General features: G+C 62.2%; 51 protein-coding genes, 1 tRNA gene and 1 pseudogene. 23 read left to right on the top strand and 30 right to left on the bottom strand.

The window, feature by feature from the left end; all coding sequences use genetic code 11:
* Positions 1-19 precede the first annotated feature (19 nt).
* The 4 genes from JXQ94_RS13195 to JXQ94_RS13180 all read right to left on the bottom strand — a co-directional run bounded on the left by JXQ94_RS13195 (position 20) and on the right by JXQ94_RS13180 (position 4,133).
* Positions 20-868: a GNAT family N-acetyltransferase gene (locus tag JXQ94_RS13195; protein ID WP_421924255.1), complete on the bottom strand. Its 849-nt coding sequence runs from the start codon at positions 866-868 to the stop codon at positions 20-22.
* A complete protein-coding gene (rlmN, locus tag JXQ94_RS13190; RefSeq protein ID WP_421924253.1) occupies positions 865-2,064 on the bottom strand; it encodes a 23S rRNA (adenine(2503)-C(2))-methyltransferase RlmN in 1,200 nt (399 codons plus the stop codon). The genes JXQ94_RS13195 and rlmN overlap by 4 nt, the downstream gene beginning before the upstream one ends.
* A 669-nt stretch (positions 2,065-2,733) precedes the next feature.
* Positions 2,734-3,258 (bottom strand): RNA methyltransferase, encoded by a 525-nt coding sequence (locus JXQ94_RS13185; RefSeq protein WP_421924297.1) that lies wholly within the window; start codon positions 3,256-3,258, stop codon positions 2,734-2,736.
* Between the two features lie 11 nt (positions 3,259-3,269).
* Positions 3,270-4,133 carry an isoaspartyl peptidase/L-asparaginase family protein gene (locus tag JXQ94_RS13180; protein WP_421924252.1) on the bottom strand — a complete coding sequence of 288 codons (864 nt, stop codon included), beginning with the start codon at positions 4,131-4,133 and terminating at the stop codon, positions 3,270-3,272.
* 159 nt (positions 4,134-4,292) lie between these two features.
* On the opposite strand from JXQ94_RS13180, the gene JXQ94_RS13175 reads away from it, so the two are divergent.
* Positions 4,293-5,075, top strand: a complete 783-nt coding sequence (locus tag JXQ94_RS13175) for an SDR family NAD(P)-dependent oxidoreductase (RefSeq protein ID WP_421924251.1) — start codon at positions 4,293-4,295, stop codon at positions 5,073-5,075.
* Between the two features lie 75 nt (positions 5,076-5,150).
* Here JXQ94_RS13175 and JXQ94_RS13170 read toward each other — a convergent pair whose 3' ends face one another.
* Positions 5,151-7,250 (bottom strand): TonB-dependent receptor, encoded by a 2,100-nt coding sequence (locus JXQ94_RS13170; RefSeq protein ID WP_421924250.1) that lies wholly within the window; start codon positions 7,248-7,250, stop codon positions 5,151-5,153.
* Between the two features lie 218 nt (positions 7,251-7,468).
* Positions 7,469-7,996, bottom strand: coding sequence for a CC0125/CC1285 family lipoprotein (locus JXQ94_RS13165; RefSeq protein WP_421924249.1), 528 nt, complete (start codon positions 7,994-7,996; stop codon positions 7,469-7,471).
* Between the two features lie 154 nt (positions 7,997-8,150).
* Between JXQ94_RS13165 and JXQ94_RS13160 the strand changes: the two genes are divergently transcribed.
* Positions 8,151-8,528 carry a hypothetical protein gene (locus JXQ94_RS13160; RefSeq protein WP_421924248.1) on the top strand — a complete coding sequence of 126 codons (378 nt, stop codon included), beginning with the start codon at positions 8,151-8,153 and terminating at the stop codon, positions 8,526-8,528.
* Positions 8,529-8,583: 55 nt separating this feature from the next.
* Here JXQ94_RS13160 and JXQ94_RS13155 read toward each other — a convergent pair whose 3' ends face one another.
* Entirely contained in the window at positions 8,584-9,903 is a 1,320-nt protein-coding gene (locus JXQ94_RS13155; protein ID WP_421924247.1) for a hypothetical protein, read from the bottom strand.
* A gap of 106 nt (positions 9,904-10,009) precedes the next feature.
* Entirely contained in the window at positions 10,010-10,831 is an 822-nt protein-coding gene (gene dapF, locus JXQ94_RS13150) for a diaminopimelate epimerase (protein WP_421924246.1), read from the bottom strand.
* An 86-nt stretch (positions 10,832-10,917) separates the two neighbouring features.
* Here dapF and JXQ94_RS13145 point away from each other — a divergent pair, with 86 nt between their 5' ends.
* From JXQ94_RS13145 to JXQ94_RS13135, 3 genes are all read left to right on the top strand, one after another.
* A complete protein-coding gene (locus JXQ94_RS13145; RefSeq protein ID WP_421924245.1) occupies positions 10,918-13,122 on the top strand; it encodes a prolyl oligopeptidase family serine peptidase in 2,205 nt (734 codons plus the stop codon).
* Positions 13,123-13,264: 142 nt separating this feature from the next.
* A complete protein-coding gene (locus JXQ94_RS13140) occupies positions 13,265-14,377 on the top strand; it encodes a helix-turn-helix domain-containing protein (RefSeq protein ID WP_421924244.1) in 1,113 nt (370 codons plus the stop codon).
* Between the two features lie 119 nt (positions 14,378-14,496).
* The gene (locus JXQ94_RS13135; protein WP_421924243.1) at positions 14,497-15,036 is read left to right on the top strand and encodes a hypothetical protein; all 540 of its coding nucleotides are present in this window, start codon (positions 14,497-14,499) and stop codon (positions 15,034-15,036) included.
* Between the two features lie 164 nt (positions 15,037-15,200).
* On the opposite strand, the gene JXQ94_RS13130 is transcribed toward JXQ94_RS13135, so the two are convergent.
* Genes JXQ94_RS13130 through JXQ94_RS13115 form a run of 4 tightly spaced genes read right to left on the bottom strand, consistent with a single transcriptional unit; the run spans position 15,201 to position 18,613 of the window.
* Positions 15,201-15,698: a hypothetical protein gene (locus JXQ94_RS13130; RefSeq protein WP_421924242.1), complete on the bottom strand. Its 498-nt coding sequence runs from the start codon at positions 15,696-15,698 to the stop codon at positions 15,201-15,203.
* A gap of 57 nt (positions 15,699-15,755) precedes the next feature.
* Positions 15,756-16,298 (bottom strand): DUF1254 domain-containing protein, encoded by a 543-nt coding sequence (locus tag JXQ94_RS13125; RefSeq protein WP_421924241.1) that lies wholly within the window; start codon positions 16,296-16,298, stop codon positions 15,756-15,758.
* Complete coding sequence (locus tag JXQ94_RS13120) at positions 16,295-16,867, bottom strand: DUF1214 domain-containing protein (protein WP_421924240.1); 573 nt, start codon at positions 16,865-16,867, stop codon at positions 16,295-16,297. The genes JXQ94_RS13125 and JXQ94_RS13120 overlap by 4 nt, the downstream gene beginning before the upstream one ends.
* 45 nt (positions 16,868-16,912) lie before the next feature.
* On the bottom strand, positions 16,913-18,613 hold the full coding sequence (locus tag JXQ94_RS13115; protein ID WP_421924239.1) for a hypothetical protein: 1,701 nt from the start codon (positions 18,611-18,613) through the stop codon (positions 16,913-16,915).
* Positions 18,614-18,781: 168 nt separating this feature from the next.
* Here JXQ94_RS13115 and JXQ94_RS13110 point away from each other — a divergent pair.
* The 5 genes and pseudogenes from JXQ94_RS13110 to JXQ94_RS13090 all read left to right on the top strand — a co-directional run.
* A pseudogene (locus tag JXQ94_RS13110) lies at positions 18,782-19,116 on the top strand (response regulator); the annotation flags it as partial.
* A 2-nt stretch (positions 19,117-19,118) separates the two neighbouring features.
* Positions 19,119-19,456 (top strand): winged helix-turn-helix domain-containing protein (locus JXQ94_RS13105; RefSeq protein WP_421924238.1); only part of this gene is annotated, 338 nt, incomplete at its 5' end.
* Positions 19,428-21,092, top strand: a complete 1,665-nt coding sequence (locus tag JXQ94_RS13100) for a stimulus-sensing domain-containing protein (protein WP_421924237.1) — start codon at positions 19,428-19,430, stop codon at positions 21,090-21,092. The genes JXQ94_RS13105 and JXQ94_RS13100, both read left to right, overlap by 29 nt.
* A 65-nt stretch (positions 21,093-21,157) precedes the next feature.
* On the top strand, positions 21,158-21,565 hold the full coding sequence (locus JXQ94_RS13095) for a PTS sugar transporter subunit IIA (protein ID WP_295696398.1): 408 nt from the start codon (positions 21,158-21,160) through the stop codon (positions 21,563-21,565).
* Complete coding sequence (locus JXQ94_RS13090) at positions 21,562-21,837, top strand: HPr family phosphocarrier protein (RefSeq protein WP_421924236.1); 276 nt, start codon at positions 21,562-21,564, stop codon at positions 21,835-21,837. Before JXQ94_RS13095 ends, JXQ94_RS13090 begins: the two co-directional genes overlap by 4 nt.
* Before the next feature lie 66 nt (positions 21,838-21,903).
* Here JXQ94_RS13090 and JXQ94_RS13085 read toward each other — a convergent pair whose 3' ends face one another.
* Positions 21,904-23,988 carry a hypothetical protein gene (locus tag JXQ94_RS13085; RefSeq protein WP_421924235.1) on the bottom strand — a complete coding sequence of 695 codons (2,085 nt, stop codon included), beginning with the start codon at positions 23,986-23,988 and terminating at the stop codon, positions 21,904-21,906.
* Positions 23,989-24,194: 206 nt separating this feature from the next.
* On the opposite strand from JXQ94_RS13085, the gene JXQ94_RS13080 reads away from it, so the two are divergent.
* Together JXQ94_RS13080 and JXQ94_RS13075 are read left to right on the top strand one after the other, a co-directional pair.
* On the top strand, positions 24,195-24,641 hold the full coding sequence (locus JXQ94_RS13080; RefSeq protein ID WP_421924234.1) for an energy transducer TonB: 447 nt from the start codon (positions 24,195-24,197) through the stop codon (positions 24,639-24,641).
* A 271-nt stretch (positions 24,642-24,912) separates the two neighbouring features.
* The gene (locus JXQ94_RS13075) at positions 24,913-27,402 is read left to right on the top strand and encodes an ATP-binding protein (RefSeq protein WP_421924233.1); all 2,490 of its coding nucleotides are present in this window, start codon (positions 24,913-24,915) and stop codon (positions 27,400-27,402) included.
* A 42-nt stretch (positions 27,403-27,444) separates the two neighbouring features.
* Here the strand turns inward: JXQ94_RS13075 and JXQ94_RS13070 are convergent, their stop codons facing one another.
* A complete protein-coding gene (locus JXQ94_RS13070) occupies positions 27,445-27,765 on the bottom strand; it encodes a 2Fe-2S iron-sulfur cluster-binding protein (protein WP_421924232.1) in 321 nt (106 codons plus the stop codon).
* Positions 27,766-27,868: 103 nt separating this feature from the next.
* Between JXQ94_RS13070 and tsaE the strand changes: the two genes are divergently transcribed.
* The 6 genes from tsaE (at position 27,869) to trxA (ending at position 37,132) form a co-directional block, all read left to right on the top strand.
* Positions 27,869-28,345, top strand: a complete 477-nt coding sequence (gene tsaE, locus JXQ94_RS13065; protein ID WP_421924231.1) for a tRNA (adenosine(37)-N6)-threonylcarbamoyltransferase complex ATPase subunit type 1 TsaE — start codon at positions 27,869-27,871, stop codon at positions 28,343-28,345.
* Positions 28,332-29,432: an aminoglycoside phosphotransferase family protein gene (locus JXQ94_RS13060; RefSeq protein ID WP_421924230.1), complete on the top strand. Its 1,101-nt coding sequence runs from the start codon at positions 28,332-28,334 to the stop codon at positions 29,430-29,432. Before tsaE ends, JXQ94_RS13060 begins: the two co-directional genes overlap by 14 nt.
* Positions 29,429-30,142 (top strand): nucleotidyltransferase family protein, encoded by a 714-nt coding sequence (locus JXQ94_RS13055; RefSeq protein WP_421924229.1) that lies wholly within the window; start codon positions 29,429-29,431, stop codon positions 30,140-30,142. Before JXQ94_RS13060 ends, JXQ94_RS13055 begins: the two co-directional genes overlap by 4 nt.
* Positions 30,139-33,189, top strand: coding sequence for a double-strand break repair protein AddB (gene addB / locus JXQ94_RS13050; RefSeq protein WP_421924228.1), 3,051 nt, complete (start codon positions 30,139-30,141; stop codon positions 33,187-33,189). The genes JXQ94_RS13055 and addB overlap by 4 nt, the downstream gene beginning before the upstream one ends.
* Positions 33,186-36,731 carry a double-strand break repair helicase AddA gene (gene addA, locus JXQ94_RS13045; RefSeq protein WP_421924227.1) on the top strand — a complete coding sequence of 1,182 codons (3,546 nt, stop codon included), beginning with the start codon at positions 33,186-33,188 and terminating at the stop codon, positions 36,729-36,731. Before addB ends, addA begins: the two co-directional genes overlap by 4 nt.
* Before the next feature lie 80 nt (positions 36,732-36,811).
* Positions 36,812-37,132, top strand: a complete 321-nt coding sequence (gene trxA, locus JXQ94_RS13040) for a thioredoxin TrxA (protein WP_297736316.1) — start codon at positions 36,812-36,814, stop codon at positions 37,130-37,132.
* Positions 37,133-37,210: 78 nt separating this feature from the next.
* Here trxA and JXQ94_RS13035 read toward each other — a convergent pair whose 3' ends face one another.
* From JXQ94_RS13035 to JXQ94_RS12995, 9 genes are all read right to left on the bottom strand, one after another.
* Positions 37,211-38,227 carry a S41 family peptidase gene (locus JXQ94_RS13035; protein ID WP_421924226.1) on the bottom strand — a complete coding sequence of 339 codons (1,017 nt, stop codon included), beginning with the start codon at positions 38,225-38,227 and terminating at the stop codon, positions 37,211-37,213.
* A gap of 88 nt (positions 38,228-38,315) precedes the next feature.
* Positions 38,316-39,572 (bottom strand): bifunctional folylpolyglutamate synthase/dihydrofolate synthase, encoded by a 1,257-nt coding sequence (locus JXQ94_RS13030; protein WP_421924296.1) that lies wholly within the window; start codon positions 39,570-39,572, stop codon positions 38,316-38,318.
* A gap of 61 nt (positions 39,573-39,633) precedes the next feature.
* Entirely contained in the window at positions 39,634-40,569 is a 936-nt protein-coding gene (accD, locus tag JXQ94_RS13025; RefSeq protein ID WP_421924225.1) for an acetyl-CoA carboxylase, carboxyltransferase subunit beta, read from the bottom strand.
* A gap of 50 nt (positions 40,570-40,619) precedes the next feature.
* Positions 40,620-41,420: a tryptophan synthase subunit alpha gene (gene trpA / locus JXQ94_RS13020; RefSeq protein WP_421924295.1), complete on the bottom strand. Its 801-nt coding sequence runs from the start codon at positions 41,418-41,420 to the stop codon at positions 40,620-40,622.
* On the bottom strand, positions 41,417-41,881 hold the full coding sequence (locus tag JXQ94_RS13015) for a hypothetical protein (RefSeq protein ID WP_421924224.1): 465 nt from the start codon (positions 41,879-41,881) through the stop codon (positions 41,417-41,419). The genes trpA and JXQ94_RS13015 overlap by 4 nt, the downstream gene beginning before the upstream one ends.
* Before the next feature lie 100 nt (positions 41,882-41,981).
* The gene (locus JXQ94_RS13010) at positions 41,982-42,263 is read right to left on the bottom strand and encodes a BrnA antitoxin family protein (RefSeq protein WP_421924223.1); all 282 of its coding nucleotides are present in this window, start codon (positions 42,261-42,263) and stop codon (positions 41,982-41,984) included.
* Entirely contained in the window at positions 42,241-42,525 is a 285-nt protein-coding gene (locus JXQ94_RS13005; RefSeq protein WP_421924222.1) for a BrnT family toxin, read from the bottom strand. The genes JXQ94_RS13010 and JXQ94_RS13005 overlap by 23 nt, the downstream gene beginning before the upstream one ends.
* 84 nt (positions 42,526-42,609) lie before the next feature.
* Positions 42,610-43,842, bottom strand: coding sequence for a tryptophan synthase subunit beta (trpB, locus tag JXQ94_RS13000; protein ID WP_421924221.1), 1,233 nt, complete (start codon positions 43,840-43,842; stop codon positions 42,610-42,612).
* Between the two features lie 29 nt (positions 43,843-43,871).
* The gene (locus tag JXQ94_RS12995; RefSeq protein ID WP_421924220.1) at positions 43,872-44,507 is read right to left on the bottom strand and encodes a phosphoribosylanthranilate isomerase; all 636 of its coding nucleotides are present in this window, start codon (positions 44,505-44,507) and stop codon (positions 43,872-43,874) included.
* A gap of 145 nt (positions 44,508-44,652) precedes the next feature.
* On the opposite strand from JXQ94_RS12995, the gene JXQ94_RS12990 reads away from it, so the two are divergent.
* Complete coding sequence (locus tag JXQ94_RS12990; RefSeq protein ID WP_421924219.1) at positions 44,653-45,039, top strand: hypothetical protein; 387 nt, start codon at positions 44,653-44,655, stop codon at positions 45,037-45,039.
* Here the strand turns inward: JXQ94_RS12990 and JXQ94_RS12985 are convergent.
* Positions 45,036-45,980 (bottom strand): LysR substrate-binding domain-containing protein, encoded by a 945-nt coding sequence (locus JXQ94_RS12985; RefSeq protein ID WP_421924218.1) that lies wholly within the window; start codon positions 45,978-45,980, stop codon positions 45,036-45,038. The two genes, JXQ94_RS12990 and JXQ94_RS12985, sit on opposite strands and share 4 nt — an antisense overlap.
* A 91-nt stretch (positions 45,981-46,071) precedes the next feature.
* Here JXQ94_RS12985 and JXQ94_RS12980 point away from each other — a divergent pair, with 91 nt between their 5' ends.
* Positions 46,072-46,224, top strand: coding sequence for a hypothetical protein (locus tag JXQ94_RS12980; RefSeq protein WP_421924216.1), 153 nt, complete (start codon positions 46,072-46,074; stop codon positions 46,222-46,224).
* A gap of 16 nt (positions 46,225-46,240) precedes the next feature.
* On the opposite strand, the gene JXQ94_RS12975 is transcribed toward JXQ94_RS12980, so the two are convergent.
* From JXQ94_RS12975 to aroA, 5 genes are all read right to left on the bottom strand, one after another.
* Positions 46,241-46,942, bottom strand: coding sequence for a putative metalloprotease CJM1_0395 family protein (locus tag JXQ94_RS12975; protein WP_421924215.1), 702 nt, complete (start codon positions 46,940-46,942; stop codon positions 46,241-46,243).
* An 89-nt stretch (positions 46,943-47,031) separates the two neighbouring features.
* The gene (locus JXQ94_RS12970) at positions 47,032-47,337 is read right to left on the bottom strand and encodes an integration host factor subunit beta (RefSeq protein ID WP_295690633.1); all 306 of its coding nucleotides are present in this window, start codon (positions 47,335-47,337) and stop codon (positions 47,032-47,034) included.
* 141 nt (positions 47,338-47,478) lie between these two features.
* Entirely contained in the window at positions 47,479-49,224 is a 1,746-nt protein-coding gene (gene rpsA / locus JXQ94_RS12965) for a 30S ribosomal protein S1 (RefSeq protein WP_295690674.1), read from the bottom strand.
* 136 nt (positions 49,225-49,360) lie between these two features.
* On the bottom strand, positions 49,361-49,987 hold the full coding sequence (gene cmk / locus JXQ94_RS12960) for a (d)CMP kinase (protein ID WP_421924214.1): 627 nt from the start codon (positions 49,985-49,987) through the stop codon (positions 49,361-49,363).
* The gene (gene aroA, locus JXQ94_RS12955; protein WP_421924212.1) at positions 49,984-51,327 is read right to left on the bottom strand and encodes a 3-phosphoshikimate 1-carboxyvinyltransferase; all 1,344 of its coding nucleotides are present in this window, start codon (positions 51,325-51,327) and stop codon (positions 49,984-49,986) included. The genes cmk and aroA overlap by 4 nt, the downstream gene beginning before the upstream one ends.
* Before the next feature lie 110 nt (positions 51,328-51,437).
* Here aroA and JXQ94_RS12950 point away from each other — a divergent pair, with 110 nt between their 5' ends.
* Both JXQ94_RS12950 and JXQ94_RS12945 read left to right on the top strand, forming a co-directional pair.
* A complete protein-coding gene (locus JXQ94_RS12950) occupies positions 51,438-51,884 on the top strand; it encodes a TIGR02300 family protein (protein ID WP_421924211.1) in 447 nt (148 codons plus the stop codon).
* 121 nt (positions 51,885-52,005) lie between these two features.
* Positions 52,006-52,081, top strand: a tRNA-Ala gene (locus tag JXQ94_RS12945).
* A gap of 112 nt (positions 52,082-52,193) precedes the next feature.
* On the opposite strand, the gene JXQ94_RS12940 is transcribed toward JXQ94_RS12945, so the two are convergent.
* Entirely contained in the window at positions 52,194-53,084 is an 891-nt protein-coding gene (locus JXQ94_RS12940; protein ID WP_421924294.1) for an alkaline phosphatase D family protein, read from the bottom strand.
* Positions 53,085-54,415: 1,331 nt separating this feature from the next.
* Between JXQ94_RS12940 and JXQ94_RS12935 the strand changes: the two genes are divergently transcribed.
* A partial coding sequence (locus JXQ94_RS12935) for a hypothetical protein (RefSeq protein ID WP_421924210.1) occupies positions 54,416-57,013 on the top strand: 2,598 nt, incomplete at its 3' end.

Raw genomic sequence — 57,013 nt, 5'->3', positions numbered from 1 at the left:
CCGGCCTCAAAACGGGGCTTCAGGCGTTCTTCCGATCGCGTTTCAGCAAGCCGAAAAGTAATGTGTCGCGCACGCCGATATGGGTTTCCCACTCATCCCTCAAACGGCCTTCCAATGTGAAGCCCAGCTTAGTCAGCACAGCTATGGAGCCGGTATTGTCGGGGTCGGTATCGGCGTAGATTCGGCGCAAATCCAGCTCCTCGAAACCGTATTCGAGGAGTCGCTCGACCGCTTCGCTCACATAGCCTTGGCGTGTCGAATCCGGACGAATAAAATATCCAATCTCGGCAACGCCGGCCCGGCGGTCCATCAGAACGGCCCAACCCAGTGCGTCGTTTGGTGCGTGCGGTTTGGCGATCGTCCAGCAGCGCAATGTGGCGGACCGGATGTTCCAGGTCAGATAATCCCGTACTGCCTCGAGCGAGGCCAGAGGCCCGCTCGACCAGTAGGTCATGGTCTTGTCATCGCTGAGACCGGGATAGACCCCCTCGGCATCGTTGAGGGTCATGGGGCGCAGCAGGAGGCGGTCGGTTGTGAGTACAGGGACCTCCGGTGCGATATCGCGCGACTCCAGTGAATCCTGCGTGACGCCCAGCCTGATCTCGTCGAACCGCTCTTCAATACAAGCCTGCATGGTTTTGAAGCAATCCTGGGAAAGCCAGTCATGGTCAGCGAAGCAGGCCGTGCGAGCAGCTTCGTCCGGCCAGGCGGCATAGGACCAATAAAGCCCGTCCTCGCCGCGGTGAAGGATGGCGCCATAGGAGCCGCAGGCGGCATGAATGCGCCGCGTTCCCTCGGCCCAGGCGGTTTCGAACTCGGCTTCGCGGCCCGGCTTCAGCTTCCAGCGATACAGAACAGCGTCGGTCATGACGCTGCGTCGTTGGATTGGCCTTCCGCTTCCAGGCGCTGTTTGCGCAGCACGCTGGCTTTCACCTTCTGGCTTTCCGAGCGCAATTGCCCGCAAGCAGCAAAGATGTCGCGACCGCGTGGGGTGCGGATGGGTGAGGCATAGCCGGCCTTGTTGACCACGTCGGCGAAAGCTTCGATCTGGTCCCAGTCCGAACACTCATACGGGCTGTTCGGCCACGGATTGAAAGGGATGAGATTGATCTTGGCGGGGATGCCCCTGAGCAGTTTCACCAGCGCCCTGGCTTCGGCGAGGCTGTCATTGACACCCTTGAGCATCACGTATTCGAAGGTCACGCGCTTGGAATTGCTCAGACCCGGATAGGCCCGGATTGCCTCCATGAGGGCCTTGAGCGGATATTTCTTGTTCAACGGCACCAGCTCATCGCGCAGCGGATCATTGGTCGCGTGCAGCGAGATCGCGAGCATGGTGCCGGTCAACGCGCCGAGTTCCTTGATCTTGGGGACCACGCCCGAGGTCGACACGGTTGTTCGGCGGCGCGAAATGGCGATGCCCTCACCGTCCGAGATGATGTCGATCGACGTCGCGACATGGTCGAGATTATAGAGCGGCTCGCCCATGCCCATGAAGACGATATTGGTGATTTTCCGGTTCTCGTTCGAGGTTGGCCATTCCTCGAGATCATCGCGCGCGATCATGACCTGGGCGACGATCTCGGCCGCCGTCAGATTGCGAACCAGCGCCTGGGTGCCGGTATGGCAGAAGGTGCAGTTCAGCGTACAGCCAACCTGGCTCGACACGCACAGAGCACCCGAGCGGGCCACATCGGGAATGAAGACGGTCTCGCACTCGACGCCAGGCGCCAGTTCGATGAGATATTTCCGGGTCCCGTCGACCGAGACCTGGCGGTCAATCAGCTTGGGTCGATGAAGCGCGTATTTCTCAGCGATCACCGCGCGCAGGTCCTTGGAGATATTGGTCATCTCGTCGAAGGAGGTGACGCCGTAGTGATAGATCCAGCGCCACAGCTGTTCTGCGCGCATCTTCGCCTTCTTCGCATCAACGCCGCAATCAATCGCGACGTCACGCAATTGCTCGCGCGTCAGACCGGCCAGGGAGGGCAGGGCGCGCGGTGTGGTTTCGTCAATGCGCGGGGCATTGGCGTTGCGGACATCAATGTTCAGGGCGTGGTTCATGGTCGCCAGACTAGATCAATTCATACGAGGCCGCGCGCTCTATCACAAAAGCGCGGCAAATCCGAATCGCGATCGGTGATTTCGGGTCAGCTACACAGGGCCGAGACGCGCTNNAGGAGGTCGACGCGCCGTCCAGGGTTGTCGCAGAAACCCGCATGGCTGATCCACGGCGCATGGCGCGGACCAACTCGTCCTCTTCGTCGAGATCGTCGAGGAAGCCTTCCTGTCCGTCGGCGAACATGTCGAACCGGCTGGAGCCGACGCGAACCTGGGGCGGGCTGGTCGGACGCAGATCATAGCCAACCAGCAAAGACGGTTGATCCTCGACTGCGCCAGATTGCCAGCTGGCAACTAGGAAATAGACATTGCCATGCTCATGGGCCCGCGGCGAACTGTCGGTCGGACGGCTGAGCGCATAGCAGGAATAGCCGGCTTCGGTATTGCGTGTGAAGACACGCCAATCGCTGTACTCGCCGCGAAATTGCGGGTCATCCTGGGCGAGGGAAGCGGCCGATGTGAGCGTGGCGAGGCCGAGGGCGAGGCAGGCAGATCGTAAAAGCACGGTGATCATCCTCATGGAGATGCTTGCTGGTTGCCGTCTAAGGCAGGCCTATGGCGGTATGATGGCAGAGTTAATCCCGGCCTAAGATGGCCCGTCAGATGACCATTTCAGCGGTGGATACCGAATTTTTTCGTCGCATCGGCCAGGCTTTCCAGCTTCGGGCCGCCCGGCATCAGGGGGCGCTCGGGGAAACCGCCGAAATTGATCTGGCGATCATAGAGCGTGATGGCGCAGGCGACCGAGACATTGACGCAGAACTTGGTCGGGATCTTGACGATATGGCTGCACTTGGCCTGCATGTCTTCCGACAGGGACCCGCGTTCCCGGCCGAAGACATAGGCGGCGCACAGGGGGTGGCGGAAGCTGGGCAGGTCGACGGCCTCATCGGTCAGTTCAATCCCGACCAGCTGGCAATTGGACGGCAGGGCCATGCTCCCGATCCCATCCCACTCGTAATAGGGCACATGATCGGCGGATTTGGCGGTATCGGCCCGATGGACGTCGCGAACCTGGTGACTGGCGTCCACGGTGAAGGCGAAGCTGGCGCCGAAAGCATGGGCTGTGCGCAGGATGGCGCCCAGATTCATTGGCTTGGAAATGCCTTCCGCGCCGACCCCGAAATATCCCCGCATCGTCGACATGGTCAGCTCACACCGGCGGTGATGCGCCCATCGGGATGGACCATCGCCTGCTTCATGCCTGGCGAATTGAATGGCGCGGCGAGATTACCGTCGCGATCGACGGCGATAATGCCGCCCTCGCCTTCAAGCGCCGCGACATCGGCAAGTGCACCGGCTGTGGCGTCGGCGAGGGATTGCCGGCCGTAGCGCATGCGGGCCGAGACGTCCTTGGCCGTGGCCGTGCGCAGGAAGAATTCGCCCTGTCCGGTGCAGGAGATGGCGACATGGCCATCCGCCCAGCAGCCCGAACCGATGATCGGGCTGTCGCCGACCCGGCCTTCCATCTTGTTCAGTGTCCCCCCGGTGGAGGTCGCTGCGGCGAGCCGGCCTTCCATGTCCAGCGCAACACAGCCAACCGTCCCGGTCGCGATCGCCCGGTCATCCGGCGCGGCGGCCGGGGTGTAGTAATCATTGACGCTTTCCACGCGTTGCAGCTCGGCCTCGCTGCAAAAGCGTTCGGCGCCTCGGCCGGCCAGCATGACGTGCGGCGTGGTTTCCATGATTGCGCGCGCGGCCGAGACCGGGCTGGTGAAACCGGTCAGCGAGGCGACCGAACCGGCCCGCTGGGTTGCCCCGTCCATGATCGCTGCATCGAGCTCATAGCGACCCGCCTTGTTGGGGGATGCACCCTTGCCGGCGACATAAAACCCCGAGGCTTCGAGTTCGCGGACAATGTCCTGAACGATATCGAGGGCGTTGGCACCGATCGCGAGGCGCGCCTTGGCGGCGTCAGCGAGTCCGCGCATATGCTCAATCTCTCTGGCATAATCGCGATCAGCCAAGGTTCCGGCGCCGCCGTGCAGCACCAGGGCATAACGTCCGCTCATAGCGTCAATCCCGTGTCGGTTTCAAAAGCGTGGACTTGCTCTAACACCGCTCGCATCATGGCCCCAAGTCGGATTTCCATCGCAGCCCAGCCGCCGTGGCGGATTTTCTTTTTCCGGTCATCACGCTATGTCGCTGGCATCGATAAAGGGGAGTGTCTCATGAAACTCGACTCATCCATTGCCGCCATCGTCACGGGCGGCGCTTCCGGTCTCGGCGAAGGTACAGCCCGCCGCCTCGCCGCCGAAGGCGCAAAAGTGGCCATTTTCGACATGAATGGCGAGAAGGGCGAAGCGGTTGCCAAGGAGATCGGCGGCGTCTTCTGTCAGGTCAATGTGGCCGATGAGGCCAGCGTTGATGCCGGCCTTGCCAAGGCTCGCGCGGCGCACGGTCAGGAACGCGTCTTCGTCAATTGCGCCGGCATTGGCTGGGCCGAGAAAACGGCCCGCCGGTCTTCCTCTTCCGGCGAGATCTCCGCTCACTCGGCCAAGGGCTTCCAGACCGTCATCGGCGTCAATCTGATCGGGTCTTTCCTGTGCGCGTCCAAATCGGCTGCCGGCATGATGTCGCTCGATCCGGTCGGCGGTTCCGGTCGCGGCGTGATCGTCAATACAGCCTCGGTCGCTGCCCAGGATGGCCAGATCGGCCAGGTTGCCTACGCGGCCTCGAAGGGGGGCATCTACGGCATGACCCTGCCAATGGCGCGTGACCTCTCCCGCGAAGGTATTCGCGTCAACACGATCCTGCCGGGTTTCTTCGAGACGCCGATCTACCAGCAGATGCCGCCGGAAGTGAAAATCTCACTCGCTTCGCACCTGCAATTTCCGCAGCGCTTCGGTACGCCGGAAGAGTATGCCGACCTCGTCGCCTTCATGGTCCATTCCGACTACATCAATGCTGAATGTGTCCGTCTCGATGCCGGTGCCCGCATGCCGCCGAAATAGGCCGCGACACCAAGCGAATACACGAAAGGCCGGAGCGGGTTCTCCGGCCTTTTTTCTTGGCGCTCCGATATCAGATCAGAATTCGTGACTGATCGACAGGCGGGCATTGAGCGGCTCACCCGTCGAGATGTTCGAATTGGAGTGAGCATCCGGGAAGTAATCCGTGTCGAACAGATTCTCGACATTGAGCTGGATGCGGGTTTCCCGGCTCAGATCATAGAACACGGCAGCATCGACGCGGGTATAGCCAGGAAGCTCAACGCCATTGTCCTCACGCACGAAGTAGGCGTCCTGATAGGTCGCCCCCACCGCAACGGCGAGTTCACCATTGATCTGATAGCGGTTCCACAGCGAGACCATGTGCTCGGGCGTCTGGCGGGTCGCATTGCCATCAAAACCGCCACCCTCGACGACGCCATCGAGATAGCTGTAGCCAGCATTGACGGTCCATCCATCAGTCAGCTCACCCACCAGCTGAAGCTCGAAGCCCTCGGTCGTGCTGCCCGCGACCGTGGTCACAATCGAAGGGTCGTCCGGATCAATCGTCGTGAACTGGCCGCGCTCTAGCCGGAAAATGGCGGCAGTGAAGCTCAGATTGGCATGGATGTCCCACTTGGCGCCGATCTCGCGGTTCTCGAAGGTTTGCGGCTGGATGTCCTCGCTTGTCGTGCTCAGCGTCAGAAATTGATCACCGGCACTGGGCAGGAAGGTCTCGGAATAGCTGGCATAGAAGGAGATGTTGTCGGCCGGCTTGTAGATCAGTCCGAAGCGCGGGGAGATCTCCTCGTCAACACGGCCGCGGCGTCCGTTATCGGTCGCTGAGACCGCCTGTCGGTCAAGCACGGACACGTCGAAGCGATCGAAGCGGGCGCCGATCATGACTTTCAACGCGGATGTCAGGTCAATCTGGTCCTGAATATAGAGCGAGGTGAACTGGACGCTCGAGCTCCGGTCGCGCACCGGTGTCGCAAAGGCGAAGTCCGGGATGACGAGCGGATCGCTGAAGTCGATGCTGATCTGGTCGTCATTGCTGGCGGCAAACAAGTTGTCGACCCGGGCATTGGTCGTGTCCTGGTCCCCGAACTCCCCGCCGACGAGCAGGGTGTGCTCGATCGAGCCGGTCCGGAATTCCCCGACGAGATTGCCCTGGACGATCAGATTGGTTCGCGCGGTCGTGTCGCGATAGCCGTCGAGTGTGACCCGGTTCGGAATCACCGTGGCGTCGAAACCGGCCGCATAGATATTCTGATAGGCCTTGTCGTAATCTGCATATTGGGCGGTGATATTTCCGCGCAGCTGGTCGGTGTATTCATGATCCACGCGGACCCGGAAAGTGTGGGCCTGGAGTGTCGTCCGGTTGCGGTCAGGCGAGCCGAAGAAGGTGTTGTCATACCCTTCGAGCGGGCGACCCGGTGCGCCCGCTACAGCGATGGACGGGACGCCGCGGTCCACGACGCGATCATCATCGAGATACTCATAATAGGCGGTCAGCGTGGTCTCATTGCCCAGCGCAATACTGGCCGTTGGATTGATGCCATAGCGGGTGCCATCGAAGGCGTCGCGATGGTTGGCCATGGTCTCGATGAAGCCATTCAGGCGGATCCCGGACTGGTTGCCGGTGTCCAGATTGATGTCGGCCGTCAGCTGGCCGGCGCCGAAGGTGTCGATCGCCGCGCCAAAGCCGTGGAAAGCTTCGCCGACGACTGGTGCTTTCGTCACCCGGTTGACCACGCCGCCACCGCCGCCGCGACCGAAGAGCAGGGCGTTGGACCCGCGCAGGATTTCGACCTGTTCCAGATTGTAGAGGGGACGGTAGTACTGGACGTCGTCGCGAATGCCGTTGAGGAAGAAATCGGCGGTGGACTGGTTGCCGCGGATATTGATTGCGTCACGATGCCCCTCGCCCTGGCTGATGGACAGGCCCGGCGTGTAACGCAGGATATCGCCGAAATTGACGAAACCCTGCTCGGTGATCTGAACGTCGGTGATGATGGACAGGCTCTGGGGTACGTCGATGATCGGGGTCGGCGTCTTGACCGAGTTCAGCTGATCGAGTGACAGGTAGCGGCCTTGGATCTCGATGACATCCATGTCTTCGTCCTGGGCGCCAGCATGGCCTGCACCGAGGCTCACAGTGAGAACGGTGGTAAGCAGAAGCGATACTTTACTGAACATGTGTTGACCCGGTCATGAGAATGAAAATCAAAATCTCGCTATTGCGATCGAGAATGAGTGTCAAGCACATGAGCGGTATCTCGAGTGTCGTCGCAGCGCTTCATTCTGCCGCGTGACAATCCGGCATCGGTTTCGGAGCGAAGGACGGCCCAAAAGACAAAGGGGCCGATGCATCGCACCGGCCCCGTAAGACGTGAGATTCAGAAGACGTCGGCGTGTCAGTCGCTGGTCGGCCGAACAATCTGGTCGCCCAGGTTGGACATCACATCGCGTGCACCAAAGGCGCTGGGGTCGTCCGGCTTGGTGCCGCGCCCGAAATATATCTCGGCGCTCGCTTCATAGCGCGTGCTTTCGCGGTAGCTGACATCATCCCAGAACGGATCGCGCCATGCCCGCCAGCCCCAGCGGGGGTGGAAATAGGCATACTGGACTGAGAAACCGCTATAGGGCGAACGGCCAATCCCGGACGCCATAACACGGGTGTCCTCATCCGTCGCGCGATTGACCACGGTGAAATAGTCATACCCGCTTTCAACGGTCAGCTCGGCGGCCCGGTAGAGGAGATAGGTTTCCACCGTTTCGCGATCGGTCAACGAATTGCCCTCAAAGGAGATCCGGTATCGATTGCTTTCAATGCGGGTTTCGGTGAACCCGCGACCGGCCTCATCCGCTGCCTGGTAGGGTGTCGGGGTTGCGCAGCCGCCCAGCACAGCCAGGCTGGCCAAAGTGATCAGAACGCGCCTCATGTCAGGCTCCTTGTAACGCTGGCGGTCCCTCGCCTCATTTAATATGACTCGTCCTGCACCGTTTGAACGGGCGGACTCTTCACAAGGGAGCATAGGCGTGTGTGGTCTGGCGTCAAACGTCAGGTCGCCCATGTGGGGGAATGAGGGACGTGTCGTGAGTAAGCCAAGCCGCCATATTGTCCTGGCTGTGCTGAGCCTGTGTGTCGGGGCGGGCATTGCCCAGGCTCGCGATCATGTCAGTGAGGCTCCGGTCCTCCAGGCCTGTGAGCGGTCAGGCGTGGACGCTTCGGTGTGCGCTTGCATCGCCCGCGAGGCCAATTCCCGCTTCAGCCATGATCAGCTTGGTGTTCTGGGCGCCGCGATGCCTGAAATCGGTCGCATTACCACCGACCCGGCCGTGGCCGGGCAGACACAGTCGCACGAGCGCCTGACCGCGGAAGAATTGGCGAGTTTGTATCAAAGGGCCCAGGCGGCAGATGTGGTGATCCGCCAGGCCTGTGGAGTCGGACTGAGCTTGCGCGACACCGGCTGATCTGACCTCGTGCAAGCTTGTCTCGATATCGGCACAGCCTCATTCACCCGGATGCCTAGCGTAGATCCAGCTCGATGATCGCGGTCGCTGGCCGCGCGTCTTCCGGGACCGAGCCATCGGCCGGGAAGAGCGGCCAGGCGGCATTGCTCACGAGCCAGGCCCGGCCGTCGGCCAGGTCGACCAGTGTAGGCTCGGTATTGCCGGTCATGGACGGATGGCCACGAAGCAGAACTTCAACATTGGCGACGTCCCGGCCAGTGGGATCGAGATCGATGGCCATGACCTGGTGCGGTTGGGCGCCATTGCGCACGGCGATCAGTCGCCCGTCACGGGTCTGCCGCAGCCCGTCAATTCCAATCAGGCTGGTTTCAGAGGCGCGTACCAGTCCGGCACTGCCATCGGTCAGGTCAATACGCCAGATACCCATCGAATAATCGGCGACATAGAGAGCTCCGCGGGCCAGCGCGACGCCTTGCAGGCTGACAAAGCGCGGATCTTCGGCCAGCACTTCCAGTTCGCCGGAAACATTGTCCAGCCGATAGACGCGTGGTGCCCGGCTGTCGGAAATATAGGCGCTGCCGTCCCGAACCACGAAGTCGGCCATCTGGACCGCGCCGTCGATCGCGTAGCGCCGGTAGAGATCACCAGTGATCAGGTCGAAGGCAAACAGTGCCGTACCCTCGGCTTCTCCATCGGCGAGTGGCGTTTGGGGTACAGTGCCTGAGGCAGCCCAGAGCATGCGGGTCCGATCATCCACGACGAGGCCGAAGACAGACCATAATCCGTCCTCGCGATCTGCGAAAACAATCGGCTCGTCACGGGCGAAGGGTTCCAGGAGGAGAATTTCACGTTCCGCGACCGAGGAGACGAAGAGGCGGTCGGTTTCAATATCCATGGCCACACCCTCGATCAGTGCGTCAGGACGGTTGATGCGCGCAATCACTTCGCCTTCGCCGACCGGCTCGCCATTCGCGGCAAGGGCGGCCTGGATTTCGGCCAGACGATCGGCATCGGCGGCTTCAAGCAATGTCAGGGTCGCGTCTGCGGGGTCGAATGTCAGCCCTGCCTCGACCATCGAGTCGAGCGCTGCGAAGCCGTCATCCGGGCGTTCCGCCCGGGTCGCGATGGTTACCAGCGCGCGCAGGACCGCAGGGTGGGCCGGCTTGATATCGAGCGCCGCCAACATCAGCCGGCGGGCGGTTTCAGTGTCTCCGGCCCGCAGCGAACTTCCGGCTTCGGCGAACAGTTCCAGCGCGATGGATTGCGGAGTCGGCGCTTCGACCTCGGCTTCCGGGGTCTCGGTTTCCTGGGCGAGTGCGGGTGTGGTGCCCAGACCGGTCAGAATGGCGGCGAGCGCGATGGCCTTGAATGTCATGTGAAATATTTCCCCCCGAAACGCGGCCCCTTTGCGACCAGTTCAGGGATAATATGAGGTTTTGCCAACCGCAAAACTCACACCTGCGTGCGCGAATCTGCCGGATCTAACTCAAATCGAGGGTGACGGGACCTTCATCCTCGACCGGTCCGGTGAGAATGACGTGGCTGTCTTCTTCCCGCCATTCGACGAAAAGCTCGCCGCCATCGGCCATGATCGAGGCCTTGCGTTCTGCCAGCCCCCGGCGGTGGGCCGCCACCAGTGCCGCGCAGGCCCCGGTCCCACAGGCTGCTGTGATCCCGGCGCCGCGCTCCCACACCCGCAAGCGAATGTGGGTGGCATCATGAATCTGCGCAAAGCCGGCATTGACGCGTTCGGGGAAGAGCGGATCCATCTCGACCTCGCTGCCGAGGCGTGCCACGGGCAGGGCTTCGACATCGCGGATGAAGAATACCGCGTGCGGATTGCCCATGGAAACCGCGCCAGGGGTCTCTATGCGCACCCCGTCTGCCTCGCAGACATAGTCGAGCCGGGCTGTGTCCATCGGCCGGGCCAGCGGAATGTCCTGCCAGTCGAGACGCGGCACGCCCATATCGACGCTGACGGTCAGCGGTCCGGCATCCCGGGCCAGCAAGAGGCCGCCGGCGGTACCGATCGAGACCTGTCGGCTCTCATTGGCCTGCATCATCGCCCAGGCCGCCGCACGGGTGCCGTTTCCGCAGGCGCCGACCTCGTCGCCATCGGCATTCCAGATGCGCATGAAGGCGTCGGCGCTGTCACTGTCTTCGAGCACAAGTAACTGATCGAAAAGATGGTCGTGCGCCATGGCTCTCACCGCTTCGCGAGCAAGATTGAATCGGGCGGCGCGGCCGCGCAGATCGGCAAGGATGAACCGATTGCCGGCACCATTCATCAAACGAGCTTCCATAACGGCTCCGATACCGCCCCCATCCCTTTACGTCCACCACCGCTCCGGTGTTAATTGCGTCGCACACATCAGAGGGGAAGAGACTGATGAGAGTTTATCGGAGTATCTGGGCGGTGACCGCCAGCGCCGCCATCCTCGCGGCCTGCAGCCAGCCCGCCAGCGATGAGGGCGAAGACGTGGCCTCCACTACACCGGACGCGCCGGCCGAGCGCCAGATCGTCCAGATCGATCCCAATAATGACCCGCGGGTCTGGCTTGAGGAGGTCGAGGGCGAGCGTGCCCTCGAGTGGGTCGGGGGGCAGAATGAGCGCACCTTTGATCGTCTGCAGGGCGATGAGCGTTACGAGACGCTCCGCGAGCAAGCACTGGCCATCTACCAGTCCAATGACCGGATTCCCTACGGCTCCTATTCAGGCGGTTTCATCTGGAATTTCTGGCAGGATGCCGAGCAGACCCATGGCCTGTGGCGCCGCGCCACGCTGGAAAGCTATCTCACCGATGATCCGGAATGGGATGTCGTGCTCGATCTCGATGCCCTGTCCGAAGCCGAGGACCGCAATTGGGTCTGGCGCGGCTCGAACTGCCTGGCGCCTGAGTATGATCGTTGCATCCTGACCCTGTCCGATGGCGGGTCTGACGCGGCCATCCGGCGGGAATTCTCGATCTCCGACCGGGCCTTCGTCGAAGGTGGATTCGAAACACCCGAAGCCAAGGGTGGCGTCAGCTGGATTGACGAGAACACCGTGATGGTTGGCCTGGCCACCAACCCGGAAGACACGACGAGTTCAGGCTACCCTTCGGTCGCCTATCGTTGGGAGCGCGGTACCGATCTCGCCGATGCGACGGAAGTCGTGCGCGGCGATGCGGATGATGTTGGCCTCTTTTCCTTCCGGGCCGAGGACCATGACGGCACCGTCTACATGATGGCGTCGGAAGCGGACACATTCTACGACACGACCTGGTGGTATCTGCCGGCCGATGCGGAGCCGGTCCAACTGCCTCTGCCGTCCAAATCCTCCATCCAGGACATCTATCAGGGCGAACTGATCTTCACGGTCGAAGAAGAATGGACCCCGGTGGACGGTGGCGAAACCTTCCCGCAGGGCGCGCTGCTCTCCTTCACCATGGCTGATTTCGCCGCCAGCGGTGAACTGCCGCCGGTCAAGACGGTCTTCGTGCCAGGTCCGCGCCAGTCTCTGGGCGGAATGGGCGCATCCGCGTCGGCCTTCCTGGTCGCGATTGACGAGAATGTCGTCGGCGGCCTCGAGGCCTTCCATTATGCCGATGGCCAGTGGACGTCCGAGACCGTGCCGGTCCCGGCCAATATGACGATCAGCCTTGGTTCGACCAATTCGCACCACGACGTGGCCTTCATGAATGCCGAAGGCTTCCTGACGCCTGACAGCTATTACATGGTCGATGCGGCCGAGCTGACCGTTGAGGAGATCAAGTCGATCCCGGCCCGGTTCGATGCCGAGGGCCTTGTTGTCGAACAATTGGAAGTGGCGTCGACCGACGGCACGATGGTTCCGTATTTCGTGGTCCGCCATGAAGACACGGTGATGGATGGCACGACGCCGACCCTGCTTTACGCCTATGGCGGCTTCCAGGTCTCCATTCGCCCGAGCTATTCCGGTTCGCGCGGCCAGCTCTGGCTGGAGAATGGCGGCGCCTATGTGGTCGCCAATATCCGTGGTGGCGGCGAGTTCGGCCCTGCCTGGCACCAGGCCGGTCTGAAGATGGATCGCCAGCGCATCTATGACGATCTGATCGCTGTGGCCGAGGACCTCTCCGAACGTGGTCTGACCAGCCCGCGCCATCTCGGCGTCTATGGCGGGTCCAACGGCGGCCTGCTGACCGGTGTCATGTACACCCAGCGTCCTGATCTGTGGAATGCAGTCGTCTCGGCGGTGCCGCTGCTCGACATGCTGCGCTTTCACACCCTGCTGGCCGGCGCGTCCTGGATGGGTGAATACGGCAATCCGGAAGATCCGGACGAGGGCGGTTTCCTGCGCTCGATCTCGCCCTATCACAATGTCGACGCCAATGGAGCGTATCCGGAGATCTATCTCTACACCTCGACCAAGGATGACCGTGTCCATCCGGGCCATGCCCGCAAGATGGCACATCTCCTGGAAGAATTGGGCCATGACTATCTCTATTACGAGAACACGGCCGGTGGTCACTCTGCCGCCGCCAATCTCGAAGAGCGGGCCCGCAGTGACGCGCTGCTCTACACATTCCTGATGCAAAAACTGATGGATGATGTTGATCCGCTTGACGCGGAATAGGCGTTTCCAAGCTTGCGTGAAAACCCCCGGAGCCAGGCTTCGGGGGTTTTTGTGTCTGGCCGTCTGACTCCGCCATAGTTGACGATTGAGGCGATAAATTCTGCTCGTGCATTTGCCCGGCTCAAGCGGTACTCAGGTCGGCATGGACGAGCTCTTCTTCGGTTGGCGTGCAGCCCTTCTGCTGGTCGTGACGACGCAATTGCTGCTTGCGGCCCTACTCTTGGCCCTGCGCCCTTTCGAGCGACCGTCCAATTGGCTCCTGGCTGCTCTTCTGGTTGTGGTCAGTCTCACACTTATGCCTCAACTGATTGGTTTTGCCGGCTTCTATGACGCGTTTCCCTGGCTCTCCTTCGCCCCTTTCCAGAACGATCTGTTGGTTGGCCCCCTGATCCTAGGCTATGGGATCGCTCTGACGACCGGGCGGATTCCGGTTGCCGTCTGGTGGCTGATGCTGCCTGGAATGATTGATTTCAGTTATCAGGCTTATTGGTTCCTGCAGCCGTTCGAGGCGCGCTGGGACCGGGTCGGTGAATTTCATGCTGGTTTCTACTGGCCCCTTCGCAATGGCCTGGCCTTGATCTTGACGCTGGCCGGCCTTTCCGGTGCCGGGAGAGCCTATTGGCGGCACCGTCAGTTTCTCGGCAACCATTCGTCGGCCGCTGCAGAGTTCGATCGCCGCTGGCTCCCGTTGTTTCTGGGGTTGTCGGGCCTGGTGCTGATCTCCGGCACGATTATGGTCGTGATCGACAACCTGGTCGTCCCGCTGAATTATTATGACACTTTCGGCTTTCATGTGGTTGTCGCCTTGTGTTTCTTGGCAATCGGTCAGTGCGCCTTGCTGTTGCAGAGAGAGCCTTTCCCGAAGCTTGGTGAATCAGAGCCGCGTGAGGAGCGCGTCCCGGGTGGGCGGGACTGGGTGGTTGAAGCCCGCAAATTGCGGGCCCGCGTGCAGGCGGAGGCTTGGCACCTGGAACCACGTCTGACCGCTCGCCAGCTAGCACGCCGAATCGGGACCAATGAGAGCTATCTCTCTCGTACCGTGAACCAGGGCGCCGGGGTTAACTTCAACCGCTTTATCAACGAGGTCAGGGTTGACCACGTCCGCGCGAAACTCGCCGAAGGCGTCGGCAAGCGGGACATACTCGCACTGGCGCTCGATAGTGGCTTCAATTCGAAGGCAACTTTCAATCGGGTTTTCAAGGATATAACGGGCCAGACTCCGGCGCGCGCGCGCGCCCTTCTGACCGCTCCGTGACGTCTCAAATCCTGTAAATCTGCCAGATTACCGGGGTTCGGACGCGGCACAGGAACAAATCGGAGAGGATGAAGGTGTTAGGGCGGCCCCTTCCGGACCGTCATCATGGAGAGACTATCATGCGACATTTTCTAGTGGCCCTTTTCGGTTTTGCTGCCCTGTCTTCGGCAAGCGCGGCTCAGGACATGGAGGCGTTTGAATCGGCCCTGGCCGGGCTTGCCGGGCATTGGTCGGGCGTCCTGGCCTATCGGGATTACCAGTCCGGTGAGCGGACCGAGATCCCGCATGAACGCTCGACGCGGCTCGCACCGGATGGTTCCTACATGATCACCGAACTGGCCTTCACCGATCCGGGATATCGCGTATTCGGAGCCGAGTTGCTGACGATTGAGTCTGGTCGTCTGATTGTGGCCAGTGTCGGAAGTGGCGGCGCTGAAATGGTCGAGGCAGACCTCGTCGCTTTCACTCAGAGCGAAACGGGTTGGTCGGCGGAGCTGTCGAGCCGGGGGCATGATAACAACGCGCCGGCCGACATTCTCTACCTGATTGAAGTTTCGGCGGACTTCATGAGGCAAACCAAGAGAGTCCGGGCAACCGGTGCGGAGGAATTTGAATTTCGGAATGCCATCGAGGTCCGACGGGCAGTGGTCCCAGGCTAAGCCCGGGATATCAGGACCGCACTTGCGGCTCCGGGCGTCTTTGAGCCAAGGCGCTGACCCTCCCCCTCTCCGTCGCGTCGCGACATGGCCTTGCGCGGTCGATGGAAGGGGAAGGGTCCGGAGAGCCGGATATGCGCGCCAGAGTCGGGCGCGGCAGACACCTGTCACTCAAATGCAGCGTCAACCGGCCAGTCTTCGCTTTCCGTCCGCCACAGGATCGACGCGATTTTCCAGTCACCCTCGATCTTGAACAGGGTGATGAAATTGACGCCGATCAGGAAGACCTCGCCGGTGACGCCATTGACGCCTTCATAGGCCGAGCGTGCATAGGCAATCTCACCCCATTGGTCGATCTCGGTGCGTGTGGCGCGTTCGGTGAAACCATTCTCGACCAGCCACGGGCCGGACCGTTCGATATAGTCATCCAGCGTAATGACGCGGCCGGCGCCATTGCCCTCGGGGCCAGCGGCGACAGCGCCCATGGAAGCGCCTTCCATGAACATCTCGCGCATGGAGTCGAAATCGCGTTCCTGTCCGACCGGACCGGAAATGACGGCATAGAGGTCGTCAATGACGGTCTGGATGTCGGTTGCGTCGTCAGCGGCGGCCGGCGCGACGATCACGGCAGACGTGGCCAGTGCGGCAAGAATGGTGGTTTTCATGGCTATCCCCAGCATGTTGAAGCGGGAAGTCTCACCAGCTGCGCCAACAAAGGCAAATTACTGATCGGCCATCTGGGTGCAGGTGAAGTCCTGACGCTCGGTCTCGGCGATGTCGAGATCGGTACTGGCATCGATTACCCGGCGATAGAGGATGAGGCCGGTTTGGGTAGGCGACCACGCGCTCTCATCGGTTTGTCCCGGGGCGAAGGACTCAAACCGGCGGGCGAGGCTGATCGAGGTCGAGACGTCGTCGACATCCCGGTCGCTGACCACGCTGAAATTATTGGTGTTGGCATCGAAGAAGCTGACCGAGGCGTAATTGCCGTCGGCGGGCCAGGTCGCGTCGACCCGGATTGGTCCGTCGGCGAGATCGAACAGGCAGATCGAGTAGAGAATGTCCGGGCTGGCGCGGACGATGGTCTGGTTTTCGGCGGTGACCCTCGGGGCGTGTCGCACGGAGCCGGTCGCGGCCCCCAGTGCTTCAATGCGGTCCATCGCGCGGCTCATGATGAGGCCGGGCAGGCGGTCCAGTGTAATGGCGGCGCCGATCACCAGGCCGAGCACGTAAGGCAGGAAGGGCAGGGCTGCGGACGGTTTCATGTCTCGCCCTCGCAGCCGAGGCGCTCGATGCGCGGGAATATGAGGCTGTCCAGATCATCCAGCACGACCGGGTCGGGGTGATAGAGGCGCAGCGTCAGGGAGAACAGGCCGGCATTGTCGGTGGCGATTGCACCGGGCGTCGTCTGCCCGACCGGAATGACCACGCGCCCCTGCGTGTCGACGGCGGCCGACGTGCTGGTGACGGCGTGCCGGTCGTGCCCGTTGCGCGGCAGGAAGCTGTCCTCGTCATAGATGGTGATCGACCACCAGCGCGCTGGCGGGGCCTCGCCGATGACTTCATAGGCGCAGCGTTCGCTCAGATTGTGACCCGAACTGTCGCGTGTGGCGGTGAAATAGACCGTCTCCTCGCGGGTCAGCGCCAGCAGGCCGCGCCGGGCGACCAGGCTGCGGATGAGCGGGTTGGCGTCGCTGGAACCAATATTCGGGTTGGTGATCCAGGGACCATTGCTGACGCCGCCGATCTCGATCGGGCTGAAAACGAGAATCGCCGCCAGCGCCGTGCCGGAGGCGAGGCCGACGATGAAAGTGAGGACGTGGCGCAGCATCATGGTGGGAGATTAGCCAGTTTCGGGGATTGCGCGACCAAAAAAGCGTCAGCCGGTCTTCGTCTGCATGATGGTCAGTTCCTGCAACATGCCCTGGATCTGGCGCAACTTCGGACGACCGCCTTCCGACTGGGCTTCACTCAGGCCGACCGCAGACTTGAGGTGGCGCAAGGCTCTCGCCTGAGCATCGGCTGAACAGTTTCCGACCGGCAGGGCGCCACCCGTTGCGAGACGCAGCAATCCGGTCGCCTTGTCCAGAGCCGGTCGGTCTCCACCTTCGACCATGTTCAGAACCTTGCTGTCATCGACGACCTTCATGCCCATCGCGTCAAAACTGGCGGCCAGCTCGAGCTTGTCGCGTTCGGGGTACCCGCCCTTGAGGACCTTGGCCTGTTGGGCGGTCAACTTGGCCAGACGTTCCAGCGGCTTGGCGTCGCCGCGTACATACCAGGCATCGGCCTGGTTGGAGCCGAGCGTTGAGCGGATATAGCCGGCCAGCTTTTGTTTGTTGCTCTCGCCGACAAGGTTTTCTTCGAGTGCGATCAGACGGTCGAGGTCTTCGTCGGCGCCGCGTGAATGACGCAGAAGCTCGTCGATGATTTCCGGCTGGAGGAGGCGGGCCGAGCGCGAGCCGAAGGCCTTGATCAGCGCGTCCGCGGGCAGGGTGCTGTCGGCGCAGATGACCAGGCGGCTGGCCAGGTCCCGGGCGAGGCGCACCTCATCGCGGACGCTGCTGGGGCGCAGGCGTTTGGGGCGTTCCAGATCTTTCAGGATGCAGCCTGCGATGGTCGCGCGGCAGGCTGGAAATTCCTTGCCGTGAATTTTCCGCGCCAGACGTTTGGCCGCGCTGGGGGCCAGATTCAGGGCGTCGGCGGAATGGTCGCCGTCAAACAGACAGGAGAGGCGTTCGAGCGTCTCGCCCAAATCCTTGCATTTGCCGAGCAGGGCGTCGCGCCCGGCATCAAAGGCGATGACCTCAGCGATGTAGTGATCCACCTCGTCGAGTGCGAAGTTGCGGGCGCTGTCTTCGGCCGGCATGCTGTCAGCCATGTCCAACAGGGCCTCCAGCTTGTCGCCGAATTTTTTTTCATGGCGCAGGCGGTCGGCCATTGCCGCGCGCAAGGTATAGGCCCGGGGGTCGCGCTTGTGGATGTCTCCGGCAATGTCCGCGAAATTGGCTTTCGCCGGATATTCCGGCAGGCGCTGGTCGCGGCCATCCTTGTAGATGCGCGCCAGTGATTTCTGGACCAGCTCGTTGAGCTGTTTGACATAGCCGTGCACGCCAGCATCGCTGTCGCTGGCCGAGGCAATGGCCACTTTCTGGACCGCGTGCTGCAGTTCGGTGCCCGAGGCTTCGAGGCTTTCCACCAGATCCGGACGGTGCAGCAGTTCCATCGGGATGGCCTGCATGCGCTCAAGCCAGCCTGTCAGTACGCGGCGGATCGTGTCGCGGGCGTGCGGCTTCGCCAGATCATCCGGGGTCAGACAGGGCAGGCGTGCTTCGCCGGTCTTCTCGGCTTCCGTACCCATCGTCTCGGCGCCGCCCTCGAAGACAGCGACGGAACGGAATTTGCGATGCTCCGACTTGAAGGTTTCCTTGGTCACCCGGACCGAGGCGTCCTTGTTTTTGGCGATCATCGTGTGGGCCAGTTTTATGGCCTTCTCACGGTCCTCGAGCGCTTCGCTGAGGGCCCAGCCGGCCTTGCGGTTCTTCTTGAAAAAGATTTCGTAATGGACGTCGCCGGACATGCACCATCTCCCCTGGAGCCTTATTGATGGCACAAAGAGGCTTAAAACCGGGTGAACCATGCTCCTGATTCATCAAGGGAGCTTGGCGTGTCGGCCCGGCCGCGGCTATGGTCCCGATACGCGGATCAATTTGCGCCCCGATTGACGGGGTCAGCGCGCGGAGATGGCATGGCGACGATTGCACTTGTGGATGATGATGAAAACATCATCACATCGGTTTCGATCTTTCTCGAAGGCGAAGGATATCATGTGCGGACCTATAATGACGGGGCCTCCGCACTGACCGCCCTGACCGAGGATCCACCGGACCTCGGCATTTTCGATATCAAGATGCCGCGCATGGACGGGCTGGAATTGCTGCGCCGCCTGCGCCAGTCCTCGAACCTTCCGGTCATCTTCCTGACCTCGAAGGATGACGAGTTCGACGAGGCGCTCGGTCTCAATCTCGGTGCCGATGATTATATCGCCAAACCCTTCTCCCAGCGTCTTTTGGGTGAGCGGGTNNCGGTTGGAACGGTCGGTCTCGAGCCGGGCGACAGCAAGCCGCTCGAGCGTGGAAGCCTGCTCCTCGACCCGAACCGCCACGCCTGTTCCTGGAAGGGCGAGCCGGTTCGTCTGACGGTCACGGAATTCCTCATTCTCCAGGCCCTCGCCACGCGTCCGGGCTATGTGAAGAGCCGTGATAATCTCATGGACGCGGCCTATGACGACCAGGTCTATGTCGACGACCGGACGATCGACAGCCATATCAAGCGCATCCGCAAGAAGTTCAGGGAATCCGACAAGAGCTTCGACGCGATCGAGACGCTCTACGGTGTGGGTTACCGCTATAAAGAAGACTGATACCAGCTCCGCGACGTCGGGCCTGCGGCGAGCCGGGGCGCTGCTTCGCAGCCTCGCGCCGCGGCCGTCTTCGCGGCTGGCTCAACTCATCCTGATGGCGAATTTTGTCGCTCTCGGCGTTCTTGTCGTGGGCATGCTGGCCCTGACCGAGACCCGTCGCGGTCTCGTCAATGCCAAGCTGGATTCCCTGCGCGCGCAGGGCGAGCTGATCGCCAATGTGCTCGCCGAAGGGGCATCGGATGGCGCGCCGGCGCCGGCGCTGCGCAATGAAGATGCCCGGGCCATCCTGCGTCAGCTCTACGTGCCCGAGGAATCCCGCGTCATCGTCTTTGACAAGGGCGCCGCGATTGTCGCCGACAGCCATCTGCTGGCCGATGTCTTCGAGACGACCCAATTGCCGCCGCCGGGTGCGCCGCGCCCCCCCATAACCGAGAGCGCCCGCTCTCTGCCGGTGCAAATTCTTGACGCGCTCGCCAATCTTCTGCGGTCCTCCGAAGAGCGCGAGGCGATGGGGCGAAACCTGCGTGACGAAGTGCGTCAGGTCATTAATGGTGAAACGGTCGCCGGGGTGCGGCGTGAGACCGATGGTCGTCGCGTTGTGTCGGTCTCCCTCCCGATCCAGCCGGTCCGGGCCATCGTCGGCGTGGTGACGATTGAATCCTACGATCTGGACACATTGATCGAGGCCGAACGGCGTGCGCTTCTGCCCTTCATGATTATCGCCGCCCTCGTGACAGCGATGTCCTCACTGGCCCTGACTGTCTTCATCGCCCGCCCGATCCGACGCCTGGCGCGGTCGGCGCGCGAAGCCCGGCGGGCCGGCGGGCGGCGCGTCACCATGCCGGATCTGCGCAGCCGCAATGACGAGATTGGCGAGCTCGGTGTCGCCCTGTCTGACATGACCGAAGCGCTCTATGACCGGCTCGATGCGATCGAAAGTTTCGCGGCCGATGTTGCCCATGAGCTTAAAAACCCGCTGACCTCGATCCGCTCGGCGGTCGAAGTCCTGCCGAAGGCGAAGGATGCGGAGCGACGCGACCGCTTGCTGGCCGTGATCGTGGCCGATGTCGGGCGTCTGGATCGTCTCATTACCGACATTTCCCGCGCCTCCCGCGTTGATGCCGAGCTGGCGCGCGAGGATGTCAGCCGTTTCGACCTGGCCACCCTGCTCGCAGAGCTCGCCGAATCCTACAATGAGGCGGGCAGCCTTCCGGCCAGTATCCGGCTGGACCAGCAGGTCCGGTCGGCATTGGTGATTGGTCGCGGTGATCCGCTGGGGCAGGTGTTCCGAAATCTGCTCGACAATGCGCTGACCTTTTCGCCTGAAGGGGGCGAAATTCTGGTCTCGTTGCGGCGTGGCCAGATGGAAGGGCGCACCAGTCTGAAGATCCATGTCGATGACCAGGGCCCCGGTATACCGGAGGACAATCTGGAGGCCGTGTTCGACCGTTTCTATACGGAGCGCCCGAAAGGCGCTGCATTCGGCACCCATTCCGGTCTCGGCCTCGCCATCTCGCGTCAGATCGTCAAGGCGCATGGCGGCACGATCATTGCCCGAAACCGACGCAATCAGGATGGCGATGTGGTCGGTGCGCGCTTCACCGTCGAACTGCCAGCCGCCGACGCTGGCGACTGACAAATTGCCGGTGCGATTGCAAAAAGACGCTTCCCCCCCAACTCAAGCCGCGTTTAGATGCTTTCATGATCGGAGTCGTCGTAGTCAGCCATGGCCGTTTGGCCGATGAATTTGTCGCTGCCACGGAACACGTGGTGGGGCCGATGGATGCGTTCCTGGCCGTGTGCATCGGGCCGGACGATGACATGGAAAAGCGCCGCGGCGATATCAAGCAGGCCATCGAGGATGCGGATCGCGGCGAAGGCGTGCTGATTCTCACCGACATGTTTGGCGGGACCCCGTCCAACCTGGCGATTTCCTTGCTCGAACCGGGCAAGGTTGAGGTCATTGCCGGCGTCAATCTGCCGATGTTGATCAAACTGGCTGAAGCCCGCTCGCGGGCTGATCTGGACAGCCTGTCGCGCATGGGTGAGGACGCGGGAAAGCGCTATATTGCGATCGCCTCGAATGTTCTTGAAGGTGCTGGCAAGTGACGCACGTTGCGCGCGAGGTCACCATCTGCAATGCGCGCGGGCTGCATGCCCGGGCCGCGGCGAAATTCGTGGAAATGGCCCAGGGTTTTGATGCCACCATCCATGTCTCGCGCGATGGCGAGACCGTGAATGCGGATTCGATCATGGAGTTGCTGATGCTGGCTGCCGCGAAGGGCTCGGTGATCGGAATAGTCTCCGAAGGACCGGATGCCAAGACGGCGGCCGACAGTCTCTGCGACCTGGTCGAGGCCGGATTTCACGAGGACGTCTGACCGCATTTCAGGACCCGGAAACAGGAAAGCCCGCCAATTGACGGGCTTTCTGTTGGGTGGATCCGGTCAGTCCTGACGGGCCGGCGCGCGGTCGATATCAATGTCCGGGGCGCCAGGTGCGTAATCGGCCTTGCCTTCCGAACTCATCATCGGATCCGCACCGTCATCCATCATCGGGTCATCGACGATCGCGGTGGCGGCGATGTCTGTGACCTCTGCCGTCACTTCCGCGTCGGGTTCCGATGTATCTGCGACCACTGCCGGCGCATCTGCGATCGCGTCCGTCACGTCCGCGACCGGTTCTGGCGCGTCCGCAGCGGCAATGGCGGGTTCGGGGACTGTTGCTGTTTCCGGCGCGACCTCTGTCTCGGTGGTGGCGTCAGCACTGGCCGCCTCTTCCCCCGGCATGGGCGGTGGCGGAGCGACAGGCATGGTGCGTTCATCATCAAGGTCAACCGCCGCTGGCGATGCCGCGGCGTCCGCGGTCTCACCGGTTTCGGGCTCTGACGTCTCGACAGCCGTCAGAGCGGCGGCAGCAGCGACATCATCGAGGCTGGGCAGGTCGTCATCCAACTCTTCCTCGGCGACCACCGGATCCGTGGCCGGGATATCGGTTCCTACCTCACTGCCCGTATCCGAACTCATCTCGGGAGCGGCGTCGCTCTCGGCCTCGACCGGTGCGTCTTCTCCCGCAGCCTCGTCAGTCTCGTCAGCCTCAACGATTTCGGCAATCGGCTCAACGGCGGCATTGTCAGTGCGAATCCCGGCATCAGACGCTGCGGCTGCATCCGCAGCCTGGTCGCTCGCGACCTCTGTTTCGTCAGCGACTGCGGTGTTTGCCGCACTGTCGGAGGCGTTTTCGGCTGCGTCGGGTGCCGCAATGACTGTAGCAGAATCCGAGGCGGCCTCATCGGAAGCGGCCTCTGCTTCGCCGGTGACCGCAATGACGGCCGCACTGTCGGAGGCAATATCTGTTTCGTCGGTGGTCACAACTTCTGTGGCGTCTGCCGCAATATCTGTTTCCGCATCGCTGGTTGGCGCAGCAGGCAAAAGGTCATCCTGGGCCGGTGCCTCCACCTCGCCGGACCCGCCATCGTCCTGGGCCGTTTCGACGGTTTCAGGAGTGTCTGATGAAGAGTCGTCGCTGGCTTCCCGGTCAGAATCCGTATCAGCGCCCGCCTCGACCTGCTCGTCGCTGACGTCGGCAGCGGCCGGCGCGTCACTGCCCTCGGCGGTTGCGGTTGCCGCAGCGATGGCGGCGCTCGCAATCACACCGGCCTTGGCGGCGTCGGACGTGTCACTGGTGCGTACGCCTTCCTGGGGCGGATTGCGCAGGGCGTGTTCCGCGAGGCGAGCAACGCGGGCATTGAAGCGCCCACCATCGCGAATGCGATTGATCAGGCCACCAAGCATGAAGAAAAGCAGGCTGCCACCAATTACCGCGAGTGTTGGCAGGGCGGCGCCCAGAATGGCACCGGTCGCCAGTGCCAGGGCCGCAAGCGCCGGGATGTAGACCAGGCGCCAGGAGCGTCCGAGGAAGCTCAGCAGGGCCAGAAGGCCGGCCCCGATGCCAATGCCCCATTCGGTCAGTTGATCCATCGGGACGAAGCCGAGTGATGCGAGCCCATCCAGCAGGCCGGACGGCAGGGCATTTTCGAGACGCCAACCCGACAGGCCGGGCAGGAATGCGGCGATCTCGGCGTAAACGTCAAAAGCCGGAACTGATGCCATCAGATTGCCATTGACCTCGGTCAGGAAGCCGTGAATGGCGGGCCAGACGGCGGCGATGGCGACCAAGGCCAGGGCCAGGACGGAGAGCCACCAATTGAAGCCACGGGTCACGCCCGAGCGGGCCAGAAGTCCGGTCGCATCCGGAGAGGCCCGCATCCAGGTGCCGCGCGTGTGATTGACGATGGCCGCCGGGCGCGAGCGCCGATTGGGACCGGCCTGGACCCGCAAAACGCTGGCCGTATCCCCCGGTGCCAGCGCATTCGACCGTTCCAGGAGGTGGACATCGTGTGCCATGCCATCCGTGTCGGTGACGCGGCCCGTCCCGTCATCGGAGGCGGAAACCTCGCCTGACACTGTATAGAAATCGATCCGGCGGGCGCCGAAAGACTGCCCGGCATGCGCGGTCGGTAACAAAGACATGGCTTTACGCACCTCTAACAACAAATCACCCGTCCGATTGTCCCAAATCGGCAGGCCCCTCACCCGTTTCCCATCAAGTCTACAAGTTTGATGCCGGAAATAGAACGGCCTTCATCAATTCTTCAGAAATTGTTCAACATCTGTTCCGCCGCCGCCTCGCTGAAAGCGTGCTTCCGTGTTCTCCGGTGAGTCGCTAGCTTGCCGCCATGCGAAGCTTGGTCGTCTGTTTCTGCCTGGTCCTGACCGCCTGTGGCGGGGTTCCGATGCCGGACCTGCCAGGTCTGGCGCCGCCTGGGCGTGGCCCGTTCATCCCGCGGGACCAATTGCCGGTTCCGCCGAATGTCGAACGCATGATGGGGCCGGAGGATTGTCGGGGTTCGACCCTCGCTGCCGTGTCGGCCGCGCTACCGGATTATCCGGCCCGCGCCTGGGCGCGGGGTCGGCAGGGTTGGGTCGTGGTGCGCTTCCATGTTTATGCCGATGGCAGTGTCCATCGCGCACGCGTTCATCGCGCCGTGCCTGACGGGCCGTTTAACCGGGCCACCGAGCGAGCGGTTTCGAACTGGGAGTTTGCTCCGCTGGACGGAGTGGACAGCCTGGAGAATTGCGTCGTCATGTTCGAATTTCGCGCCGGCGAAGTGCACATTCGCTGAGCTGATCGCAGTTTCCACATCTTCCTGCAGTGTGCCGGGGCGTGCAGCGCGGATCAGCCCGGGCGTGCCTCGGCTCTGGATATTGCAGGGCTGACGCCCGGTGCCGCCCCGGTGCGCGCCTTGTTTTTCCCCATTTTTCTTCGCCGGGGTATATAACTTATTAGAGTTTTTACCGGCCCGGGCATCGCCCGCGAGTCCAGTGGCCGGTATCATGGTGATTCGTGAGGGCCGCAAGCGATTTGGGGGCGGGTCCGCACCCAGGGCGACATTGATGACCGGACAGACATTTCAGTTCGTGACACTTGCTGTCACCGTCGGGGCCGTAGCCTTTGCCGTCGCTGTCGGCATATGGGCCTTCAAGCTGACGTCCGGTGCGCGTGGCGCGCAGGCGCTCTGGCGCCGCAAACTGGCCGAACTCGAAGACCGCATCGCCCGGGCCGACAGCGTGTTCGGCGCTCATCCCGGCTTGGTCCTGGTCTGGGATCAACCGCCATCTGACGGTCCTGAAACAGGTTGGGGTGAACCGCGCATCTTTGGGTCCTCTGTCGCGCTGGCTTCGCTCTTGCGCTTTGCCGAGGCAAGCGATGGCCCCAACCCGGCCGGCCTCCTCATGGAAGGTCTCGCCGATTATGAAGCCCGATCGGCCGGCGGCGATGAAACAACACTGCGCCGCCGCTTCCAGGAGTTGACGCAGAAGGGCCAACCTTTTTCCCTGACCATACTCGGCCCGAGCGGGCGCTTCCTCGAAGTCGATGGGCGCGCCGCCGGAACCCAGCTTGTGGTCTGGCTGTCCGACGCAACGATTCGCGGCCTCGAGGAGTCCGGGGCACGGGGTCGGATCGAAGAGGCTCGCCGTCTGGTCTCCAAGGATCCGCTGGCCTTCCTCGACATGCTTGGGCGCGCGCCTTTCCCGGCTTGGCGGATGAATGCCAGTGGCCGGATGGAGTGGGCGAACCAGGCCTATGTGAAAGCCGTCGAGAGCGACACGATCGACACCACGCTAGACCGCCAGATCCTTCTGGATGGGGCGATGTCCGACCTGGCCAACCGCGCGACCGCTGCCGGCGAATCGGTGGAGGAAATGCGCATTGTTGTGGTCGACGGAGCCCGGCGCGGCCTGAATTTCCTGGTTTTCCCGGTCTCGGGCGGCGCGGCGGGCTTCGCCGTGGATGTGACCGATGGCGAGGAAGCCAAGGCGGCGCTCGCCCGCTTCCGTCGGGCCCATGATGACACCCTCAATCATATGGCCGAGGCCGTGGTGGTGTTCGATCGGTCCAAGCGCCTGAACTTTCACAACAAGGCGTTCTCCAACCTGTTCAAGCTGGACGATGCCTGGCTCAATGAGCGGCCGGGGCACGCCCAATTCCTCGATCGCATGCGCGAGAAGCGCCTTCTGCCCGAGCAGGCCGATTTCGGCGGCTGGAAGAGCGAAGAGCTGGCGCGTTATGACGCCCCACCGAACGAGGAAACGCCGGACGAGCTCTGGCCTCTGCCCGATGGCCGGACCCTGCGTGTCGCTCGCCAACGCCACCCGCTCGGCGGTCTCATGCTGATTTTCGAGGACAAGACCGACGAACTTGCCCTGCGCGCCCGCTATAACACGCTGATCAATGTCCAGCGGGCCACGCTCGACAAGCTGCACGAGGCCGTCGCGGTGTTCGGGGCCCATGGTCGTCTGCAGCTGAATAATTCTGCCTTCGAGGACCTGTGGGGTTTCGAGGCTGATGAGCTGGATGGTCAGCCTGATTTCGATACGGTGTCGGAGACCTGCGCGGCCCTGTTCACGGATGACCGCGTCTGGACCGACATAAAGGCCCGGGTCACGGATCCCAGCCCGCAGGCCCGCAAGCAGGTCACTGGCGAGATGCGCCGTTCCGACGGCCGGGTCCTGACCTATCTGACACGACCGCTGCCTGATGGCGCGACGCTGATCTGCTGGGATGACGTCACCGATAGTCGCCGTATCGAAGAAGCCCTGCGCGAGCGGGCGGAGGCGTTGGAGACGTCAGAACGCATCAAGACCGAATTCGTCGAGCATGTGAGTTATCAATTGCGCACGCCGCTGACGACGATTGGCGGCTATGCCGACATGTTGGCCCAGGGTTTTGCCGGTGAGTTGTCCGATCGACAGAAAGAACCGATGTCGGCAATCCAGTCAGCCGCGGCTCATCTCGCGAAGCTGATCGACGATATTCTCGATGTAGCGGCGATCGATGCAGGCCAGCTCGAGCTGGAACTCGGCGATGTCGATCTGGGTGATGTGGCCCGGGAAGCCGCCGAGCTCATCGCGGCCCGCGCCGATCACCACGCCATCAAGCTGTCGATCGATGTGGAAGACGATCTGGGTCTGCTCCGGGCGGATCGCAATCGCCTGAAACAGGTGTCGATGAACCTGCTCTCCAATGCAGTCCGCCATGTCGCCACCGGTGGTGCGGTGACGATTGGCGCGCGCCGCAATGGCGAGGACATCACGCTCTGGGTCCAGGATGATGGCGAGGGTATCGCCCCGGACAAGCAGGCCAGCGTGTTTGACCGGTTCTCGCGGGGCGAGCGCGGCGGTGCCGGTCTTGGCCTGTCACTGGTCAAGGAAATTGCCGAACTGCACGGCGGCTGGGTCGAGCTTCAGTCCGAGCCGGAAAACGGCACGCTGGTCTCGTGCCATCTGCCGCTGGAGCCGCGCAGCACGGCGGCCCCGCCCGAGCTGGATTTCACCAGCCGGGCAGCCACGCGACTGGCCGGTGATCGGGCCCGCGCCGAATAATCCCGGGCTTGCCGTGACAGCTCAAGACGCTGCGACAGGCAATCAGCCCTGGTTTTGCGGCATCCGCACGATCAGGCCGTCAAGCATGTCGGTGACCTTGATCTGGCAGGACAGGCGAGAGGTCTCCTGGACCTCCTCTGCAAAGTCCAGCATCGAGTCTTCCATCGTTTCACGCGAGCCGGTTTTCTCGGCCCAGGCCGGGTCTACATAAACATGGCAGGTCGCGCAGGCGCAGGCTCCGCCACAATCCGCGTCAATTCCGGGAACCAGATTGCGCACGGCGCCTTCCATCACGGTCAGTCCGGCGTCGACATCAATGACGTGTTCGGTTCCGTTGTGCTCGATATAGGTGATCTTCGGCATGCTTGTCTCCGTTAGGTCCCCAGCACATGAACAGCGTTCACGGTCGAGTCAAGATTCAGCCTCACCGCTTGCCGTGTCGGGCGGGCTTCGCTAAGCGCAATCCATGGGGAATTCGAACTCTGTTTCCTTGCCCGACCTGGCAGCCACGCAGGCCCTCGCAGATCGCCTGTCTGCGGCCTTGCGCGCCGGCGACACCGTCTTCCTGACCGGTGATCTCGGAGCCGGCAAGACGACACTCGCCCGCACAGTCATTGCGACCTTGTGCGGAGTCGAGGATGCGCCCAGCCCGACCTATACGCTGATCCAGACCTATGATGGTGAAAAAGGCGAACTCTGGCATGCCGATCTCTACCGGATCGAACAGGCCGGGGAGCTGGATGAGTTGGGTCTGGAGGATGCCTTCGGGGACATCATCGTGATGATTGAATGGCCGGACCGGCTGTTCGGCCTGGTGCCGGATGACCGGCTGGAAATCCATCTCGAAATGGCCGGGGATAGTCCGGGCGACGCCATGGACACACCGCGGCGGGCACGCTTAACAGGGTTCGGGGAGTGGGAGACACGCCTTGACGATATCTGACCGAAACGCCGCGATGGCGGCCTTCCTGAACGCCGCCGGATGGGGTGATGCAGAGCAGCAGCCATTGCCCGGCGACGCGTCGACCCGGCGCTATGTTCGCCTGAGGCGGGGTGAGGCGAAGGCCATGTTGATGGATGCGCCGGCCTCGGCGGAAGCGCCGGTCTGCCCGCCGGATGCGAGTCCGGATGAGCGGGTCGCGCTGGGCTATAATGCGGTGGCGCGTCTCGCGGGTGCCAATCTGGTCGCCTTCGCCGGCCTGGCCGACATTCTGGGAGAGCGCGGTTTCTCCGCCCCGACCATTCTCGCCAGCGATATGGCGGGAGGCTTTCTGCTGCTTGAGGATCTCGGCGATGACCTGATCGCCCGTCTCCTGCCCGGCAAACTGCATGAAGGCACGCTTTACGCAAAGGCGGTAGATGTGCTGGCGGCCATCTACCGGTCCAGTTTTCCCGCCACGGTTGAGCGCGATGGCCAGTCCTGGCCGCTTCTTCGCTATGACACGACGGCGCTGATGGCCGAGGCCGACCTGTTCCTCGACTGGTTCCTGGGCAAATATGTCGGCGCCGGGATCGACGAGGCTGCGCGCGACGACTGGCACGCAATCTGGGCCCGCGCCTTCGAGCGTCTTGACCATTGTGCGCCCGGACTGGTGCTGCGGGATTTTCACGCTGAAAATCTCATCTTCTTGCCGGATCGGGACGGCGAGGCCGCGATTGGCCTGCTCGACTTTCAGGACGCGGTCATGGGGCATCCGGCCTATGACCTCGTCTCGCTGATCGAGGATGCCCGGCGCAATGTCGAGCGCAAGCTGGCGGTGCCGCTCAAGGCCCGTTTCATTGCGCAGGCCGGGATTGAGGATGCGGCCGGTTTCGATGCCGCCTACGCGGTAGTGGGCGCACAGCGTAACGCCAAGATCCTCGGCATCTTCGTCCGACTTGCCATGCGTGACGGCAAGCAGAACTATCTCGACCTCCTGCCGCGTGTCGCGCGCCATTTCGTGGCCGACCTTCAGCATCCGGCCCTGATGCCCTTGCACATGTGGGTGAAGGCCCATGCGCCGCAGGTCTTCGCGGAAGCCCACAAATGATCGAGATCCGCACTGCCATGGCGCTGGCCGCAGGACTGGGGACGCGCATGCGGCCGGTCACCAATGACCGGCCCAAGGCTCTGGTCGAAATTGGCGGCAAGACCCTGCTGGACTGGGCGCTGGACCGTTATGCGGCCGGCGGAGTCGAGCGCTGTGTCGTCAATATCCATCATTTTGCTGATCTCATCGATGCGCATCTCGCCACCCGCACAGGCGCCCCGGAGATCATCATCTCGGATGAGCGCGGTGACGTGCTGGAAACCGGTGGCGGCGTGGTCAAGGCTCTGCCCGAGCTTGGCGATGCCCCGGTCTTCATTTCCAATATTGATGCGATCTGGGAGGAGGCTGGCGCCGCCTCGCTCGACAGCCTGCGAGCGGCCTGGGATGGGAGCCGGATGGACGCCCTCCTGCTGATGGCGCCGATGGGCAATACGCTTGGCTTTGATGGTCCCGGTGACGCTTTCCTGGAGGGCGACGGGCGGGTCCGCTTCCGCGGCGAGGCTGCCAGCGCTCCCTTTGCCTATGCCGGTGTCCAGATCCTGCATCCGCGCGCCCTGATCGGGCGCTCGGCGTCGCGTTTTTCGATGATGGAGGTCTGGCGCGCCCTGGCCAGTGGAGGGCGGCTATATGGTGTCGTCTTGCCGGAATTCTGGATGCATGTCGGCGATCCGAACGCCCTGGCTGAGGCGGAAGCCCGGCTGGCGCGGTGAGCGAACGGCTCTTCGATACGTCCGGGCCCAGCCTCTACACTCTCCCGCCCCAGGCGGATTTCCTGCGGGCTATCGCGACCACGCTGCGGGAGTCTTTTGACGCGGCGGAAAATCCGGATGCGCTGACCCGGCTTCTCATCCTGACACCCACTCGCCGGGCGGCGAAGGCGTTGGGTGATGTCTTTGCCGACCTGGCGGGCAATGGGGTCGCGCTGCTGCCTCTGATCCGTCCGATCGGCGATGTCGACGTGGATGACCCGCCCTTCGAGCCAGGCGAGCTATCCGGCCTGGCCGCGCCCGCGATCTCGCAGGAGCGTCGCCGCTACGAGCTGGCGCGCCTCATCCTGGCCAAGGAGCGCGCGCTGGGCCGACCGATCGGTGTCGGCGGCGCCCTGTCACTGGCTGATTCCCTCGCTGCTCTGCTCGATGACCTCGCGACCGAGGATGTCAGCGATCTCTCGACGTTGGACGAGGCGGTGGAGAGTTATCTCCCGGCAGACCGGCGCGAGGCTGTTGAATTCCTCGACATCGTCCAGCGCGTCTGGCCTGCCCGGCTGTCCGAGCTGGGTCTGACGGATGCGGCCAGTCGGCGTTCCCTGGTTCTGCGTGAGCTGGTGGCGCGCTGGTCACGAGAGGCGCCCGACCATCCGGTCCTGGCGGTCGGCTCGACGGGCTCCATCCCCGCGGCTCGCGACCTTATGGCTGTAATCGCCAATCTGCCCCAGGGCGCGGTCGTCCTGCCCGGCTTTGACTGGGATGCCGATCAGTCGGCCTGGGACTCGATTGCCGACGATCACCCGCAATGGGCGATGAAGCGTTTTGTCGAGGAGTTGGGCCTGGCCCGGGAAGCGGTCAAGGCATGGCCAGGCGCGGCCGAGACAGCCGAGGCGGCCCGGCGGCGGCGCCTGATAGCCGAGGCCCTGCGACCGGCGGAGACAACGGATGAATGGCTGACCCGGATTGCCACGCTGACTGGCCAGTATGGCGATGACTTCTTCGCGGCGGGCCTGGACGGATTGAGCCTGGTCGAGGCGCCGGACGAGATCACCGAAGCGCGGTCGTGCGCCCTCATGCTCCGCGAGACACTGGAAACACCTGGTCGCACGGCCATCCTCGTGACCCCGGACCGAATGCTGGCACGCCGGGTCTCGGCTGAAATGATCCGCTTTGGCGTTCGGCTGGATGATTCCGGCGGGGCGGCCCTGGCCGAGACGCCTGCCGGCGCGTTTCTCACACGCTTGCTGGATGCCGCGAGCAATTGCGGGAGCGTCGTGGCGCTGACGGCCTTGTGGGGCGCTCCGTTGTTTCGTGGCGGGTGCTCGCGTGGTCAGGCTCATACCGTGCTGGCCAAGTTCGAGGCCGAGGCGCTGCGTGGAGCCCGTCCCGGCCAGGACCTGGCTGCAGTCCGGGCGCGACTGGACGGAGAATTCGTCAAACTCTTCGATGCGGACCGGGCGCAGATCGACTCGATACTGGACTGCCTGGAGACCGCGTTTGCCGACCTCCTGAGTGATGAAACACGACCTGCGCGAGACTGGGCACGGGCCCATGCGGAGGCGGCCGAGGCCCTGGCCGAGGATGGCAGCGGACGCGGTGCCGAGGCGGTGTGGTCAGGTGAGGGCGGCGAAGCGGCTGCCGGTCTTTTGCGCTCTCTCCTTGAGGAAAGCGACGCCCTGCCCGAAATGCGCTTGCGTGATTATGCCCAGGCCTTCGCGGAAATGTGCCGCGCCCGCCGTGTCGCGCCGCGTGTGGGTGTCCACCCACGCCTTCAGGTCCTCGGCCCGCTGGAGGCGCGCCTGATCACCGCCGACCGGGTCATCCTGGCCGGCCTCAATGAGGGGGTCTGGCCGCCGGGTCCCGGGGCGGACCCCTGGCTGTCTGCCGGCATGCGGCGCAAGGTCGGGCTGGGCGCGCCGGAGCGGCGCTACGGTCTGGCTGCCCATGATTTTGCCCAGCTGGCCGCCGCCCCGGACGTGATCCTGACACGGGCCCAGAAGTCGGAAGGCTCGCCGACGGTCGCCTCGCGCTGGCTGTGGCGATTGAAGACGCTGGCGCGTGGCGCGCTCGGCGAAGCCGCCGCCGAATCTTTTGCGCCGGACATCGACTATGTCGCCCTGTCGCGCGCTTTGGACGATCCCGGGATGCCGCCCCGACCGGCCCCGCGACCGGCACCCTGTCCGCCGGTCAGTGTGCGGCCACGCCGGATGTCGATCACCGAGATCCGCACCTGGGTGCGTGATCCCTACTCCATCTATGCCCGACACGTTCTGGGCCTGCGGCGCCTGGACCCGGCTGACATGCCGCCCGGTCCACGCGAGCGGGGCTCGGCGCTGCATGACGCGCTCGAAGCAGTCGTCCCGCGCTGGACGGAGGGCATTCCCGATGATGCGGTTGCCCAGTTGCTGGCGGTGGCCGAACCGCACCTCGAAAAGGTCGGTTTCGGCCCGGAAGACCGTGTCCTCGAGCGGGCTCGTTTTGAGCGGGCAGCGCGCTGGCTGGTGGGGTGGGAGATCGAGCGCCGGGCTCGGGGCATCCGTCTCGACCGGGTCGAGATCAAGGGCCGCATGGGCTTTGAGGGTCCCGCAGGCGAATGGGCATTGACGGGGCGGTCGGACCGGTTTGACCGTCATCCGGACGGGCGGCTGGACATCATCGACTATAAAACCGGGGCGTCGGCGAGCGCCAAATCGATCAAGGCCGGCTTCGACCCGCAATTGCCGCTGACCGCCGCCATGGCGCGCGAAGGAGCGTTTGAAGCGCTGGAACCGGGGGCCCCGTCGGGCCTCTACTACATCTCGCTGCCGGGCAATGCGCAGGGTGGCAAGGAGGTGCGGATCGACGGGGGAAAGACCCTTGAAGCGTCCGAATTTGCGGATATGGCGATTGCGGACCTGCGCCAGTGGATCGCTCGTTTCGATGACGAAACAATGCCCTATGGCAGCCAAATTCGTGCGCAATATGTGAATGATTACGGGGATTTCGATCATCTTGCCCGACGTGGGGAGTGGGCATCGGCGGCGGGCGAAAAACCGGAGGGCAGCGAATGAGCGGGGCCTGCTTCGATCCGGATATCAAAGAGGCGGCAAGTCGGGCCCAGCAGCGCGCGGCGCGGCCGGAGGCCAGCGTCTTTGTCGAGGCCAATGCGGGTTCCGGCAAGACCCGTGTCCTGGTCGACCGCGTCATCAATCTCCTGCTCGACGACAACAAGCCTGAGGCCATTCTTTGCGTCACCTATACCAAGGCTGCCGCGGCCGAGATGAAGGAGCGCCTGTTCAAGCGGCTCGGGGACTGGTCGGTCACGCCCGATGCCGAGCTGGCGCTTGAACTGAAGGATCTGCTCGGCCGTGATCTCAAGCCCGGCGAGGCGGACAAGGCCCGCAAACTCTTCGCCCAGGCGCTTGAAACGCCCGGTGGTCTCAAGATCCAGACAATCCATGCCTTCTGTGAAAACCTGCTGCGCCGCTTTCCCCTGGAGGCGGGTGCACCGCCCGGCTTCGAAACCCTGGATGATGCGGCAGCCGGGCAGGCCATGGAGGCGGCGCGCAAGGCCGTTCTGTCTACCTTGTCCGAGCAGGAGGTCGGTACGCTGATCGAGGTGGGTGGGCCGGATGCACTTGCCGTCATCCTGCGTTGGGCGCGCTCCAACCGCCATGACTTCGCTGCCAGTATCGCGAATGCCGGCGGTCTAGCAGCGCTGGAAGCTCAACTCTGGTCGGTCCTGGACCTGCCGGTCGACTGTGATCCGGAAGGCCTCAAAAGGGACGTCATGGCCGCCGTGCCGCGCCCCGAGGTCGAAGCGGCGGCCCATGTGATGTGCCATGAGGGCGCGGCCAATGATATCAAGCGCGGCGATATCCTCGCTCGCGCCCTGTCGGCTGAATCGCCTGACCTCGCCCTTGATACCTATCTTTCCGCCTTCTTCACGGTGAAGGGGCCGCGCGTGAAGCATCTCGCCACCAATACAATCGCCGTGAATTTCCCGCACGTCCTGGCCTTGCTGGAGGCCGAAGTGGCGCGGCTTGATGCGGCGCGCGACACGATCCAGCGCGCCGCGATCGCTCGGGGCAGTGCGGTAGCGCTGGCCGTCACGGCCCGCTTCGTCGAAGCCTATGACGCGGCACTTGAGCGCGCGCGGGCCCTGGATTTCGATGATCTGGTGAGACTGGCTGGGCGCCTTCTGGCGCCGGACAACCCGTTTTCGGGATGGGTTGGCTACAAGCTGGACGGCATGCTGGCCCACGCCTTGATCGATGAGGCGCAGGATACTGCACCCCAGCAATGGGACATGATCCGTGGCCTGACCGCGGAGTTTTTCGCGGGTGAAGGGGCCGTCGAGCAGGGCCGGACTCTCTTCGTTGTCGGTGACGAGAAACAATCCATCTATTCTTTCCAGGGGGCCGAACCGGCCCGTTTTCTGGCCGAGGGGGATCGCCTCGCGGCGTCGGCATCGGCAGCCGGGCTGCGCTTCGAGCGACCGGGCCTGGATGTTTCCTTCCGTTCAGCGCCGGAAATCCTCATCGCGGTGGACCAGGCTTTCTCGGCGCGGCTGCCGGCGCCCGAGATGAAGTTCCAGGCGGGTGCGACTGATCTGCCCTTCGCGCGCTATCAGGGCCACCGTGCAGCGCGCTCGGGGACACCGGGCTGTGTGGAGATATGGCCGGCCATCCCCAAGCCCGGCCAAGTCGAAGAGACCTCCATTTTCGACCCGGTCGATTTGCAGGCCCGCGGCAATTCCCGTGACCTGCTCGCGCAGACGGTGGCTGGTGAGATCGCCGATATGCTCCGCCGCGGCGATGCGGTCTGGGAGGAAAAATCGGGGCGTTTCACGAAGCGGCCGGTGCGACCCTCCGATATTGCCATTCTGGTCTGGCGGCGAACCGGTGGGTTTTTCGAGGAAGTCATCCGGCAGCTCAAGCTGAAAGGCGTCCCGGTCGCGGGCGCCGATCGCATGGTGCTGCGTGAGCAGACCGCCGTGAAGGACATGCTGGCCCTGGGCCGTTTTGCGATGACTTCGGGCGATGATCTTGCCCTGGCAGAAGTCCTGCGCTCGCCGCTCTTTGACCCGATCGATCCGGATCAGCCGGGAATTGATGAGGCGGCGCTCTACGACCTCGCCCGCTCCCGCAGCGATCTGAAACGTCGTGGCACTTTATGGAACGCGCTCTTCACCAGCGAGGACAAGCGCTTTGCGGATGCCTGCCAGGCGCTGACCACGCTGCGAGACCAGGCCGACAAGGCGCGGCTCTATGACCTTTTCACCGGCTTTCTCAATGCCCGTACGCCAACCGGTGAGACGCGGTGGGCGCGCATCTATGCCCGCCTCGGCGAGGAGGCGCGTGATCCTCTGCAGGAATTCCTCGCCCGTGCGCTTCAGCATGAGCGCGAGGAAGGCGGGGCTCTGGCGAGCTTTGTGGCGCGTATTGAGGGCGAAGAGACGCAGATCAAGCGCGAGATGAGCCCGGACCGCGACGAAGTCCAGGTGATGACCGTGCATGCGTCCAAGGGGCTGGAACGCCCGGTGATCATTTTGCCCGACACGACCCGCAGCCCGCTCACGGGCAAGAGTGACCCGGTCTTCGCCCATCCGGACTGCGGTCTCCTTTGGTCGCCGCGCAAGGCCGAGGACCCGGATGTGGTTGAAGCGCTGCGCCTTGAGGCCCAGAACCGGCAGCTGGCCGAGCATGGTCGGCTTCTCTATGTCGCCCTCACCCGGGCCCGCGATCGACTGATCGTCTGCGGCTGGCGCCAAGGGCAGGGCGAGACAGGCAAGGTTTCTGACGATAGCTGGTACAAACAGCTCGCCGATGCCTGGCAGGGCGAGGGCTGGGAGGCGATATCCACGCCGGTGGATGCCGTGGTCGACGAGGCCGGCACGGGTTTGCGTTTCGGGCCGGCACCCATTGCTCTGGGGCGCCCCACGGATGCGGCCGGTGAGCGGGCGGCCATACCCGACTGGGCGTCCTCTGCCGCAGGGCTGGAGGACGGACAGATCCGCAGCGCCGCCCCGTCCAGCCTGCTGGCAGACGAGGACGCCGAACCTGCTGTTCGCTCACCGCTGGCTGATCCTGGCGGGCATCGTTTCCGGCGCGGTGATGTGATCCACAAATTGCTCCAGACCCTGCCTGACCTGCCGCAGGAGCGGCGCGAGGCGGCGGCCACGCGCTTCCTGTCGGCCCAGCCCGACATCGCCGCGGCGGACCGGGCGCAGATCGTCACTGAAACGCTGGGCATTCTCGATCATCCCGAGTTCGCGCCCCTGTTCGGACCGGACAGCCGGGCCGAGGTCGCGCTTGTCGGCCATGCGCCGGGCCTTCCGGCCAATACAATCATACGCGGACAGGTCGATCGCCTGGTCGTGACCGAGAGCGAAGTCCTCATTATCGACTACAAGACCAACCGTCCGCCACCGAGCGAGGTTGCTGCAGTGGCGAAAGTCTATCTTGGCCAGATGGCGACGTATCGGGCTCTTTTGCGGGCCGTTCATCCCGGAAAATCCGTGCGCTGCGCCCTGCTCTGGACCGACGCGGCGCGATTGATGGCGCTTCCGGACGCAGTTCTTGATGACATCTTCGACGCGGGCGCGGCTTGACGCGGCGGCTCGCCCCCCCTACCTCACGCGCCATCAAGTGAGTCCGCCCCCGCGGATTCGTTCCAGCAAAGGAGTGTCCCATGGCGACCAAAGCGGTCAGCGATGAATCCTTCGAGAGTGACGTGATCAATGCCACTGGCCCGGTCCTTGTGGACTTCTGGGCAGAATGGTGTGGTCCGTGCAAACAGATATCCCCGGCGCTCGAAGAGATCGCTGAAGAAATGTCCGGCGCACTGACAGTGGCCAAGGTGAATATCGACGATCATCCGATGACGCCTGGCAAGTATGGCGTGCGCGGCATTCCGACCCTGATGATCTTCAAGGACGGCCAGGTCGTCTCCACGAAGATCGGTGCCATGGCCAAGGGCAAGATTTCGGAATGGGTTCAGGAAACGCTCTAGGCGCGTCCTGCTTCACTGACACAGGAAAGCGGGCCCTCCATGTGGAGGGCCCGCTTTTTTCTGTGGCGCGCAAGCGGCTCAGTCGTCGTTGATGAGACCGAAGGCCACATCATCGGCCTGATCCGCCTCCGCCCGGATATCGGGGGTCACGCCATTGCCTTCGATCCGGCCATGCGCGACGGAATAGTAGTCCGCAATAGGCAGCCAGAGCTGCAGGCCTTCCGGCAGGTCAAACACGGTTTGGGACAGCATTTCTCCGGCGGTTTGCTCGCCAATCAATACGGCGCGACCGGAGGCTTTCAGGGCGTCGGCGGCCATCTCGGCCGCGCTGGCTGTCGTTGCGCTGATCAGGACATAGACCGGACCGTCATAGCGGTGCTCGGAGACCGGATCGAAACGGATGGGTGTCAGGGCATTGACCTGGACGGCCTGCCAGAAGGAGCGCAGCGACCAGCCTTCCCAGGAGGGGATGCCGGCGATATCGGCTGCGGTCGGCGTGCGATCATGCGCGGCGCTCCACGGCTGGGACACGAAGATGCCCGCTTCGAGCGGCTCGGCCAGCACGTGGCGGACAAGCGGGAGCACCGCGAAGGCGCCGCCACCATTCTCGCGCAGATCGATCACCAGCGCTTCGGCGCCTTGCGCAGCGATCTCGGCATAGGCCGCATGGATCTCCTCGATCGTGTCCTGCCCCATCATGGTGGTGACTGTCAGGATCGCCGTTTCGCCTTGCCAGTTGAGCGTGGCGCCGCCTCCGCCGATGCGAAGCGTGTCGACATAGGCCGCCATCTGTTCGGCGGTGCCCTGGGCTTCCGACAGGTTGACGTGCGAGAAGGGCGCGTCGGCCCAGATCGCGTGAAAGCCGGTGAGGAAATCGGCGCGATTTGAGGCCTCGGTTCCGAGTTCCAGCATGGCCGTCTCGACCGCTTGATAGGCCGGGGCATCCAGCTCATCGGGATTGTAGTGGTGATCCCGCATCAGCGCCGTGATTGCGTTGGCGACCGGCTGCATGTCGGTAATGTCCGGCACCGGGTCGGCCGGCGTCGCAGCTTGAACCAGCGCCAGAAGGCCGGCGGCCATGATTGAGTACGTCATGAAGCTCTGTCTCCAAAGGGCGCCCGAGCCCGTTGTGGACTAGATGCCTCCGAGACCGGTTTTGGATGCGGTAATGCGGCCCTGGCCGTCAGCCTGGCGTGAGGTGCGGGGGTTCGTCGCCCAGGGCCAGCGCTTCGCCGACCAGATAGAGCGAGCCGCTGACCAGGATTCGCGGTGAGGGTGTTTCCTTGACCGCATTCTTCATTGCCGGGATCAGCCCGGAGGCGGAACAGGCGTCGAGACCGGCGCGTTTGGACGCGGCCACGACTTCGTCGACCGGTTGCGAACCGCCACGGCCGGACTTGAATTCCACCGCAATCAGGCGTCGGGCCAGACCGGCGAACTGGCTGCACCAGGCTTCCACATCCTTGCCCGGGGTAAAGCCGGCAATGATGACCAGCGGCCGGTCCTCGCGCTCATCCATGTCGGCGAGCGCATGGGAAAGGGCCTTGGCGGCCGCCTCATTGTGACCGCTGTCGAGCCAGAGCTCGGCCTCGACCGTACGGGCTATATCGCCGATCGGGCCGGTCGAGACGCGTTGCAGCCGTCCGGGCCAGCGCGCATCGCCAATTCCCTTGGCGACGGCTTCCTCCGGCCATTGCAGGACAGCAGCACAGGCCGCTGCGGCGCCGGCATTGAGGATCTGATGCGGGCCGAGCAGGCCCGGCGCCGGCAAATCCCAGACCTGGGTCTCATTCTCGAAGACCAGTCGCCCGTGCTGCATGTAGGCATTGTAGTCGCGGCCCCAGACATAGGTCGGTGCGCCAACTTTCTGGGCTTCGTCGAGGATGGCGGCTTCGGCGACATCGCCCTGGCTGGCGATCACGGCCGGAATGCCGAACTTGCAGATACCGGCCTTGATGCGGGCAATGTCGGCGAGCTCGTCGCCCAGGAATTCCTGATGGTCGAGGCTGACCGGCGTGATTACGCTGAGCGCCGGCTTGGCAATGACATTGGTCGCGTCCAGCCGCCCGCCCATGCCGACTTCCAGAATGAGCCGGTCGGCGGGGTGTTCCGAGAAGAGCAGGAAGGCGGCCGCGGTTGTGATCTCGAAGAAGGTTATGGGCTCGCCGAAATTGGCGGCTTCGCAACGGGCGAAGGCCTCGATCAGGGTGCGGTCATCCACCGGTCTGGAATCGAGCAGGATGCGCTCATTGAAGTTGACCAGATGGGGTGAGGTATAGATATGGACGCGCTCGCCCTTGGCGCGTGCCATTTCTGCCAGGAAGGCGCAAAGCGAGCCTTTGCCATTGGTCCCGGCGACATGGATGGTCGGCGGCAGGCTGTCCTGCGGCGAGCCGAGTGCGGCCAGAAGCCGCTGAAGACGGCCCAGGGAGAGATCAATTTTCCGGGGGTGCAGGCGCGCAAGGCGCGCCAGCGCGTCGTCGAGGGCTTGTCGACGCGTGCTAATGGCTCCCCCCGTCGGTCACCACATGATCAGGTGGCGGCGGGGTGAGGGAGACTGGCATGGAGGTGCCGGGCTTCTTCATCATGACCCTCAACATCCGGGCCAGTGTAGCGGGAATGTCGGCGCGATGCACGACTTTGTCGACCATGCCCTTTTCCAGCAGGTATTCGGCACGCTGGAATCCTTCCGGCAGTTTTTCGCGAATGGTCTGCTCGATCACGCGCGGACCGGCGAAGCCGATCAGGGCGCCCGGCTCGGCGATATGGACATCGCCCAGCATCGCGTAGGAAGCGGTCACGCCGCCCGTGGTCGGATCGGTCAGGACCACGATATAGGGCAGGCCGGCTTCGCGCAGCATGTCGACGGCCAGCGTCGTGCGCGGCATCTGCATCAGCGACAAGGCGCCTTCCTGCATGCGCGCACCGCCAGCTGCGGTGAAGACGATGAGCGGCGCCTTGCGTGACAGGGCAAGCTCGGCCGCCTTGATGAAGCTCTCGCCGGCAGCCATGCCGAGCGAGCCGCCCATGAAGGCGAAATTCTGAACCAGGGCGACGGCATCGAGGCCGCCGATCTGGCCGTGCGCGATCGCCATGGAATCATCGCGCCCGGTCTTCTTGCGGGCCGCGGCCAGACGGGTCGTATAAGGCTTGTCGTCGCGGAATTTGAGCGGGTCCTTGGCCACTTCCGGCGTATCGACCTCAGTGTAGTCGCCGTCGAAGGTGAACTGGAAACGATAGGCCGGGGTGATCCGCATATGGTGACCGGCCGGGGTCACGAACATCCCCGCTTCCAGATCCTTGTGGAAGACCATCTCCTTGGAGATCGGGCATTTGACCCAGAGATTGTCCGGCGTGTCGCGCTTGGAAAAGATTTTCGACATGCCCGGCGGCGTGATTTTCGACAGCCAGTTCAATCCGTTCGACTTCTCGGTCATTGCGTCTTCCGTACTCTGCGGCCGCAAGGCCTGTCCCTTGACCCTAAGGTCTAGTTTTTCTGGCTCCGGGCGGTATGCACCGCCGAGGCCAGTCGTTTCACCAGACCGGTCGCGCCGTCGACACCGCCCTCATGCATGGCGTCGACAATGGCCGATCCGACCACGACAGCATCGGCCCGCTTGGCAATCGCTTGCGCCTGTTCCGGCTCGCGAACGCCAAAGCCCACGGCAACCGGCAGGCCGGACGCGGCCTTGACCCGGTCGACAGCGGCGCCAACCTCGGTGACCACGCCGGTTCCGGCCCCGGTCACCCCTGTCGTGGAGACGTAATAAACGAAGCCCGCCGTATTGGCGACCACAGTCGCCAGACGGTCATCATCGGTGGTTGGCGTGGCCAGGCGGATCAGCGCGATGCCGGCCTTTTCCAATGCGGTGCGCAGCTCATTGTCTTCCTCCGGCGGGATGTCGACACAGATCAACCCGTCGACACCGGCCTTGGCGGCTGCCTTGGCGAACACGTCCCAGCCCATCGAGAAGATCGGATTGGCATAGCCCATCAGGACGATCGGCGTGTCCTTGTCGGTCTTCCGGAAGGCCGACGCCTGGACCAGCGTGCCCTTCAGCGTCATCCCGGCTTCCAGCGCCCGCAGCGCCGACGCCTGGATGGAGGGGCCATCGGCCATCGGATCGGTAAAGGGCATGCCCAGCTCGATCACATCGGCCCCGGCAGCGGGCAGCGCATTGAGCAAGCCCTGACTGTCGCCATCGCCGGCCATCATGTAGGCGACGAAGCCGGCACGGTCATAGGCGGCAAGCTCGGCGAAGCGGGTGGTGAGGCGGTTGGTCATTATTCGGTCTCGCAGGGGTATAGATGGAGGGACACGCCGATGGCATCGAGATAGCCAGTGTCCCGTTCAAGCCGTCGATAGCAGACGCCCGTATCGGTTCGGGTTGTCAGCTCATAGGCAACCGGGATGCGGATCAAATTCGTGCCGTTGTTTCCGGGGCCGACTTGTTGCCATTCAACAGGAGTCCATCCGTAGGCTTCAAGCAAGGCATAGAATCCGGGGGCATCCTGCCAGTGCGGGGCGTAAAGCGCACGACCGACGGTGCCTGTATAGTCCCAGTGCGAGACTTGGCCGTGGGGACATCCACTGCCTGCCGGTTCGCTGCAGTGGACGAAAATGGGCTCCACTGGCGTGATGCTGCTCTGCCATGAATACGGGTAGGGCAGTGCGAAACCCAGTTCGCGCTCAAACTGAGAGGGGCTGTCGTCGAGCACCAGCAGGCCTGCGACCAGAGCCCCGATCACAACTCCAGCCCCAGTTGGCGTGCCACCTGCGGCGCGCCAGTGTCGCCGCGGCCGCTCTGCGCCGACGGTTGGGCGCCTTCAAGATTCTTGATGGCCCTACTCATGCCTGCTTCTTCTTTGCATCCACAAAGGCCCGCAGCACGGCATTCATCCGGGTCTGATAGCCTTTTCCGCTCTCCTTGAAGAAGGCGATGATGTCGTCGTCAAGCCGCAAGGTGACCTGTTTCTTCGACGGCGGGGTCCAGAGCGTGGCTTCAGCGAACCAGGCCTCGTCGAGTTCGGGTATGTCGGAGACGTCGATCTTGTCGTCGGGGATGGCTGCCAATTCGCGAAGTCGCTCCTCCGAGACGGGTTCAAGGTCACTCAGCTTTTTGCGGATCATGGCCATGATGGAGGCGCCTTTCCTTCTTCTTGGCGGGGCGGGCGGAAATGATCCGAATCACCCCGTTTCGCTCTGTGTGGATGACGGCGATGGCGCGCTCACCCAGGAGTCCAATCGAAAAGAACCGTGCTTCTCCATCGCGACCGCGGCGGGCCGGCTGCGTGAGGACGCGTCCCTCGAAGATGAAGGCAGCTTCCCCAAAACTCAGCCCATGCTTGCGCTGGTTGGCCTCATCCTTGGCCGGATCCCATTCGAACTCCATGAAGCGTAGCTACAATTGTAGTTTCCTGCAATCTGTTCCCGCTCGCATTATGCGAGAACATAAAAAGAACACAACTATAAAGTGCTACAGCTCCACCCCCAGCATGCGCGCCACTTGCGGCACGTCCTTGTCGCCGCGGCCGCACATATTCATCAGGATCACCCCGTCAGGGCCCAGCTCCTTTGCCAGGTCGCGGACGCGGGCGAGGGCGTGGGCGGGTTCAAGGGCCGGGATGATGCCTTCCAGCTTGGTGCAGAGCTGGAACATCTCCATCGCCTCCTCATCCGTCGCGGAGACGTATTCGGCGCGTTTCATGTCGTGCAGGAAGGCGTGCTCGGGACCGATCCCCGGATAGTCGAGCCCGGCCGAGATCGAGTGGGCGTCGATGATCTGGCCGTCATCATCCTGTAAAAGATAGGTCTTGTTGCCGTGCAGGATGCCAGGGCGGCCGCCTTTCAGTGAGGCGGCATGCTTGCCGGTCTCCACGCCCAGGCCGGCCGCTTCGACACCGATCAGACGGACATCCTCATCCTCGATGAAGGGATGGAACAGCCCCATCGCATTCGAGCCACCGCCGATACAGGCCACACACGCATCGGGAAGCCGTCCGAGCCGCTCCATCATCTGGGCGCGGGCCTCGCGGCCGATGATCGACTGGAAGTCACGGACCATGGCCGGATAGGGGTGCGGCCCGGCAACCGTGCCGATGACGTAGAAGGTGTCCGAGACATTGGTGACCCAGTCCCGCAGCGCCTCATTCATCGCGTCCTTCAGCGTGCCTGTGCCGGAGGTCACCGGGATGACTTCGGCGCCCAGCAGCTTCATGCGGAAGACATTCGGGGCCTGGCGCTCGACATCGGTCGCGCCCATGAAGACGGTACAGGGAATGCCGAAGCGTGCCGCCACGGTCGCTGTCGCCACGCCATGCTGGCCGGCGCCGGTCTCGGCGATGATCCGGGTCTTGCCCATGCGCTTGGCCAGAAGGACCTGGCCGAGGCAGTTATTGATCTTGTGGCTGCCGGTGTGGTTGAGCTCGTCGCGCTTGAACCAGGTCCTGGCGCCACCGAATTCTTCCGTCAGGCGCTCGGCGAAATAGATCGGGCTCGGCTTGCCGACATAATCCTTGAGGAAAAGGTCCATCTCGGCCCTGAAGGCAGGGTCAGTCTTGGCCGTCTGATAGGCTTTTTCCAGCTCGAGAATGTTCGGCATCAGGGTTTCGGCGACGAAGCGGCCTCCGAAATCGCCAAAGCGGCCATCCACATCCGGCCAGGCCGAAAGCGCATTCGGTCGTGTGTCGGCAGAGGCGGTTTCGCTCATGGCACGCTCCTTGTGCGCTGGGGTGGGGCTCAGCAGGCTGCGAGGGCAGCCGCGAAGCCGGCAAGACGACCCGGATCCTTGATGCCAGGTGCGCTTTCGATACCGGAAGATACATCCACCGCCCCGGCTCCGGCAGCCGAGACAGCGGCGCAGACATTGGTGTCATCAAGCCCGCCGGACAAGAGCCAGGGCACGGAAATCTGCAGAGATTTCAGCAAAGAATAGTCATAGCCATGACCCAGCCCGCCGGGTCGATCGGCCCCGGCCGGCGGTTTGGCATCAAAAAGCAGCATATCGGCGATGCGGTCATAGGGTTTCGCCGCCTCCAGGTCACGCGCTTCGGCGATCGGCAAGGCCTTGATAATGCCCCGCTTTGCGTAGGCTCGGGCCTGCACGACACGCTGCGGCGTCTCGGATCCGTGCAGCTGGATCCAGTCCGGGCGCATGGCATCGCGGATCTGCGCCAGCAAGTCGTCATCCGGATTGACCGTCACCGCCACGGTCTCGCTCGACTTTGCCAGATGGCACAGCTCCCCGGCCAGCGTCGGGGAGACATGGCGCGGGCTCTTTGGAAATATCACATACCCGGTCCAGCGCGCGCCTGCCGTCTCGGCCGCCGCGATGTCCCGTCCGGTCTTCAATCCGCAGAACTTGATGTCGGTCATGGTTTACCGGTTAGCGGCTTCTCGGTGTGAGGGGAAGCGCCGCCGCCGCCTCACGTCGGTCAAATGCATATTGACGCGCAATTTGCGGCAGACTTGCCACCTCGCTAAACTTGTCATTCACGCTTGGGCAATCTTGGAGGCATGTGTGGCGAAGGCGAAAATCTTGCTATCCGTTCTGGCGCTCGCCCTGGCCGGGTGTTCGGCTGGTAATGAGGCCCCCCTTTCCGGAGCTGACGCCGCGATCGCAGCGATCGAGGAGATGAGCGAGACCTTGCGCACTGTCGACGACTGCGGCGAGGCCGGTTTCGCCGCGACGCGCAATGTTGAGCGTGCACCGGGCATTCTGGCGGGCGTCACTTATATTTCCGGAGACCTGACGCTCGACGAGCTCGACGCGATTGAACGGGCTGCCCGGGAGTATGTGGCCATCACCAACAATACTGACAATATATGCCCGGACACAGACGCGGTCAGCCTCGCCGCGTTTAACGCATCCATGCTCTTGGAGAGCATCACGGCCTTGCGCAATTAGCCCACCGGCTTCCCGGCTTCCGGGAAAGCCGGTTCCTGCCGATTGAGGCAAAACGCCATGGGCTGGAACAGCATCCAGTCGATAAAGGCCTTGATCTTGGGCTCTTTCGCGCGGTTCGGATCGAAGACCATGTAATGGGCGTCGCCATGATCGAGCTCCGTCAAGAAGGGCTCGATGAGGGCGCCCGAGGCGATCTGTTCGGCGAAATAGATCGGGGTGACCATGACCGCGGCGTCGCCTGAGGCAATGGCGGCGGAAACCTCCATGGTCTGGGTTTCGAGTTCGAGCGCCGGGCGGTCGGGCAGACGGGACGGATCACCACCGGCCTGGTCAAGCCAGTCGCGCCACCAGCTGATTGGACCAAAGAGGCGCAGTCTGAGCAGGTCGTTCGGTGTGTCGAACGGGCCAAAGCGCTCCAGCGCTGCGCGCGAGACCAGCGGTGCCGTTGTGTCACCGAACAGACGTCGCGCTTCCAGGCCTGGCCATTGACCCTTGCCGATGCGGATGCCGATATCGGCCTCACCGGCCTTGATGTCGACCATGTCGGCGCGACTGTCGATGCGCACGGCGAGGTCGGGATTGTCCAACTGGAAAGCGCCAAGCCGCGGGACCAGCCAGTTCGAGCAGAAGGTCGGCAGGGCGGTCAGCGAAAGCACGCTGTCACGATCCTCGCGGACATCGCGGAAGGTGCGTTCCAGCAGGCGGAAGGCCTCGGATGTGCCGCGGGCGAGGCGGGCGCCGCGCGCGGTCAGCTCGACATGACGCGGCTTGCGGTCGAACAGGGAAAATCCGAGCCGGTCTTCCAGCAGTTTGATCTGATAGCTTACCGCCGCCTGGGTCATGCCGAGGGCCTCACCGGTGCGGGTGAAATTGCCCAGACGGGCCGCGGTCTCGAAGACGCGGATGGCGTTGATCGGTGGAAGTCGGGGCGTTCTATCCATTAAACCAGCTTATGACAGACCCTTGAGAACTCGTTGGTCACTGCCATGTTGAGCAACCTATATCAAGTCATCGCTTGAACAGGAGGCGGCCATGACATTGGTTGAATTGATGATTGAAACCACCGAGCCACAGCGTGTGAGCGCGGTCATTCCGCGGCATTCAGGGCGCCATGACTGGTTGGGTTGGATGGTGCGCCGCTTCAACTGGCTGGACGGTCACGCGGACTGGAACCGCAAGGTCTAAGGGCTCAAGGGGCGGTTCAGGCCGCCCCGGCGGGCAGGGCCGATGCCTGATGCCGATAGGCATTGGCCGCATAGGCGGTGAGGTCGTTCGGTACCGTTGATGCCGATGCCGATGGCATCGACGGGTCCGATGAGGTGTCGGCGTTTCGCATTTCCGCGATCTGCTGGTTCAGCGAAGGCTGCAGCTTCTCCCCAGGCGCTGCGGCCTTGCCCTCATCGCCGTCTTCGCCCTGCCGGCGATTGAGCTCGGCGCGCGCCTGGGCAATCTTGGCGTCCGCCAGGGCCGCAACTTTCCGGTCCTGACCGGAGGGCTCGGCCGGAGCCAGGGCGGCCGCCTTGACCTGTTGCATCTTCTCGATGGTGGCCTGCGGGTCGCCCTTTATCTCGCCCGCATCAATCGGGACTTCCCCGCCGACCGCGTAGGCGCGCCCGTCCGGGCCCTTCTGGAACGTGTAGCTGGCGGCTCCCGCATACTGACCGCCGGCGGCCTGGTGCGCCCGCTCATGGGCGCGGACTTCGCGGTCGCGCGCCTTGAGTGCATCGACTTGCTTGCGCTCTTCATCAGAAAGCTGTTCGCCGCCCCTGGCCTTTGACGCCCCCTCACAGCCGCCACACGCCGAGCTCCCGCACGACCCGCAGCTGGCGAGCCGATTGGTCTGCTCGGTCGCAACCGGTCTGGCGACCCGGGCTATGGCCGGGGTCGAAACAGCGGAGGACACGGATGACGCAATCATTGCGACGAGTGTCGCCGCAGCGCGTTAAGCCGACGTAAAGGGAGTCAATAAGAGGCGCGGGATCGCCTTGCTGGTCAGGCGATTTCCGGATTGGTCTCGCGCGAGGCATCGACGCGTTCGCGCAATTCCTTGCCGGTCTTGAAGAAGGGCACATGCTTCTCCTTCACCGCAACACTCTCGCCGGTGCGCGGATTGCGACCAACCCGGGAGGGGCGGTGGCGGACGGAAAAGGCACCAAAACCGCGAAGCTCGACACGGTCACCTTCGGCCAGGGCGTCGGTGATTCCGTCAAGAATGGTATTCACGACGCGCTCGACATCTCGGTGGTAAAGATGGGGATTGGCCTCGGCCAGTTTGTCGATCAATTCGGACTTGATCATGCTAACCCTCCGCGTGTGAATGCCTAATCCTTACGTCTGGCGTCCCTCACGTCAATGCACACACGCAAAATTGGTCACAAAAAAACGGCCGGAGCATGAGCCCCGGCCGTTCTTCATGTCCCTTGCGGGAAGGACGCTGGATCAGTCGTCCTTGTTTTCGGTGTTCTCGCGCATTGCGGCGCCGAGGATGTCACCCAGCGAAGCGCCGGCATCCGAGGAACCATACTGCTCGACCGCTTCACGCTCTTCGGAGATCTCGAGCGCCTTGATGGAGAGCGAGATACGACGCGTGGCCTTGTCGATATTGGTGATGCGGGCATCAACCTTGTCACCGACGGCAAAACGTTCCGGACGCTGCTCGCCGCGATCGCGGGAGAGGTCGGACTTGCGGATGAAGGCCTTGACCGGGCTGTCATCGCCAAAGGCGACTTCGATACCGCCCGAAGTCACTTCGGTGACGGTGCAGGTGACGGTGTCGCCACGACCGACGCCGGAGCTGTCCATCGGGTCACCGGCCAGCTGCTTGATGCCGAGGGAAACGCGTTCCTTCTCGACGTCCACATCGAGGACTTTCGCGTCGACCATGTCGCCCTTTTTGAAGGCTTCGATGGCTTGCTCGCCCGACTGGTCCCAGGAGATGTCGGAGAGGTGGACCATGCCGTCGATGTCGCCGTCGAGGCCAACGAACAGACCGAATTCGGTGATGTTCTTGATCTCGCCCTTGATGGCGGTACCGGACGGATAGTTCTCGGCGAACACTTCCCACGGATTGCGCTGGGTCTGCTTGACGCCCAGTGAGATGCGGCGCTTGTCGGCGTCGACATCGAGGACCATGACCTGGACTTCCTGGGAGGTCGACAGGATCTTGCCCGGGTGGACGTTCTTCTTGGTCCAGGACATTTCGGAAACGTGGACGAGGCCTTCGACGCCCTCTTCCAGTTCAACGAAAGCGCCGTATTCCGCGATATTGGTGACGCGACCTTCAAAGGTGGCACCGACCGGGTATTTCGCGGCAACGCCTTCCCACGGATCGGACATGAGTTGCTTCATGCCGAGCGAGATGCGCTGGGTTTCCTTGTTGATCTTGATGATCTGGACTTTGACCGTCTGGCCGACTTCCACCACTTCAGACGGGTGGCCGACGCGGCTCCACGACATGTCAGTGACGTGCAGCAGGCCGTCAATGCCGCCGAGGTCAACGAATGCACCGTAATCGGTGATGTTCTTGACGACGCCGTCACGGGCTTCGCCCTCGGCCAGCTGGCCGACGAGTTCAGCGCGCTGCTCGGCACGGCTTTCTTCCAGAACGGCGCGGCGCGAGACCACGATATTGCCGCGCGGACGGTCCATTTTCAGGATCGCGAACGGCTGTTCCTGGTTCATCAGCGGGCCGACATCGCGGACCGGACGGATATCAACCTGGGAGCCCGGCAGGAAGGCGGAAGCGCCACCCAGATCCACAGTGAAGCCACCCTTGACGCGGCCGACGATAGCGCCGTTGACCGGCTCTTTCTTGTCGAAGGACTTCTCGAGGCGGTCCCAGCTCTCTTCGCGGCGAGCCTTGTCGCGCGAGAGGATGGCGTCGCCGAGGGCGTTTTCGATACGCTCGAGATAAACTTCGACATCGTCGCCGACTTTCGGGGCGTCAGAGCCCGGGCCGGTGAATTCGCGAAGCGGGATGCGACCTTCGGTCTTGAGGCCAACATCGACAACGACATCGCCATTTTCAACAGCGGTAACGGTGCCTTTGATGACCTGGCCTTCAGCCAGATCGCGTCCGGCCAGGCTGGCTTCCAGCATGGCGGCGAAATCATCAGTCGACGGGGTAAGAGTTTCTGTAGACATGTTAAAGGGTTGCTCCGAGGCAGCGAGATCGGGATTTTCTATGTGTCTCGCCGCTTGGCCGGGTTCGGCCGGTTGGAATTAAAACAATGTGGGCGGCCGAAACGGGTCCGCGACGCAATTCGGTCACGGCATCCGTCGTCTGAACGCCCGGCTATCTGCCACCTTGCTGTCGACGGGATCACGTCTTTTGGCGTTTTTCCACAATCGCGACAGCGTCGGTAACGGCCGCGTCTATACTCAAGGATGACGTGTCTAGCAAGGTCGCGTCTTCGGCCGGGCGCATGGGCGCGTCAGCGCGTTCGGCATCGCGCAGGTCCCGTTCCCGGGTTTGGGCGAGCATATCCTCAAAGGTGATCGTTTCGCCGCGTGCTGCCAATTCCGACCAGCGTCGCCGCGCACGGGTTTCGGTGGCGGCGGTGATGTAGAGCTTCACATCCGCATCGGGACAGATGACCGTGCCGATATCGCGGCCGTCGAGGATGGCGCCTCCCGGCTGGGTCGCGAAGTCGCGCTGGAGCTCGTAGAGCGCCTTTCGAACGGCTGGCAGGGCCGCAACACGCGAGGCCATGGCGCCGGCCTCTGCAGTGCGGATTCGGGTCTCGTCTATTCCGGTCAGGTCCAGTGTCCGCGCCGCGCGCGCACAGGCGGCTTCATCGGTCGGGTCTATGCCGGCATCGAGCACCGCGACGCCGGTGGCGCGGTAGAGAGAGCCCGTATCGAGATAAGGCAGGTCGAAATGCGCGGCCAGGGCCCGGGCAATCGTACCCTTGCCGGACGCCAGGGGCCCGTCGACCGCGATTATCATGGGAGCGGCTCCAATACCCCGCCGAGGGCGGCCATGTCGTCGAAGAAGTCCGGATAGGACGTGGCGATCATGGCGATGTCATCCACCCGCGCGGCCGAGCCGGCGCCGAGGCCGATGACGAGGCCGCTCATGGCAAGCCGGTGATCGTGATGGGTCAGGGTCTCGCCGCCGCCCGGGACGCCGCCGACACCCATCCCTGTGACGACAAGACTGTCCTCGCCCTCCTCGACCGGGACGCCATTGGCGCGCAGCAGGGCCGCGCTGCCGGCCAGCCGATCGCTTTCCTTGGCCCGTAATTCCTCCAGGCCCGGCATGTGGGTGACCCCTTCGGCATAGGCCGCGGCTACGCACAGAACCGGGTATTCATCGATCATGGACGGGGCGCGTTCGGCCGGGACGGTGATGCCGCGCAGCTGAGTGTGGCGCACGCGGACATGCATCGTCTTCTCGCCAGCCATCTCCGGACCTGGCGTCAGGGTGATATCGGCCCCCATTTCCCGAAGCGTGTCGATCAGCCCGGTACGGGCCGGATTGTCCATGACGCCGGTGAGGGTGATGTCAGAGCCGGGGACGATCAGCGCAGCGACCATGGCGAAGGCCGAGGAGGAGGGGTCGCCCGGCACGTCAACCGGGCAGGCAGTCAGGGTCTGCGGGCCGGCAAGCGTTATGGTCGCCGACGGGCCATCGCGTTTGACCGACAAGGACACACCGAAGGCCTTCAGCATGGTCTCGGTGTGATCGCGGGTTATCTGGGGCTCATGCACGACCGTGGTGCCGTTTGCGCCAAGCGCGGCAAGCAGGACCGCCGACTTCACCTGGGCCGACGCGATGGGCGGCGTGTACGCGATCCCGGTGAGGGGGCCCGCTTCCAGATGCGCGGGCAGCCGGCCATCCGTGGTCGTGAAGCGCGCGCCCATTTCACCGAGCGGATCGGTGACGCGGCGCATCGGTCGTGAGGAGAGGCTTTCATCACCGACAAAATCAGCACCAGCGCCTGTGCCCGCGACGGCGCCCATCATCAGACGAACACCGGTTCCGGCATTGCCGAAGTCGAGCGGGGCCTCCGGAGTGGAGAATCGGCCACCGGTTCCGGTGATACGCCACTGCCCCGGTCCGAGATGTTCGACCGTCGCGCCAAGCGCGGCTGCAGCTTTGCCGGAATTTATGACATCGTCACTTTCCAGCAGTCCGCTGACCTCGGTCACGCCGTTCGCCAGCCCTCCGAGAATGAAGGCGCGATGGGAAATCGACTTGTCTCCCGGGGCCTTGATGGAACCGGACAGGGCGGATGCGGGCAGGGCTCGCATGGCGCCTTCACGGCGCATCAAGGATGGGGTCATCAACGGATTGGCAAGGTTTGAGGTGACATACGGCGATGAGGTTTTGACAGAGCGCGGTGATCGTGGCAACGGGTCCCGCCGAAAATGAAAACTGGTTATGTAGGGATGCCATGGCCAAGCCTGAATTGGGAAGCAAGCGCGCGTGCCCCAGCTGCAGCGCGAAATTCTACGATCTCGGTCGCCGTCCGGCCCGATGTCCGAAGTGTGAGACCGAGTTCGACCCGGAGCGCGAAGACCCGCGCCTGAAGGCCAAGCTCGAGGCTGACGACGAGGAAGAGACACCGAAGAAGGTCGTCTCGACCGAAGAGGATGACGGCTATGGCGACGAGACGGATGACACGCCGGAAGTCGACTCAGAAGCGGCCTTGTCCAGCTCGGATGATGACGATGATGATGACGACGCATCAGGCCTGAGCGACGACCTGCCGGACGGGTTCAGCGAAGACGGCGTTGATGATGACGATGATGATGATGACGATGAAACGGGCGTCCTGATCGATGATGAGGATGACGATGATCTCGGCGACTTCAACATCGAGAAAGACGAGGATCTCTAGGCCTTCGCCTGGGCGCTGCATTTGCCGCGCAAAAGAGGCTTGATCCCGGTGAAAACCGGGACTAGGTTCCGCGCCTCTCGCCGAGGGCATGTTCCCAAACGCCCACGGTGACCCGAGTTTCGGGGCCATAGCTCAGTTGGGAGAGCGCTTGCATGGCATGCAAGAGGTCGGCGGTTCGATTCCGCCTGGCTCCACCACCCTCTAGATTTCCCAGAGATTCTGTTGTGGTCTACCGCGCGGCATGTGTTGGTGACAGAGCCGCTCGACGTATCCGATTCCAGGTGTGGTTTGATCGAGATAGGGGCGTATCTAGAATTGGCGAACGCTCCTATCCATTAGCTCGCCTTTGCGCCCATAGACAGAAATTTCCATCCCTTGTGGCGCAACTTCAACACGGGTGAAGTTGTCGTCGCCCACGACTTTGCTGGGATTGGCAAGGGAAAAGACGCCCGCTTGGCCCGCGTCAATTGTGCCCTTAGTTCGAAAATGTCGTGCTGACGGATGGGGATAGGGCCAGAAGAAGGAAGAAGATACAACCGAGTGAACCTTCAGTCCGGTTGGTGACACCAGTTCCAATGAAAGGGACGCATGAATATCTCCTGAGAAAAAGACAACACGCTCAATTTGGTGTGTCTCAATATGTTCAAGAAGTTCAACCCGCTGTGCATGGTACCCTGACCATTTGTCTTTTGATTCCGATTGCGCAGAGTCAGGGGCAAATGGAACAGATGTAACCACGATCTTCACCCGACCTGATGCGTCTTTTAGCCAGCGCTTCAGAGCGGACATTTGTTCCTGGCTAATCATCTCGGAAGTGCCATCCACCAAATGGGCACGTTCTGTTCTGGAGTCGGTGACAAAGATATCGCAGCACCCATCGCTGTATTTATACCAAAAATGGTTGGGCGTCCCCGTAAGGCGTCGCTTCTTTATGGGGATGTTCGGGCTGTGTGAAAGTTGGTAGCTCTGATAGGCGTGAATTGCATTTGGATAAAGTGTCTTCCAATCCTTATCACAAGCTTTCGTCGGCCAATTGTCTTCTATCTCATGATCATCAAGGGTCATGTAGGTTGGCGTCCGGCTCATGAGGTCGCGGATGTATCGTTGACCAAAAGCGCTTCGATACCTCTTGTAGAATTTATCCACCGACCGATCTTGCCCGACGAACTTTAGATCATCCGCATAGATTTGATCTCCCATCATTAGGAGCTGGTGGACTGGGCTACCGCTATCAATCTGTTCCAGGATTGATCTGAATGTCTTGTCACCGCGATCATCAAAAAAATCTCCAAGGAATGTTTTTAGAAGATAGCGACAGGAGCCAATGACCAGTGAGCGAGGTTCTGTATCATCATCACTTGCTGTTTGAANNATGCTCCAATGTCGATGTTCCCCCAATCAGAACCTGAAAATCCGGCATCGGATATCTCTGCATCGGAGAAAAAGTAGCCCATCTGGTATTCGTAGTGAGTGGATGGCTCAAGTTTCTCGACGATTGCGATCCCCGTCATATCGAAATTGGGGTTCATTTTGAAGAGAACCGGTTTGTGCCAGTCGCCGCTACCCGCTTTTGCATAACGCAGCGCGCCAAAGCACCTCCTTGGAAGTCCGTCAATAACGTCTCCTTGTCCTCGACCCCATATCCGAACGCGTGTCGGTGTGGTTTCGCCGATTATTGGGCCAACGGTTACACCGTTCAGTTTCATCACTATGTCCTCCGATGTGTTGGCGCTTTTTCAAGGGAGAGTTGAAGCTGCGCACTCTATGAGCGATTGCTGATTTGGATCCCCGTAGAAACCTTCCTATCCCGGACAAAAAAAGATGAGCTCTCTTGTGAAGTCGAAACAGATCGTCGGGTCAACCGCAGGTTGATTGCGCGACGAGCAGAAAGCCCAAATAGGACACCTATGTTGTCAGGTCACCAGGTCCGACACTGTGCTCGCAAAAACGTTTCGCAAACTTGCCATCTTTAGGGGGCGGCAGGCCACCAGCATGCGAATAAGCGAAAACCTGCGGAGGCATGTCACCCTTCAACAATCTTTATACAGATGTTCTGTCTTCAGAATACATCACCGAATTCAAACGAGAGCACATAGAAGTTGACTCAAAAAAACGACGGTATCACGATAAAGGAAGGAAAAGATTTTGCCAAGGGGAGTGGTGAATTCAATGGGGAACGCGCCGAGCACTTCTCGGGTTGTCGGGATCATTTTGATGGTCGCGGGGATCGTTGCNNTGGCCAGCAGGATTTCCAAACACGCAGGAGCCTGCGTGCGGTGAACGAAATATCTGTTCAGCTTGATGATCGTTTCAGCGCTCTTCACCAGATTATGCGCTTTTTTCCGGTTAAACCCGACAGACCTCTTACATCACCCGATGGCTCAATACTCCCAATGGCGAAGCCGTTGCAGTCTCTCAATAGGGCTCGGGAAGCACGCTCAACAACAGCTCGTTTTGTTACACCTGATGCATGTTCCCGCGTTAATCCAGATGCCAGATGGTGGGTGTCGCCTCATGGGATACGGCAGCAAGTGAGAAGCCTTGCGTCTCTGTGGGAGTGGCAGTGTCAATTCGTTCGCATCTATCTCAATGAGAGTGCGCTAGATGGTGGAGGTGTTTTTTATCAACTCATTGAAGAGCTGACTGATTTCATTCCCTCACTGAGTGCACCTCTCTATCAAGCAGTCGTGGAGACGGCTGCATCCAGTGCTTTTTGCAGCTCACTGGCTGCGGCGAGGAATTCGGTGAGCACCGCAAGTGCTTTTGCGAAAGAAGGGGACAAGTCTGCCGTCCTCAAAGAGGTCATGGAAGACTTTGCGCTGGCCAGAGTTCAGTCATGTATAGAGAATCAGGTCGAAACCGACGATTTGTCAGCAGCACTAAGAAATTTGGAGCGATTTGTCGAAGAACTGCGATCCGATTTCAAAGCAGCGCCATTTGGTTCGGACTATGAGACTGACGTGAACACCGCGATCAGTTTGATTTCATTGCACAAAGAAATTCTTAAGCGTGCGATAGGTTTGCAGGAGTCGGCGACGGAAACTCCGGCAGGCGTAGAGGGGCGCGACCGTCGTCTTGATTTCGCGAGCGATGCGCACATTCTATATCGCGAGTTCTTGTGTGAATTTGAACGCCTGGAGGTCGATGAAGCTGTAGAAGCGCTGCGGGTCTTTCGAGGTATTCTGGATGGGGATGTAGCAAGCGCACGTAGTATCGCCCCCTGCGTGGAAGGCGAAGAGAAAGACCCAGAGGCAATTAGAAGAGCGAAATTTTTGGAGAGGCTCAAAGCCGCTGAGACCAAAGCTCAAAAAATTTCGTTAGCTGAAAAGTCAGCGGCGATCGAATCTGCCAAACTAATAGCGGCTGGAAAATTAGCTGCAATTGAAGCCGGAGAGGCAGAAGGAGTCGAGACGGCAAAATCGGTAATGGCTGAAAAGTTGGCTAAAGCAAACGCAGCAGTGTTCATATCGCTCGAAGAAATTGCGAGGATCGAAGAGCTTGGCAGGGAGGGGGTAGGTGATGAAAAGCTAGATGATGCCATGTCTGACAAATTGATCGAACACAAAACAGAAGATTTCGCTTACATCAGCAACCTATATAGGACGTTGGGTGCGGATCATTCGAGTCGAGAATACAGACAAGTATCCGGCCTGCGCGTATTGCCTCTAAGTGAAATTATGGATCACGCTGATACCTCGTCGACCCTTCGCGCAACGAGATGGTTCAGGCGATTGGAGTCACCCTCCAGTGCGATCGAAAGCCTGTATTGTGATCTAGGCGAGAGTAGGGAAACTTTCCTCCGATTTACCTCGGCTATGGGGGAGTCGCTCCTAGAGGGGGGATTGAAATGCTCCGGTGTTGATCTGAGAAACTTCGGCGGATCACTGGAGCGAAGGTCTGGTGTCCACTACATACTAAACGCGCAGCTGGGCGATTTGATCGATGTGCCAGCGAGAAGCAGCCAGGACATGCGCTTCGCCATAGCGGATTGCAATGGTCGGATTGTCTTTGGAAACCTGGACGGAGGTTCCACCGTTAACAACCTTTCACATTGGTTGGGCTTGTCTCCAAGTACCGCTAAAACCGGTGAGAAGGATGCTGAGATACGGCCTTTCGCACTCTTCTCGACGGCGACAGTCAACGCATCAATTGAGGATGATGCGCTGGCACACTCGAGGGTTGAAACAATCTTCCTTGGTGGACAGCAGTACCAAGCCGCAATCCAGCCCTATCGACTTCCCATCGGTGTAAGCGATCCATCCTGTGAACTAAAGCCGTCGGATCAACCAACGGCGTCTGAACACACAACTAGTCAAAAGGAGTCAACTCAGAACCAGACAACCGACAACCGCCTAACTCAGAACCAAGCAACATGGTTTGTTGTTGGTTTGACGCCTTATGACAAAATCGTCCGTGAGACCCGCAATCCTCCCTTTCTTGTCGTGGCGTGGACTGTTCCCCTGGTTTTTCTCGGGCTGCTTACCTGGCCCTATCTGACTTTCCGATTTGCCGGGTCAGGTCTTAATCTTGGTCGCCTCCACCTGACGGTGACGGCAATCTCGTTGCCAGTTGGCTTTGGGCTTTTGTCATTGCTCCTCTTTGCTTTCTATCACTATCAGTTAGAGCAGACCAAAGTGGTGGTCGAGGCGAAGGCGATTTCAAAAAGTCTCTCTGCTGCATTTTCCCATGAACTCGACGAGACACTGGAAATGATGGTGGGAGATGCGTCTTCTGTTGACGAAAATGATCAGACTGTTTCTGAAGTTTCGTTCGGTCAGCTTGCGCTGCTTGAAAGCGCTGAAAACCTGCTCTCGGCCTTCGACCGCTGTCGCAATTTATTGCTCATGAACAGGAGTAAAGTCGATGCCACCGGTGAGGGCGACAGATGGGACTGGAGGTGCCAGTGGGCGGCTGAGTCGGCTGCTGCTGATGAGAGGCAGACCTTTGAACAGTTCACACGAGGGTACCAATCATTTGAGTTTGCATGGATGATGGACGGAACGCCGGGGTCCCCTGCTGAGGGTAGGCATGTTGGCCCACACCTTTCCTTGAGGGAAACCGCGGTGAGGCGTGTTGCGCTTGGAAACCGTGGGTATTTTCAGAGAGCCAGAAATCGCGAGGGGTGGCGC

It is taken from the genome of Maricaulis maris, from assembly GCF_049116555.1.
Lineage (GTDB): Bacteria > Pseudomonadota > Alphaproteobacteria > Caulobacterales > Maricaulaceae > Maricaulis > Maricaulis maris_C.
This window is presented reverse-complemented; position numbering and strand designations above follow the sequence as displayed.

Excerpts from the sequence above, each read along its gene's own strand:
- trxA (WP_297736316.1), top strand. The coding sequence starts at position 36,812 with ATGGCGACCAAAGCGGTCAGCGATGAATCCTTCGAGAGTGACGTGATC.
- JXQ94_RS13145 (WP_421924245.1), top strand. The coding sequence starts at position 10,918 with ATGAGAGTTTATCGGAGTATCTGGGCGGTGACCGCCAGCGCCGCCATC.
- JXQ94_RS13195 (WP_421924255.1), bottom strand. The coding sequence starts at position 868 with ATGACCGACGCTGTTCTGTATCGCTGGAAGCTGAAGCCGGGCCGCGAA.
- JXQ94_RS13055 (WP_421924229.1), top strand. The coding sequence starts at position 29,429 with ATGATCGAGATCCGCACTGCCATGGCGCTGGCCGCAGGACTGGGGACG.
- JXQ94_RS12980 (WP_421924216.1), top strand. The coding sequence starts at position 46,072 with ATGACATTGGTTGAATTGATGATTGAAACCACCGAGCCACAGCGTGTG.
- JXQ94_RS13170 (WP_421924250.1), bottom strand. The coding sequence starts at position 7,250 with ATGTTCAGTAAAGTATCGCTTCTGCTTACCACCGTTCTCACTGTGAGC.
- JXQ94_RS13185 (WP_421924297.1), bottom strand. The coding sequence starts at position 3,258 with ATGCGGGGATATTTCGGGGTCGGCGCGGAAGGCATTTCCAAGCCAATG.
- JXQ94_RS13135 (WP_421924243.1), top strand. The coding sequence starts at position 14,497 with ATGCGACATTTTCTAGTGGCCCTTTTCGGTTTTGCTGCCCTGTCTTCG.
- JXQ94_RS13155 (WP_421924247.1), bottom strand. The coding sequence starts at position 9,903 with ATGACATTCAAGGCCATCGCGCTCGCCGCCATTCTGACCGGTCTGGGC.
- JXQ94_RS12985 (WP_421924218.1), bottom strand. The coding sequence starts at position 45,980 with ATGGATAGAACGCCCCGACTTCCACCGATCAACGCCATCCGCGTCTTC.
- JXQ94_RS13035 (WP_421924226.1), bottom strand. The coding sequence starts at position 38,227 with ATGACGTACTCAATCATGGCCGCCGGCCTTCTGGCGCTGGTTCAAGCT.
- JXQ94_RS13165 (WP_421924249.1), bottom strand. The coding sequence starts at position 7,996 with ATGAGGCGCGTTCTGATCACTTTGGCCAGCCTGGCTGTGCTGGGCGGC.
- JXQ94_RS13130 (WP_421924242.1), bottom strand. The coding sequence starts at position 15,698 with ATGAAAACCACCATTCTTGCCGCACTGGCCACGTCTGCCGTGATCGTC.
- cmk (WP_421924214.1), bottom strand. The coding sequence starts at position 49,987 with ATGATAATCGCGGTCGACGGGCCCCTGGCGTCCGGCAAGGGTACGATT.
- aroA (WP_421924212.1), bottom strand. The coding sequence starts at position 51,327 with ATGACCCCATCCTTGATGCGCCGTGAAGGCGCCATGCGAGCCCTGCCC.
- JXQ94_RS13080 (WP_421924234.1), top strand. The coding sequence starts at position 24,195 with ATGCGAAGCTTGGTCGTCTGTTTCTGCCTGGTCCTGACCGCCTGTGGC.
- JXQ94_RS13085 (WP_421924235.1), bottom strand. The coding sequence starts at position 23,988 with ATGTCTTTGTTACCGACCGCGCATGCCGGGCAGTCTTTCGGCGCCCGC.
- JXQ94_RS12940 (WP_421924294.1), bottom strand. The coding sequence starts at position 53,084 with ATGGGAGATCAAATCTATGCGGATGATCTAAAGTTCGTCGGGCAAGAT.
- rlmN (WP_421924253.1), bottom strand. The coding sequence starts at position 2,064 with ATGAACCACGCCCTGAACATTGATGTCCGCAACGCCAATGCCCCGCGC.
- trpB (WP_421924221.1), bottom strand. The coding sequence starts at position 43,842 with ATGAGCGAAACCGCCTCTGCCGACACACGACCGAATGCGCTTTCGGCC.
- JXQ94_RS13075 (WP_421924233.1), top strand. The coding sequence starts at position 24,913 with ATGACCGGACAGACATTTCAGTTCGTGACACTTGCTGTCACCGTCGGG.
- JXQ94_RS13115 (WP_421924239.1), bottom strand. The coding sequence starts at position 18,613 with ATGTCCGGCGACGTCCATTACGAAATCTTTTTCAAGAAGAACCGCAAG.
- dapF (WP_421924246.1), bottom strand. The coding sequence starts at position 10,831 with ATGGAAGCTCGTTTGATGAATGGTGCCGGCAATCGGTTCATCCTTGCC.
- JXQ94_RS13175 (WP_421924251.1), top strand. The coding sequence starts at position 4,293 with ATGAAACTCGACTCATCCATTGCCGCCATCGTCACGGGCGGCGCTTCC.
- JXQ94_RS12970 (WP_295690633.1), bottom strand. The coding sequence starts at position 47,337 with ATGATCAAGTCCGAATTGATCGACAAACTGGCCGAGGCCAATCCCCAT.
- JXQ94_RS13005 (WP_421924222.1), bottom strand. The coding sequence starts at position 42,525 with ATGGAGTTCGAATGGGATCCGGCCAAGGATGAGGCCAACCAGCGCAAG.
- accD (WP_421924225.1), bottom strand. The coding sequence starts at position 40,569 with ATGACCGAGAAGTCGAACGGATTGAACTGGCTGTCGAAAATCACGCCG.
- JXQ94_RS13180 (WP_421924252.1), bottom strand. The coding sequence starts at position 4,133 with ATGAGCGGACGTTATGCCCTGGTGCTGCACGGCGGCGCCGGAACCTTG.
- JXQ94_RS12950 (WP_421924211.1), top strand. The coding sequence starts at position 51,438 with ATGGCCAAGCCTGAATTGGGAAGCAAGCGCGCGTGCCCCAGCTGCAGC.
- JXQ94_RS12995 (WP_421924220.1), bottom strand. The coding sequence starts at position 44,507 with ATGACCGACATCAAGTTCTGCGGATTGAAGACCGGACGGGACATCGCG.
- addA (WP_421924227.1), top strand. The coding sequence starts at position 33,186 with ATGAGCGGGGCCTGCTTCGATCCGGATATCAAAGAGGCGGCAAGTCGG.
- JXQ94_RS13095 (WP_295696398.1), top strand. The coding sequence starts at position 21,158 with ATGATCGGAGTCGTCGTAGTCAGCCATGGCCGTTTGGCCGATGAATTT.
- JXQ94_RS13120 (WP_421924240.1), bottom strand. The coding sequence starts at position 16,867 with ATGATGCTGCGCCACGTCCTCACTTTCATCGTCGGCCTCGCCTCCGGC.
- tsaE (WP_421924231.1), top strand. The coding sequence starts at position 27,869 with ATGGGGAATTCGAACTCTGTTTCCTTGCCCGACCTGGCAGCCACGCAG.
- JXQ94_RS13125 (WP_421924241.1), bottom strand. The coding sequence starts at position 16,298 with ATGAAACCGTCCGCAGCCCTGCCCTTCCTGCCTTACGTGCTCGGCCTG.
- JXQ94_RS13010 (WP_421924223.1), bottom strand. The coding sequence starts at position 42,263 with ATGATCCGCAAAAAGCTGAGTGACCTTGAACCCGTCTCGGAGGAGCGA.
- JXQ94_RS13140 (WP_421924244.1), top strand. The coding sequence starts at position 13,265 with ATGGACGAGCTCTTCTTCGGTTGGCGTGCAGCCCTTCTGCTGGTCGTG.
- JXQ94_RS13070 (WP_421924232.1), bottom strand. The coding sequence starts at position 27,765 with ATGCCGAAGATCACCTATATCGAGCACAACGGAACCGAACACGTCATT.